Annotated in this window: 50 protein-coding genes (2 of these 50 only partly in view); 22 read left to right on the top strand and 28 right to left on the bottom strand. The window is 69.6% G+C overall.

Features of this window, described 5'->3' with window-relative positions; all coding sequences use genetic code 11:
- From QQZ11_RS09120 to QQZ11_RS09100, 5 genes are all read right to left on the bottom strand, one after another.
- Positions 1–338: the 5' portion of a DUF5719 family protein gene (locus tag QQZ11_RS09120; protein ID WP_284549976.1), read on the bottom strand. Its footprint begins 904 nt before the window's first position; 338 of the gene's 1242 nt are visible here — the first part of the coding sequence; the start codon lies at positions 336–338; its stop codon lies off the left edge, out of view.
- Positions 335–3310, bottom strand: a complete 2976-nt coding sequence (locus tag QQZ11_RS09115) for a hypothetical protein (protein WP_284549974.1) — start codon at positions 3308–3310, stop codon at positions 335–337. The genes QQZ11_RS09120 and QQZ11_RS09115 overlap by 4 nt, the downstream gene beginning before the upstream one ends.
- A gap of 137 nt (positions 3311–3447) precedes the next feature.
- A complete protein-coding gene (locus tag QQZ11_RS09110) occupies positions 3448–3702 on the bottom strand; it encodes a WhiB family transcriptional regulator (RefSeq protein WP_022910829.1) in 255 nt (84 codons plus the stop codon).
- A gap of 144 nt (positions 3703–3846) precedes the next feature.
- Positions 3847–4533, bottom strand: a complete 687-nt coding sequence (locus tag QQZ11_RS09105) for a hypothetical protein (RefSeq protein WP_284549972.1) — start codon at positions 4531–4533, stop codon at positions 3847–3849.
- A gap of 46 nt (positions 4534–4579) precedes the next feature.
- Positions 4580–5665, bottom strand: coding sequence for a mannose-1-phosphate guanylyltransferase (locus tag QQZ11_RS09100; RefSeq protein ID WP_284549971.1), 1086 nt, complete (start codon positions 5663–5665; stop codon positions 4580–4582).
- A gap of 48 nt (positions 5666–5713) precedes the next feature.
- Between QQZ11_RS09100 and QQZ11_RS09095 the strand changes: the two genes are divergently transcribed.
- Positions 5714–6412 (top strand): TIGR03089 family protein, encoded by a 699-nt coding sequence (locus QQZ11_RS09095; protein WP_284549970.1) that lies wholly within the window; start codon positions 5714–5716, stop codon positions 6410–6412.
- Positions 6413–6457: 45 nt separating this feature from the next.
- Here the strand turns inward: QQZ11_RS09095 and QQZ11_RS09090 are convergent, their stop codons facing one another.
- Entirely contained in the window at positions 6458–7489 is a 1032-nt protein-coding gene (locus tag QQZ11_RS09090) for a glycosyltransferase family 2 protein (protein ID WP_022910825.1), read from the bottom strand.
- Between the two features lie 19 nt (positions 7490–7508).
- Positions 7509–9092 carry an LCP family glycopolymer transferase gene (locus QQZ11_RS09085; protein ID WP_284549967.1) on the bottom strand — a complete coding sequence of 528 codons (1584 nt, stop codon included), beginning with the start codon at positions 9090–9092 and terminating at the stop codon, positions 7509–7511.
- A gap of 173 nt (positions 9093–9265) precedes the next feature.
- On the opposite strand from QQZ11_RS09085, the gene QQZ11_RS09080 reads away from it, so the two are divergent.
- The 3 genes from QQZ11_RS09080 (at position 9266) to QQZ11_RS09070 (ending at position 14460) form a co-directional block, all read left to right on the top strand.
- Positions 9266–10450 (top strand): LCP family protein, encoded by a 1185-nt coding sequence (locus tag QQZ11_RS09080; RefSeq protein WP_284549965.1) that lies wholly within the window; start codon positions 9266–9268, stop codon positions 10448–10450.
- Positions 10451–10518: 68 nt separating this feature from the next.
- On the top strand, positions 10519–13515 hold the full coding sequence (locus QQZ11_RS09075; protein ID WP_284549963.1) for a glycoside hydrolase family 2 TIM barrel-domain containing protein: 2997 nt from the start codon (positions 10519–10521) through the stop codon (positions 13513–13515).
- 9 nt (positions 13516–13524) lie between these two features.
- On the top strand, positions 13525–14460 hold the full coding sequence (locus QQZ11_RS09070; protein WP_284549960.1) for a PfkB family carbohydrate kinase: 936 nt from the start codon (positions 13525–13527) through the stop codon (positions 14458–14460).
- Here QQZ11_RS09070 and purE read toward each other — a convergent pair.
- Positions 14390–14947 carry a 5-(carboxyamino)imidazole ribonucleotide mutase gene (gene purE / locus QQZ11_RS09065; RefSeq protein WP_284549958.1) on the bottom strand — a complete coding sequence of 186 codons (558 nt, stop codon included), beginning with the start codon at positions 14945–14947 and terminating at the stop codon, positions 14390–14392. The two genes, QQZ11_RS09070 and purE, sit on opposite strands and share 71 nt — an antisense overlap.
- On the bottom strand, positions 14940–16145 hold the full coding sequence (locus tag QQZ11_RS09060; protein ID WP_284549956.1) for a 5-(carboxyamino)imidazole ribonucleotide synthase: 1206 nt from the start codon (positions 16143–16145) through the stop codon (positions 14940–14942). The genes purE and QQZ11_RS09060 overlap by 8 nt, the downstream gene beginning before the upstream one ends.
- A 46-nt stretch (positions 16146–16191) precedes the next feature.
- Between QQZ11_RS09060 and QQZ11_RS09055 the strand changes: the two genes are divergently transcribed.
- Positions 16192–16707: a PH domain-containing protein gene (locus QQZ11_RS09055; protein ID WP_284549955.1), complete on the top strand. Its 516-nt coding sequence runs from the start codon at positions 16192–16194 to the stop codon at positions 16705–16707.
- A 2-nt stretch (positions 16708–16709) separates the two neighbouring features.
- Here the strand turns inward: QQZ11_RS09055 and QQZ11_RS09050 are convergent, their stop codons facing one another.
- The gene (locus QQZ11_RS09050) at positions 16710–17492 is read right to left on the bottom strand and encodes a biotin--[acetyl-CoA-carboxylase] ligase (RefSeq protein WP_284549954.1); all 783 of its coding nucleotides are present in this window, start codon (positions 17490–17492) and stop codon (positions 16710–16712) included.
- A gap of 19 nt (positions 17493–17511) precedes the next feature.
- Between QQZ11_RS09050 and QQZ11_RS09045 the strand changes: the two genes are divergently transcribed.
- From QQZ11_RS09045 to QQZ11_RS09035, 3 genes are read left to right on the top strand one after another with little or no spacing between them, the layout of a single operon-like run.
- Positions 17512–19101: an acyl-CoA carboxylase subunit beta gene (locus QQZ11_RS09045; RefSeq protein ID WP_284549953.1), complete on the top strand. Its 1590-nt coding sequence runs from the start codon at positions 17512–17514 to the stop codon at positions 19099–19101.
- Positions 19102–19142: 41 nt separating this feature from the next.
- A complete protein-coding gene (locus QQZ11_RS09040; RefSeq protein WP_284549952.1) occupies positions 19143–19382 on the top strand; it encodes an acyl-CoA carboxylase subunit epsilon in 240 nt (79 codons plus the stop codon).
- Between the two features lies 1 nt (position 19383).
- Positions 19384–20004: a Maf family protein gene (locus QQZ11_RS09035; RefSeq protein ID WP_284549950.1), complete on the top strand. Its 621-nt coding sequence runs from the start codon at positions 19384–19386 to the stop codon at positions 20002–20004.
- On the opposite strand, the gene QQZ11_RS09030 is transcribed toward QQZ11_RS09035, so the two are convergent.
- Entirely contained in the window at positions 19943–20923 is a 981-nt protein-coding gene (locus QQZ11_RS09030) for an N-acetylmuramic acid 6-phosphate etherase (protein WP_284549949.1), read from the bottom strand. The two genes, QQZ11_RS09035 and QQZ11_RS09030, sit on opposite strands and share 62 nt — an antisense overlap.
- Positions 20924–21147: 224 nt before the next feature.
- Between QQZ11_RS09030 and QQZ11_RS09025 the strand changes: the two genes are divergently transcribed.
- Positions 21148–22641 carry an MDR family MFS transporter gene (locus QQZ11_RS09025; protein ID WP_284549948.1) on the top strand — a complete coding sequence of 498 codons (1494 nt, stop codon included), beginning with the start codon at positions 21148–21150 and terminating at the stop codon, positions 22639–22641.
- On the opposite strand, the gene QQZ11_RS09020 is transcribed toward QQZ11_RS09025, so the two are convergent.
- Positions 22535–23821, bottom strand: a complete 1287-nt coding sequence (locus QQZ11_RS09020; RefSeq protein ID WP_284549947.1) for an anhydro-N-acetylmuramic acid kinase — start codon at positions 23819–23821, stop codon at positions 22535–22537. The genes QQZ11_RS09025 and QQZ11_RS09020 overlap by 107 nt on opposite strands.
- Before the next feature lie 5 nt (positions 23822–23826).
- Positions 23827–25347, bottom strand: coding sequence for a glycoside hydrolase family 3 N-terminal domain-containing protein (locus QQZ11_RS09015; protein ID WP_284549945.1), 1521 nt, complete (start codon positions 25345–25347; stop codon positions 23827–23829).
- An 80-nt stretch (positions 25348–25427) separates the two neighbouring features.
- Between QQZ11_RS09015 and QQZ11_RS09010 the strand changes: the two genes are divergently transcribed.
- Positions 25428–26594: a serine hydrolase domain-containing protein gene (locus tag QQZ11_RS09010; protein WP_284549943.1), complete on the top strand. Its 1167-nt coding sequence runs from the start codon at positions 25428–25430 to the stop codon at positions 26592–26594.
- Here the strand turns inward: QQZ11_RS09010 and QQZ11_RS09005 are convergent.
- The gene (locus QQZ11_RS09005) at positions 26584–27567 is read right to left on the bottom strand and encodes a DUF808 domain-containing protein (protein ID WP_022910808.1); all 984 of its coding nucleotides are present in this window, start codon (positions 27565–27567) and stop codon (positions 26584–26586) included. The genes QQZ11_RS09010 and QQZ11_RS09005 overlap by 11 nt on opposite strands.
- A 132-nt stretch (positions 27568–27699) precedes the next feature.
- On the bottom strand, positions 27700–28113 hold the full coding sequence (locus QQZ11_RS09000) for a hypothetical protein (RefSeq protein WP_284549941.1): 414 nt from the start codon (positions 28111–28113) through the stop codon (positions 27700–27702).
- A gap of 80 nt (positions 28114–28193) precedes the next feature.
- Here QQZ11_RS09000 and QQZ11_RS08995 point away from each other — a divergent pair, with 80 nt between their 5' ends.
- From QQZ11_RS08995 to QQZ11_RS08965, 7 genes are all read left to right on the top strand, one after another.
- On the top strand, positions 28194–28904 hold the full coding sequence (locus tag QQZ11_RS08995; protein ID WP_284549940.1) for an SDR family oxidoreductase: 711 nt from the start codon (positions 28194–28196) through the stop codon (positions 28902–28904).
- Between the two features lie 170 nt (positions 28905–29074).
- Complete coding sequence (locus QQZ11_RS08990) at positions 29075–30088, top strand: ABC transporter permease (protein WP_284549938.1); 1014 nt, start codon at positions 29075–29077, stop codon at positions 30086–30088.
- On the top strand, positions 30085–31086 hold the full coding sequence (locus tag QQZ11_RS08985) for an ABC transporter permease (protein WP_022910804.1): 1002 nt from the start codon (positions 30085–30087) through the stop codon (positions 31084–31086). Before QQZ11_RS08990 ends, QQZ11_RS08985 begins: the two co-directional genes overlap by 4 nt.
- Positions 31087–31188: 102 nt before the next feature.
- Entirely contained in the window at positions 31189–32910 is a 1722-nt protein-coding gene (locus QQZ11_RS08980; RefSeq protein ID WP_284549936.1) for an ABC transporter substrate-binding protein, read from the top strand.
- Positions 32911–32915: 5 nt separating this feature from the next.
- Positions 32916–34679 carry a dipeptide ABC transporter ATP-binding protein gene (locus tag QQZ11_RS08975; RefSeq protein WP_022910802.1) on the top strand — a complete coding sequence of 588 codons (1764 nt, stop codon included), beginning with the start codon at positions 32916–32918 and terminating at the stop codon, positions 34677–34679.
- Between the two features lie 83 nt (positions 34680–34762).
- On the top strand, positions 34763–36535 hold the full coding sequence (locus tag QQZ11_RS08970; RefSeq protein ID WP_022910801.1) for an acetyl/propionyl/methylcrotonyl-CoA carboxylase subunit alpha: 1773 nt from the start codon (positions 34763–34765) through the stop codon (positions 36533–36535).
- Positions 36536–36683: 148 nt separating this feature from the next.
- Positions 36684–37370 (top strand): hypothetical protein, encoded by a 687-nt coding sequence (locus QQZ11_RS08965; protein WP_284549935.1) that lies wholly within the window; start codon positions 36684–36686, stop codon positions 37368–37370.
- A 39-nt stretch (positions 37371–37409) separates the two neighbouring features.
- Here QQZ11_RS08965 and QQZ11_RS08960 read toward each other — a convergent pair whose 3' ends face one another.
- Positions 37410–38849, bottom strand: a complete 1440-nt coding sequence (locus QQZ11_RS08960; protein ID WP_022910800.1) for an NAD(P)H-quinone dehydrogenase — start codon at positions 38847–38849, stop codon at positions 37410–37412.
- Positions 38850–38902: 53 nt separating this feature from the next.
- Between QQZ11_RS08960 and QQZ11_RS08955 the strand changes: the two genes are divergently transcribed.
- From QQZ11_RS08955 to QQZ11_RS08935, 5 genes are all read left to right on the top strand, one after another.
- Complete coding sequence (locus QQZ11_RS08955; RefSeq protein ID WP_022910799.1) at positions 38903–39730, top strand: purine-nucleoside phosphorylase; 828 nt, start codon at positions 38903–38905, stop codon at positions 39728–39730.
- 17 nt (positions 39731–39747) lie between these two features.
- A complete protein-coding gene (locus QQZ11_RS08950) occupies positions 39748–41418 on the top strand; it encodes a phospho-sugar mutase (RefSeq protein ID WP_284549933.1) in 1671 nt (556 codons plus the stop codon).
- A 211-nt stretch (positions 41419–41629) separates the two neighbouring features.
- On the top strand, positions 41630–43462 hold the full coding sequence (locus QQZ11_RS08945) for a DUF2207 domain-containing protein (RefSeq protein WP_284549931.1): 1833 nt from the start codon (positions 41630–41632) through the stop codon (positions 43460–43462).
- Positions 43459–44067, top strand: coding sequence for a uridine kinase family protein (locus QQZ11_RS08940; protein ID WP_284549929.1), 609 nt, complete (start codon positions 43459–43461; stop codon positions 44065–44067). The genes QQZ11_RS08945 and QQZ11_RS08940 overlap by 4 nt, the downstream gene beginning before the upstream one ends.
- Positions 44064–45017 carry a CPBP family intramembrane glutamic endopeptidase gene (locus tag QQZ11_RS08935; protein ID WP_022910795.1) on the top strand — a complete coding sequence of 318 codons (954 nt, stop codon included), beginning with the start codon at positions 44064–44066 and terminating at the stop codon, positions 45015–45017. The genes QQZ11_RS08940 and QQZ11_RS08935 overlap by 4 nt, the downstream gene beginning before the upstream one ends.
- Before the next feature lie 113 nt (positions 45018–45130).
- Here the strand turns inward: QQZ11_RS08935 and metG are convergent, their stop codons facing one another.
- The 12 genes from metG to QQZ11_RS08875 all read right to left on the bottom strand — a co-directional run.
- Complete coding sequence (metG, locus tag QQZ11_RS08930) at positions 45131–46930, bottom strand: methionine--tRNA ligase (RefSeq protein WP_284549927.1); 1800 nt, start codon at positions 46928–46930, stop codon at positions 45131–45133.
- Between the two features lie 70 nt (positions 46931–47000).
- Complete coding sequence (locus tag QQZ11_RS08925) at positions 47001–47948, bottom strand: ribonuclease HI family protein (protein WP_284549925.1); 948 nt, start codon at positions 47946–47948, stop codon at positions 47001–47003.
- Positions 47949–48070: 122 nt separating this feature from the next.
- The gene (locus tag QQZ11_RS08920) at positions 48071–48415 is read right to left on the bottom strand and encodes a PRC-barrel domain-containing protein (RefSeq protein ID WP_284549923.1); all 345 of its coding nucleotides are present in this window, start codon (positions 48413–48415) and stop codon (positions 48071–48073) included.
- Positions 48402–48809, bottom strand: coding sequence for a hypothetical protein (locus QQZ11_RS08915; protein ID WP_022910791.1), 408 nt, complete (start codon positions 48807–48809; stop codon positions 48402–48404). Before QQZ11_RS08915 ends, QQZ11_RS08920 begins: the two co-directional genes overlap by 14 nt.
- Positions 48806–50035: an Nramp family divalent metal transporter gene (locus tag QQZ11_RS08910; protein ID WP_284549922.1), complete on the bottom strand. Its 1230-nt coding sequence runs from the start codon at positions 50033–50035 to the stop codon at positions 48806–48808. The genes QQZ11_RS08915 and QQZ11_RS08910 overlap by 4 nt, the downstream gene beginning before the upstream one ends.
- Positions 50032–50484 carry a hypothetical protein gene (locus tag QQZ11_RS08905; RefSeq protein WP_284549920.1) on the bottom strand — a complete coding sequence of 151 codons (453 nt, stop codon included), beginning with the start codon at positions 50482–50484 and terminating at the stop codon, positions 50032–50034. Before QQZ11_RS08905 ends, QQZ11_RS08910 begins: the two co-directional genes overlap by 4 nt.
- Positions 50485–50665: 181 nt before the next feature.
- Positions 50666–51808, bottom strand: a complete 1143-nt coding sequence (locus tag QQZ11_RS08900; RefSeq protein ID WP_284549919.1) for an adenosine deaminase — start codon at positions 51806–51808, stop codon at positions 50666–50668.
- 20 nt (positions 51809–51828) lie between these two features.
- The gene (locus tag QQZ11_RS08895) at positions 51829–52323 is read right to left on the bottom strand and encodes a cytidine deaminase (RefSeq protein WP_342395070.1); all 495 of its coding nucleotides are present in this window, start codon (positions 52321–52323) and stop codon (positions 51829–51831) included.
- A 1-nt stretch (position 52324) separates the two neighbouring features.
- Positions 52325–53659: an ABC transporter permease gene (locus tag QQZ11_RS08890; RefSeq protein ID WP_446698843.1), complete on the bottom strand. Its 1335-nt coding sequence runs from the start codon at positions 53657–53659 to the stop codon at positions 52325–52327.
- A 110-nt stretch (positions 53660–53769) separates the two neighbouring features.
- Positions 53770–54978 (bottom strand): ABC transporter permease, encoded by a 1209-nt coding sequence (locus QQZ11_RS08885; RefSeq protein WP_342395068.1) that lies wholly within the window; start codon positions 54976–54978, stop codon positions 53770–53772.
- Entirely contained in the window at positions 54975–56588 is a 1614-nt protein-coding gene (locus QQZ11_RS08880; protein WP_284550203.1) for an ABC transporter ATP-binding protein, read from the bottom strand. Before QQZ11_RS08880 ends, QQZ11_RS08885 begins: the two co-directional genes overlap by 4 nt.
- A 153-nt stretch (positions 56589–56741) precedes the next feature.
- On the bottom strand, positions 56742–57671 hold the 3' portion of the coding sequence (locus QQZ11_RS08875; protein ID WP_284549918.1) for a BMP family lipoprotein. The gene runs 213 nt beyond the window's last position; only the last 930 of its 1143 coding nucleotides appear in the window; its start codon lies beyond the right edge, outside the window — the gene reads right to left on this strand; the stop codon is at positions 56742–56744.

Below are 57671 nucleotides of genomic sequence, written 5' to 3'. Positions count from 1 at the left end.
GCGGCGAAGCTCCTGCCGGTCGGCGAACTCAGGTTCACCCCCGGCGGCAGCACGCCACCGGCCTGGTTCTGGGTCACGATCACCGGTGCCGTGATGGGCGCGGTGGCCGAGACCGCGGTCGACTCCGCCAACATGCGTACCCGGGCCCCCGGTGTCGTGCCGCCGACCAGGTCACCGGAGGCTCCCTGCACCGGGCACACCCCCATCTGCAGGGTGGCGACATCGGGAAGTCGGGTGGGTTCCCGCGACTCGGTCGGGCTCACCAGACCGCCCACCACGAGCCCGAGCCCGGCCACCGCCCCGGCGGCCGCGAGCAGGATGCGTCTGCCTCGTCTCATCGGTCCACCTCACCCCGGGCCCGTCGAGGGCTCGCACCGGAGGGTGTCCCGAGCACGGGCGCGGCCAGTCCGATCAGCAGCAGGGCGACCAGCGACTCGACCACCACCGAGGCCACACCCCAGCGACGGGCGGGCGGCTGGTAGGTGGCCCCCTCCGAGACCGTCCACACCCGAGTGGAGTCGTCGACGTATCCGGGTACGAGCCCCGGCGCGTTGTTCAGCCCGCTGGCCTGCGCGGTCGACGGGGACCGCAGCCACAGGTGACCGATGCCTCGTGCGCGCAGGGACTGCGCCAGTTCGTCCGAGGTGGCCCCTTCGGCGATCTGCTTCACCAGCCCACCCAGGGCCAGTGCGGCTGCCTCGTCGCCGGCAGGGTTCTGCTCGCCGGAGCCCCACCGGGGTTGGGTGCGACTGACCACGTTCCACGAGACGACACCCTGGCTCGACAGGTCGATCATCAGGGTTCGCGACCGCCGGGGTGAGTCCTGGACGGCCAGCACGTACGAGGGCAGGGAGGACCGCTGCACGGACAGGGCGGCGATCCGGTCACCCGGGATCCAGGCCACGCCGGCTGCGACCACCAGGGCGAGCGTGACCCCCATCAGTGAGCGCGTCAGCACTCGTCCACCCTCGCGTCGCGCCGCATCGTCGTACGACAGGGCCAACGAGACCACCAGCGCCCCGAAGCCCATCAGCAACCACACGTCGATGGCCGGACGGGCCACGGCTCCGTCGAGCAGGAAGGCACGTTTGCCGAGCACGAGGGCCAGCCCGAAGCTGCTGACCGCGATCCCGATCCAGCCCAGTGGACCGGAGCGCCCGGCGAACGCCGAGACGATGGCGGCCGCCACGGCCGCCAAGGCGGTCGCGGCGATCACGGCAGCGCTGAGCCAGGCCGTCCAGCCGCCCACGGAACCCCCCACGAGCAACCACATTCCTGCGGGCAGGTCGGGATGGGCGGTGGCGAGCGGGTCGGCCGAGGTGAGCATTCGTCCGGGATGGTGCAACAGGCGTGGGATCCAGGTGGCGATCATCGCCGTCGGGCCGACCGCGACCAGCAGGGTCCTGCCGCTCCAGCGGCTGCGCGCCAGCCCGTGCAGGGCGGCGAAGGGGAGGGCAACCAGGGCGAACACGGGAGTCGCCGTGGCCATCACCCCGAGCCAGAGAGCCAGGGAGGCGGGCGCGCGCCACAGTTCTGCGGTGCCGGGCCTGGAGCGCACCTCGTCTGCGACGGCGTCACCAGGACCGGGCTCGCGTCCCTGCCGGTCGAGCGCGAACCAACGCACTGCGGCCAGGGCGGCCAGCGGCATCACCACGGCGGTGAGCGAGGTGGCGAGCAGCCCCCGGCCGGTCGACCCCAGCAGCGCGACGCCCATGCCCCACAGCGCCGACAGTCCAGCCTGCAGCCACCGGCCCTTGTCGCGCAGCACCCACCTCATCAACAACAGGCAGGTGGCGGTGCCGAGCACCGGAGCCCCCAGCACGAGCAGTCGGGCGAACAGTTCCGGGGAACCGAAGGCGAGGGTCGAGCCGAGCGCACTCCATCCGATCCAGGGCGCATTGCTGCCCGGCAGCGCCACGGGTTCGGCGGCCCAGAGCCGATAGGCCTGGCCGAGGTCCTGTGGCGCGGGCAGCAGCCGCGGCCCGACGAGGTGTCCACCTCCGAGGTGGTGACGGGCCACCACCAACGCCGTGACGGCCATGGCCACCAGCACCACGCTGGTGGGTGAGGCCAGCCGCGAACTGGAGCGTCCACCCGAGAAGTCGTCACCGGTGAGCGCGTCGATGGAGGTGTCGGAGTGGTCCTCGCGCAAGTCGCGATAGCGGTCGGCGAAGGAGGCGAACAGGCGTTCAGCCGCGGCCCGCAAGGTCTGTGCAGGGGTCGGACGCAGCGCCCGGTCGATCGGGAGGCCGGCGTTCGGATTGCGCCCATGCATCCGGCGGACCACGGCCCGGTCGCCGGCGATGCCGCGGGCAGCCCGGAACCAGGCGAGCGCGGCCCGGGGTGACTTCCCGAGCAACAGGCCCACGCCCTTCAGCATGGCGGTGAACGTCAACCAGACGAGGGACCGTGACGGATGGGTCGCGTGTGCGGCCACCACTCGCATGCCCCACTGGCGGTCGAGCGCCGGATCGACGCTGCCCGGACGGTCCTGCAGCCGACCGGCCTGCCGGTGGTGGATGCCCGCCGCCGGGGCCGTGCGCACGGTGAGACCGGCCTCCTGGGCGCGCCACCCGAGGTCGAGTCCGTCGCGGTGAAGCGGGACGTCGGGATCGAACCCACCCAGGGCGTCATAGGCGGATCGGGTGAGCAGCATCCCGCAACTCGACCCGCCCAGGGTGTCTCCCGGGTCGAGTTGACGCTGGTCGATCTCGCCGGGATCGATGGACAGATGTCGGTCGCCGGAGAGGGTGACCGACTGCCCCACCTCGCTCACCCGGGTCGCGTGGTTGCGGCGCTGGGGCTGGAGCAGGGCGGGGAAGACAACGTCAGGGGTCGGGTCGGCAGCCGACACCGCAAGCAGCAGTTCCCGCAGTGCGGTGCGCCGGGGTTCCGCGTCGTCGTGCAGCAGCCACAGCCACACGTGGTCACGGGGCAGCAGGGGCACGACGGCCTGCAGGGCCTGTCCGAAACCCCCGGACGGGGCGTCGACGACCTCGTCGAGCAGTCCCTCGTCCACGGCTTTGTCGAGCAGGTCGCGGGATCCGTCACGCGAGTCGGCGTCGACGGCGATCACCAGCCCGGGTCGATCGTCCAGGCGACCGAGCGCGACGAGAGAGCGGGCCAGCCACTCGGCTCCGTCGTGCACCACCAGGATGGCGGCCACCTCAGCAGCCGAGATCCTCGACTGCGGCTCAGGGGTCTCCTCGTGGGCCCAGGCCCATTCAGTCCCGGGCTCGACACTCGGGGCCGGGGAGGCCCGGGAGCCGGCGTCGTCAGGGGTGGCGTCCACCGGTGTGGCGTGGGTCATCAGGCCTCCTCCCCGCCGTGGCGCGGTGCACGTTCGTCGGCCGTGGTGTGGCCCGATCAGGTGCCGAGTCTAGGCGGATGCGTTCATCGGGCAACCCGAAGGTGGCCCGGACGAGAGCGGAACGGGCGAGGACCAGCTCAGGCGCGTCGCTTCAGGCGTCGCCTTTCGCGTTCCGACAGGCCCCCCCAGATGCCGAACCGCTCGTCCATGGCCAGCGCGTACTCCAGGCACTCCCGCTTCACCTCGCAGGTCTCGCAGACCTTCTTGGCCTCCCGCGTCGATCCACCCTTCTCGGGGAAGAACGCCTCCGGATCCGTCTGCGCGCACAGGGCTCGCTCCTGCCACTCGAGCGGTCCCTCGGTCGTCGACAGCACTGTCAGCAAATCGCCCATCGGATTCCTCTCGACCCTCGAAGCTGCCAACCGGCGGCTCCGTTGAATCAAATTACAAGCGTGTGGTTCGACCCACGTCAAGCTGAGGGCGAGAAAAAGTTGCAGATCTTCGGCGTGGCGCGTCGCCGTTTCCGGACGAAGATGTCACGACCGGTCCTGGTCCCGGGGAGCGGGCTCCCAGCTGGCTGGTCCCCGCCGTCCCTCGGGGGTCTCCGTCGGCTCTCCCCAGGTCGACGCGGAGGCACCCGTGGCGGCGTCACCGGCCCGAAGCCATGCCCCACCCGAGGCCTGGTCGGGCTGCCAACTGGGGAGTTGCTGGGCCGATGGCTGCGTGGGTGCACCCCCGCGGACGGACTGCTGGCCCGGCAGCTGAGGGGTCTGGGCGTGGGGTGCCGGGAACTGCGGCGGCGAGGTCGCCCGATCACCCGCCGGATGGGCGGCGACCAGCAGGCAGATGACAGCCAACCCCAGCTTGGCGACCAGTTCGACCGCGTCCCCCGCAGAGGTGGCGAACCGCCACCGGTCGGTCATCAGGGCGACGACCCCGAAGACCAGTCCCACTGCCGCGTCCACGACCAGCAGGCCGCCCAGCACACCCGCCGGGGCGCGCACGTCGAGGCGTGGCGCCGCGGTCGCAGCCCAGACCAGGGCGACGATCGAGGCGAGGGCATGGACGAGGGGCACCAGCCCACCGCCCATGAACGTGGCCAAGGTCGAGGCCTGCGGCAGGCCTCCTGACAGCAGCGAGATCCAGCCGATCGCGAAGGCCGCGACGGTCAGTCCGACCGCGAACCACGCGATTGCGAGTCGATGGCGTTCGACACCTGACATGAGCCCTCCCAAGGATTGATCCGGGTTCACTCTAGATCGGGCAGGCTCACGCGAACCGTGGCCCGACTTCGTCGGCGACCCTGGCGACGAGTTCCTTGACCTGTTCGGCATCGGCCAAGGGGGCGACCATGGTGGCCCGATCGGTCACCACCACGGCCATCGAGCGCAGCCCGGAGACGGCCACCACGTGCTCATCGGAGCGACGGTTGATGACCAGGTTGTCGAACCCGTCGAGCACGACGGTGCACCCCTGGCGGGCATTCCTCCCGGCATCGGTCGGGAGCTGGCCGGCCAACGCCAGGAAGGAGCCGACGTCGTACCAGCTGATCGGGAGTTCAACCGCCACCACCCGCCCGGGCGCCTCCCCCCGCGAGACGGGCTCCATCACCCCGTAGTCCACCGAGACCTTGTGCAGCTGGGGATAGATCTCCGCGAGCCTGCCCGGCTCGGCAGCCAACTCCAGCACCTGGGCATGCGTGGCCGGCTGCACCACGGCCAGCGCCGCCAGCAACGCCGAGGCCCGCCACACGAACATCCCTGAGTTCCACCAGTACTCCCCCGACTCGAGGTACTGCTCGGCCACCCGGCGCTGCGGCTTCTCGGTGAACCCGCTGACGGCGCAGGCATGCATCACCCCGTCGAGGCCCAACGGCCCGCCGCGGTGCAGGTAACCGAATCCCGTCTGCGGCGACGTGGGCACCACCCCGAACGTCACCAACGCATCGGGCACCCGCTCGGCCAGGGTGAAGGCCTCGTCCAACCGTTCCCGGAAGACCGACTCCGGACGCATCACGTGGTCGGCCGTCAGCACCGCCATCACCGCCTCGGGATCGGCGGCCGCCAACACCGCGGCCGGCCAGGCCACCGCGTTCAGGGAATCACGACCCACCGGCTCACCCAGGATGTTGCCCGCCGGCACCTCAGGCACCTGCGCCGCCACCGAGGCGGCATAGTCGGCACCCGTGCAGATCAGGATGCGCTCGTCGGGCACCACACCCCGCACCCGCTCATAGCTGATCCGCAACAACGACTTGTCACCGATCAACTCCAGCAACTGCTTGGGCTCGCCCTGCCGCGACAACGGCCACAACCGCTTCCCCGACCCCCCGGCCACGACCACCACGTAACGCATGACGCGACCCTATCGGCCGCCTGCACCCGACCCACCTAGACTGGCGCGATGCAGGCCACCGTTCTCCACGCCCTCGAGACCAGGGTGCAGCGCGACGGCGCTCGTCCACTGCTCACCTGGTACCACCCCGAGTCGGGTGCGCGAGTGGAACTGTCGGCGGTGACCTTCGCGAACTGGGTCGACAAGGCCTGCAACCTGTGTGGCACCCTCGGGGTGGACGACGAACCCGTACTCGGACTGCCCCTGGTGTTCGACCACCCCGGTCACTGGCTGTCGTGGGTGTGGGTCTTCGCCGGCTGGCAGGCCGGCGGTCGGGTGGTGGTGGCCCCCCGCGACGAGTTGGGCATGGTCGACCTCGCCGTGCTGGGCCCCGAGCATCCCGTCCCGGTGCCCGGCGTCGAGACCGTTGCGTGCTCCCTGCACCCGCTCGGCCTCGGCTTCGGACGACCGCTGCCCGGGGTCACCGACGCGCACGAGATCCTCTCCGAACCCGACGTGCACCTCAACGGCGCCGCCCCTGCCGAGCAGGTGTGGTGGACCGGGTCCCGCGAGGAGCTCACGGGTGCGGCCCTGGCAGGCCTGGCCCCGGTCAGGGGGCGCAGTCTGGTGGTGGCCTCGTCCCCCGAGGTGATGTTGGACGCACTGGTCGGGGCGTTGGTGGGCGGGGGCTCACTGGTGGTCGTCGACGGTTCTGCCCCCGACGATCGGGTGGAGGCCATCGCCACTGCAGAGCGGGCTGCTCGCTGACCCGGACGCGGATCCGGCAACCGCCGAGCCCGCCGGCGCCGAACCTCAGCAGGTGGGGCGGGGCGCTGGATGCGGGTTCGTCCGTTCGTCGGCGCTGAGGCCGCGGACGAAGCCCGCCCCCCACCCCAGGTGCATGACCGCCAGCACCAGCGGCAGGCGCATCCGCGCACCTCGCGGGAGGTCACCCTTGATGGTGGCAGCGCCCATGGCGACCCCGGTCACGTAACCGATGGGGGCGACGAGCGCTGCGGCCAGCAGCCGGTGCTGCCCGACCAACCCCACGATTCCCACGGCCAACCCTGCAGCCGACCCGAGCACCACCACCGGCGGGGCCAGGTAACGGGCGCTGGCCGTCTGGGGATGACGCCTGATCACCTCGCGGCGCCACTTGCCGGTGGTGTAGAACTGCCGCGCCAGGGCTCGCACCGTCGACCGCGGACGATAGGTGACCCGCAGCCCCGGGTTGAACCAGACGAGTTCACCGGCCTCGCGCAGACGCAGGTTCAACTCCCAGTCCTGGGCACGCCGCAGGTCGGGGTCGTATCCCCCGGCGCGCCGGAGGGCATCGCGTCGGAAGCAGCCCAGGAACACCGAGTCGGCCGGCCCCTCGCTCGAGTCGGCCAGGTGGAATGCTCCCCCGCCCAGGCCGATCCGGGAGTTGTAGGCAGCCGCCACGGCGCGCTCGAAGTCGGTGGTGCCCCGCGCGTCCATCAGTCCGCCCACGTTGGCCGCGCCGGTGCGCTGGAGTGTCTCGACGGCAAGGTTCAGGTAGTCGGGGCCCAGTTCACCGTGGGCGTCGACCCGCACCACCAGGTCGTGGGAGCTCGCGTTGATGGCGAGGTTGAGCCCGTCGGGTGTCGTGCCCGTCGGATTGTCGACCACGACGATCCGCGGGTCGTCCGCGGCGAGTTGCTCGGCGATCTCGTGGGTGCGGTCGGTGCTGGGCCCAATGGCCAGCACGATCTCGAGCGGACCCGGGTAGTGCTGGTCGAGCACGCCCTGCAGTGAGGCACGCAGGTGCTTCTCCTCGTTGAGCACCGGCATCACCACGCTCAAGGAGGGCCACTGATCTCTCACGCCCCCATCCTTGCAGCCATCAAGAAACCGCGCAGACCTGTGACAGGTCGTCGTTCTGGGGCTGGGGGGTGCCGTTGTCGTCACTGGCGGGTGCCGTCGGCTTCGCCGACGACCCGGATCCGGCCGCTGTCGTGGGGCTCGACGACGAGCCCGGTTCCCCGGCGGAACCGCTCGGGCCGGCGGCCCCCGTTGACTTCGAGGTGTCAGTCGACCCGTCCGACCCCGACGTGTTCGTCGACCCGGAGGTGCCGCTCGAGCCAGGGGTGGAACTGCGCCTGCTCGGATCGTCCAGGGCCTCGGAGGCCGAGATCCGCTGCTTCACCGTCTGCCGGATCACGGCGAGCTTGGGATTGCCGGGATAGATGAGCGGGGGCGTGAAAGAGACCGAACTGATCGGCTTCGCCTTGGCCTTGGTCGCCAGTGTCATCAACCGGTTCACCTCGCTGGCGGGCACGTCGGTGGCTGCGATCTGCTGCCCCGCGTGTGCGATGTCGTTGAACTTCACCACCACCGTGGCCGGGTTGAGTTGGTTGAGCATGGCGTTCATCACGCACTTCTGTCGGATCATGCGCTCGTAGTCGGTCGACCCGTGCCTCGACCGGGCGAACCAGAGGGCGTGGTAACCGTCGAGGTGCTTGTTTTTTCCCACCTCGATGTAGCCGAACACCTTCGAGGTGCCGCCCCCGATGGGTACCCGCTTGTTGACGTCAAGGGTGATGCCGCCGACAGCGTCGATCAGGGAGATGAAGCCCTGCAGGTCGATCATCGCGTAGTAGTTCATCGACAGCCCCAGGGTCTGCTCGACGGCCTCCTTGGTTGCCTGCACCCCCGGGTCGGCCACCCCCGGGTAGAGGTCCTTGTGGTCCTGGCCCAGCATGTAGACGGCGTTGAGCAGGCAGGAGTGGTCGGGGCACGAGTAACCGTGCGGGTACAGCTTGTGCAGGGGGGACGACGGCGGGAAGTCCACGTCCTCGAGGTTGCGCGGAAGACTGAACAGCACGGTGCGCCCCGTCTGCTCGCTGATCGAGGCGACCGTGATCGAGTCGGGACGAAGACCGGTCCGGTCCGCCCCGGCGTCGCCACCGAGCAGCAGCACGTTGATGCGTCCGGCCGTGGCCTTGCGGCTGCCACCACCGGCGAACACCTTCGAGAGCAGGTCGCCCTGGGCTCGCGCCATCGACCCCAGTCCCAGCGAGCCGAAGAAGACCGCCATCGCCAGCAGCAGCGCACCGATGCCGAAACCCAACCTCGACCGGGGGGCCATGCCCATCGGACGGGCGACCCGCCAGGCGTCGAGCACCAGTGCGGCCCAGCAGACCCCCAACACGATCAGGACCCACTGCATCCGTTTCCAGAACCAGCCACTGGCCAGCAGTGTGACCGCCGGTGTCCGCCAGACGAGCGACACGAGGCCGAGGACGATGACCAGACCGAGCAGGGCACCGATGACGCGCAGCGCCACCACCCCCACCCGCCGGTTGCCACCGACCAACTGGGCCGAGCCCGGCACGAGGATGCTGCCCACCAGGTAGCCGATGCCGCGACGCAGCACCACCCGTTCGCTGCGTTGGGCGACGGTGGGACTGTCTGCGGTGTCGGTCACGGGCGCACCTTTCGCTGCGGGGGAAGGCCGAGGCGCTGTCCAGTATGCGCGGACGACCCGCGGGCTGGTCCGTGCCACGCCGCTGCCACCGTGGTCCGAGGATTGGTCGTCGACCCGGGTCCGTGGTGCCGGTGGCACCGATGGGTGGGCACCGACTGGTTACCGTTGAGCGCGTGAACGATGCACCTCGACGCGACGATCTCGACTGGCTCTACCGCCGTGACGGGCAGGACGGCCAGAACCCCCCGTCTGCCCAGAACCCCCCGTATGCCCGGGACGGTCGCAACGCCCCAGAGGCTCCCCGAGCACGACCGCAGGGCCCGGTGCCGTCCGGCTACGGTCCGGGGGCGGGACGGGCCGGCTCGGGCCAGCCGCCGGTCGGCGACCATCCGCCGGTGCTTCCGCCACCGCCCACGGGTCGTCCGGTCCCTCACCGGCGACGTCGCGGCGGGTCGGGCTTCGGCAGGGTGCTGGTCACACTCGTCGCGCTCTACCTCGCCTTCCTGGTGGCCACGCCGGTGTACCTGCTGGGGCGTGGCGGCACCCTCGACGCGCTGCCGGCGCAGAGGGCGGCCGACACCCCCGGCCGGGTGGTACTGCTGGCCGGTACGGATTCACGTGACAGCTCCACCAACTCGGGCTCCCGCACCGACACGATCATGCTGCTGGTGATGCCCACCAGCGGGAAGCCGGCCCTCATCTCGATCCCCCGCGACTCCTACGTCACCATCCCGGGGCACGGCAAGAACAAGATCAATGCCGCCTACGCCTTCGGAGGGCCGCAACTGCTGGTGCGCACCGTCGAGGCGAACACCGGGCTGCGCGTGGACGACTACCTCGAGATCGGCATGACGGCCTTCCCGCGGCTGGTGAACTCCGTCGGCGGGGTGAGTGTCTGCCTGGACAAGCCGATGGTCGACAAGGACTCACACGCCAACCTCCCCGCCGGGTGCCAGACCCTCGACGGCGACCAGGCGCTGGCCTACTCCCGCATGCGCAAGTCCGACCCCCAGGGCGACATCGGACGCGCCAAGCGGCAACGCGAGATCGTGGGCAAGGTGGCCGACAGGATCACCTCACCGGCGATGCTGCTGCCGTGGCGCTACTGGCAGTTCTGGTCGGCGGCCACCGACCTGGTGCACCGTGACCACAACACGTCGATGCTCGAGCTGGCGCGAATCGGCCTCGGCCTCAGGCAGACCTCGGGGTCGTCCGGACTGACCCTGGTGGTGCCCCTGTCGAACACCAACGCCCAGACACCGGCCGGCTCCTCGGTGCTGTGGGACGAGGCCAAGGCCCGGGCCATGTTCGCCCAGCTCGCGAAGGGGTCGACCAGCGGCCTGCAGCAGTACAGGTGACCGAGCCCACTCACCCCTGCGATGAGCGACCATACCCGCGCCGGTGAGCTCTGGCTAGGGTGGTTGGCATGACTTCCCGTATCGCCGACTTCACGCCGTGGCAGGGTGCAATGCCGCCCCGAGCCCACCTGCAGACCGATGCCCCGCAGACCTCGCTGAACGGTGACTGGGCCTTCCGGCTGGTGGGCTCACTCGACGAGGTGCCCAAGGGCTTCGGAACTGCGGGCTTCGACGCCTCGGAGTTCGACACCCTCGCCGTCCCCAGTTGTTGGCAGATGGTCGACCCCGCCGGCGATGCCCCCTACGGGCGTCCGGCCTACACCAACGTCAACTACCCCATCCCCACCTACGGTGCCGGGGGTGACCCCGTCGTCCCGGACGAGAATCCAGTCGGGCTCTACCAGCGCACCTTCACCGTCGGCTGGGACCGCGACCAGGCCCGCACGGTGCTGCGCTTCGAGGGAGTGGACTCGGCCTTCGTGGTCTGGCTGAACGGACACGAACTGGGCTTCTCGAAGGGTTCGCGGCTGACCACCGAGTTCGACGTGACCGACCACCTGGTCGACGGCGAGAACGTGCTGGCCGTGCAGGTGCAGCAGTGGTCGGACGCCACCTTCCTCGAGGACCAGGACATGTGGTGGCTGTCGGGCATCTTCCGTCCCGTCACGCTGCTGGCGCGTCCGCAGTTCGGGATCGACGACGTCTTCGTCCATGCCGACTACGACCACCACACGGGTGCCGGCGTGCTGCGGGTCGAGGTCACTCGGGCCGGGGAGCCGGTGCTCGCCACCGTCAGCATCCCCGAACTGGCCCTGCACGAGGTCGCCGCAAACGTGGAACACCACCTCGGTCAGGTGCAGCCGTGGACGGCGGAGACACCCCACCTGTACGAGGCGGTGGTGGCCACCGAGACCGAGCAGGTCAGGGTGCGTGTCGGTTTCCGCACCGTGCGGATCGAGGGTGACCGCATCCTTGTCAACGGGCGCCAGATCACCCTGCGTGGGGTCAACCGCCACGAGTGGCACCCCGTCCGCGGGCGGAGCCTCGACGACGAGACCATGCTGCGCGACGTGCTGCTGATGAAGCAGCACAACGTCAACGCCGTCCGCACCTCCCACTACCCGCCCGATGCGCGGTTCCTCGACCTCTGCGACGAGTACGGGTTGTGGGTGATGCTCGAGGCCGACCACGAGACGCACGGCTTCCAGGCCGAGGGCTGGGTGGCCAACCCGCCCGCGGACCACCGCTTCCTCGACGCCTTGATGAACCGCGTGCAGCGCAGTGTCGAGCGCGACAAGAACCACGCCAGCATCATCAGCTGGTCGCTGGGCAATGAGGCGGGCTTCGGTGAGAACCACCGCCGGATGGCCGCCTGGACCAAGCAGCGTGACCCCGGCAGGTTCCTGCACTACGAGGGTGACTACGACGTCGAGGTCTCGGACGTGTGGAGTCAGATGTACACCTCGATCCCTGAGCTCGACGCGATCGGCGCCAAGCGCGACCTGCCCGAGGGCAGCAAGTTGGGCGCCCGCCCGCAGAGCGAGAACGAGTTGGCCAAGCCACACCTGCTCTGCGAGTACGGCCACGCCATGGGCAACGGCCCCGGTGAACTGCGTGACTACTCCGACCTGTTCGACGCCCACAGCAAGCTGCACGGCGGGTTCATCTGGGAGTGGATCGACCACGGTGTGCAGGCCACCTCCCACCCGTCGGCTCGTCGATCGGCGACCGAGGACGCGGGAGTGCACCACCTCTACGGCGGCGACTTCGGCGAGGAACTGCACGACGGGAACTTCATCATCGACGGCCTGGTGTTCCCCGACCGCACCCCGAGCCCCGGCCTGGTCGAGTTCGCCACCGTGATCGCACCGATCAGGATCGTGGTGGGCGAGGAGATCACCCTCACCAGCGTGCTCAGCTTCGCCGACGACTCGGCCTACACCTACGCGTGGTCGGTGTCGGACGAGGGACAGCCGCTGGCCTCGGGTGACCTGGACGTGCCGACCATCGACGCGGGTCACAGCGTGACCGTGTCACTCCCCGAGGAGATCTGCGGGCTGCCCGCAGCGGCCGGGGAGCGCTGGCTCACGGTCACGGCCCGGCTGGCCTCCGACACGGCGTGGGCCAAGGCGGGCCACGAGGTGGCCTCCGGCCAGGGACTGCTGTCTTCCGGAGAGCAGCGCATCGTCACCGGCGACGCCATCGGGGTGGTGTCCGAGCCCGATGGCTGGACCGTGGGCCCGGCCCGATTCGACGGGCAAGGACGCCTGGTACGCCTGGGCGGGATCGACCTCGACGGAGTGGAGTTCGACCTGTTCCGCGCCTGGATCGACAACGAACGCATGGGCGGGGGGCAGGTGATCAAGCGCGCGGGCGAACAGATCGGCCTGCACCGCCTGCACAGCAAGGTGCTGTCGGTCGAGGAGGCCGAGGGGACGCTGGTGGTGACCACCCGCACGGCCGCGGCCGCCTCCAGTCGCGACTACGTGGCCAGGTTCGAGTGGCGGGCCGTGGGCGAGTCGCTGGTGCTCGACCTGACCGCTGAACCGCACGGCCCCTGGGGTGAGCAGATGCTGCCTCGTCTGGGACTGACCATGAGCGTGCCCACGGGCCTCGACCAGCTGACCTGGTTCGGCCGTGGACCCGGTGAGAGCTATGTCGACACCCAGGAGTCCCAGAAGATCGGACGCTGGAGCGCCCACGTGTCCGAGCTGCAGACCCCGTATGTGGCTCCCCAGGGAAACGGACACCGCAGCGAGGTGCGCTGGGCCCAGGTGTTCGGCGAAGGGGAGTCCGGCGACGGGGTTGTCGGGGAGGCGGGGTTCCGGGTGACCGTGCTGGGTGATGCCGAGCCGATCTCCGTCTCGCTGGCACCGTGGAGCCAGCATGCGATCCGCGAGGCCCGCCACACCCCCGATCTGGTGGCCGACCAGGTGAACTGGTTGACACTCGATGCCAGGGTGGCTCCGGCCGGATCGGGTGCCTGTGGGCCGCTGCCGCAGCAGAAGTACCGGGTGACCGCACAGCCGGTGGCGATGCGGCTGGCGTTCACCCCCCTCGGCTGAGGATCCGGGATGGCTCGTCTGATCCACACGGCCCAGGCCCTCGTCGACCTGGTCTGTGACGTGCCCGGGCTGCCTCCCCGGGGTGGCAACGTGATGGCTGCCGGGGTGACCCGGCAGCCGGGCGGCGCGGCGATCATCCTGATTGCCGCCGCCCGTTCGGGCGCAACGGCCGTCCATGCCGGATCGGTCGGGTCAGGGATCAACGCCGACCTCATCCGCCATGCCCTGCACAGCGAGGGGGTCGAGGTGACCTCACCGCCGGTGGAGCAGCTCGACACCGGGGTGTGCGTGGTGCTGCTGGAGCCCACCGCAGAGCGCACCTTCGTCACCACCTGGGGAGCCGAACGCCAGGTGAGCGTGGGCTCCTTCGACACCAGCGCACCCCAGCCGGGCGACCTCGTCTGCGTCTCCGGCTACTCCTTGGTGGAACCCACCCTCACCCCGTTGCTGGCCTGGCTCGAGGGGTTGCCCATCGGCGACGGGGGCCAGCGGGTCGACGTGGTGCTGGATCCGGGGGCCATCTTCGCCGAACTGCCGCCCGAGGTGGTCTCGCGGGTGTTGGCGGTGACCACCGTCTGGACCTCGAACATGGACGAGGCCTCTGCCCTCGTCGGGACCGACGAGATGGACCGGGCCGCCGGACTGGTCGCGGGGCGGTTGTCACGGGCTCGGGCGGTGGTGGTCCGCGACGGCGACCAGGGCTGCGCCGTCTGGCACGGCTCACGCACTGAGGTGATACCAGGGTTCCCCCAGCGGGCCGTCGACACCAATGGCGCCGGTGACACGCACACGGGGGCGATGGTGGCAGCCGTCACCCGTGGGCTGTCGTGGGCCGATGCCGCCCGCTACGCCAATGCCGCGGCGGGTCTCAAGGTCACCGGCAAGGGTCTGGGCTCGATCCCCCACCGGGAGGCGGTGGAGGAGTTCCTGCGCCTGGCCGATTGAGTGACCGCAGCTTCTCGCCCTTGGATCTCGCCAGGTCACGCAAACCCTCCTGGAACGCCAGCATCGCCTCGGTCAACACCGGGTCGCCGGCCGCCAGGATGCGCACCGCCAGCAGCCCGGCATTGCGCGAGTTGGCCACGCCCACGGTGGCCACGGGCACACCGGCGGGCATCTGCACGATCGAGAGCAGTGAGTCCATCCCGTCCAGGTACTTCAGCGGCACGGGCACCCCGATGACGGGCAGCGGGGTGAGGGCGGCCAGCATCCCTGGCAGGTGCGCGGCTCCCCCGGCCCCGGCGATGATCACCTCGAGCCCGCGGGTGTGGGCCCCTCGTCCGTAGGCGAGCATGTCCTCGGGCATGCGATGCGCCGAGACGACGTCGACCTCGACCGCCACCCCGAACTCCTCGCAGGCCGCCGCTGCGGCTTCCATGGTGGGCCAGTCGGAGTCGGAACCCATCACGATTCCCACGCGGGCCTCAGGCATTGGCGTCTCCCATCAGGTAGCCGGCGGCATGCCGGGCGCGGCGCAGTGTGTCGTCCAGATCGTTCCCCAGACAGGTCACGTGACCGACCTTCCGTCCGGGTTTCACGTCCTTGCCGTAGAGGTGCACCCGCAGCTTGCGGTCACGCGCGAAACAGTGCTGCAAGGCCCCGGTGAGGTCAGGCTCCGAACCACCGAGCACATTGGCCATCACGACGTTCCGGGACCGCAGACCGGGGTCCCCGAGCGGCAGGTCGAGCACGGCGCGCAGGTGGTTCTCGAACTGGCTGGTGTGGGCACCGTCGATCGTCCAGTGACCGGTGTTGTGCGGACGCATCGCCAACTCGTTGACCACCACCGAGCCGTCCTCCCGCTGCATCAACTCCACCGCCAGCATGCCGACCACCCCCAGTTCGTGGGCGATGCCGAGCGCCAACTGCTGGCAGGCGATCGACTGGTCGTCGGTCAGCCCGGGGGCGGGGGTGGTGGTCTCGACACAGATGCCGTCTCGTTGCACCGACTCCGAGATCGGGTAGGCGACGGCCTGCCCGGCAGGACTGCGCACCACCAGGGCCGACAGTTCGCGGACGAAGGGGACGAACTCCTCGGCGACGATCACCACCCGCTCCCCCGCCGAGGTCCGCTTGAGGCCCTCGAAGGGCTCGTGGGCCTGGTCGGCCGAGTCGAGCTTCCAGACCCCCTTGCCGTCGTACCCACCCCGGCTGGTCTTGGCGATGATCGGCCACCCCTGCCTCTCGCCGAAGGCGCTCAGCTCGTCAGGGCTCTCGCAGATCGCGTACGCGGGCACCGGGGCACCGAAGGAGCCCAGTCGTTGCCTCATGACCGCCTTGTCCTGGGCGTGCACCAGCGCGGATGGTCCGGGGCGCACGGCACAGACACCCTCGTCCTCGAGTCGGTGCAGGAACGCGGTGGGCACGTGCTCGTGGTCGAAGGTGATCACGTCGCAGCCCTCGGCGAAGGCCCGCAGCGTCGCCTCGTCGTCGTGGTCCCCGACCACCACGTCGCCGATGACCTGGGCGGCGGACGAGCCGGCGGCCTCCGACAACAGCCTGATGTGCACGCCCAGACCGATCGAGGCCTGGTGCATCATGCGAGCCAACTGGCCTCCGCCGATGATGCCGATCGTGTAGGGGCCAGCCACAGCAGGACGGCCATCCGCCGCCGAAGAGGGAGTGCTCACGGGGCATGAGCCTACCGGCGTGATCCGGTCTGCCAGACTTGACGACATGGCACGTGAATCCAGGGCTCGCCTGTTCAAGGGGCGCGGCGACTCCGACGAGCGCACCCTCGTGCGGGTGCGCACCCACGGCAAGGCGGTCTTCGTCCCGATCCTGCTTGCCCTGCTGGTCGCCTCCTTGGCGGCTGCCCTGATCGCCGTGCTGCCGCCGGAGTGGAAGCCGATCGCCACCTGGCTGACCATCGGCGCGGCAGCACTGCTGGTGCTGTGGTTCTCGGTTCGTCCGTTCATCGAGTGGTTCACCACCAGCTACACCATCACCACCCGCCGGGTCATCACCAAGCACGGCGTGCTCAACCGCTACGGTCACGAACTGCCGCTGTCACGGATCGACTCGGTCGGTTCGGAGCGGGGCATCATCGACCGCATGTTCGGGTGCGGGACGCTGGTCTTCTCCACCGCCTCGGAGCGGCCGGTCGTGCTGCACGACGTGCCCCAGGTCAAGGACATCGAGGGGTTGCTGGCCGACCTCATCTACCGCGCCCACCGGGACGACCAGGACTGAACTCAGCCCCGGCGCAGATGCACGACGTCTCCTGCCGAGAAGGCCCGCAGGCCGTCAGCGGTGCGCACCACCAGTCGTCCCGCGGGATCGATGGAGTCGCCCACCCCGCTCACCTGCTCGGTGTCGCTCACCTGCACCCGAAGGTTCTGCCCGATCGAGCCGCACGCGGCGGTGTAGGCCTCGCGCAGGTGGCCACGCTCCTGCCAGACGGCCAGCAGGTCGTCCAGTTCCCTCAGCACCGACGCCACCACGGTCAAGGGTTCGACGTCGAAACCCGCCAGCGCCAGTGAGGTGGCCGTCGGCACGGGCAGTTGCTCATGGGTCAGCGAGGTGTTGATCCCGAAGCCGATCACGGCGGCGGCACCCGGGTCGGTCGAGAGGCCCTCGTGTCGTTCGCAGAGGATCCCGCACACCTTTCCGGGCGCATTCCCGTCGGCAACCAGGACATCGTTCGGCCACTTCAGCTCGAGCTCGCAGCCGGGCGCGACGGCGCGGATCCCGCGCAGCACGGCCACCCCCGTCACCAACGGCAACCAGGTCCAGTCCACCATCGGACGATCGGTGCGCACCACCGCGCTGGTGGCGACGGTTGCCCCCGGCGGGGCCTCCCAACGGCGGTCGAACCGGCCGCGTCCGGCGGTCTGGTGCAGGGCCACCACCACGGCCCCGTCGGGCTCCCCGGCAGCCGCCAGGACGGCTGCGTCGGCGTTCGTCGACCCGGTGGAATCGAGCACCTCGACCCTCCGCCAACGAGTACCTCGCAGCGCTTCCGCAAGCTCGATCATGGGCCGATAGTGTCATGTCATGGATCCCGACATCCACACCACCGCCGGCAAGCTGGCCGACCTGGGACGCCGCATCGACGAGGCAGTCCACGCCGCCACTCCAGAAGCTGTCGAGCGTCAGCACGCCAAGGGGAAACTGACCGCCCGCGAACGCGTCAATGCGCTGCTCGACGAGGGCTCCTTCTCGGAACTGGACGAGTTCTCGCGGCATCGCAGCCACGCCTTCGGCATGGAGAACAAGCGCCCCTACGGTGACGGGGTGATCATCGGGCTCGGTTCGATCCACGGTCGACCGGTGTGCGTCTTCTCCCAGGACGTCGCCATCTTCGGGGGCGCCCTGGGGCAGGTCTACGGGGAGAAGATCGTCAAGATCATCGACTTCGCACTCAAGACCGGTTGCCCGCTGATCGGCATCAACGAGGGCGGTGGTGCCCGCATCCAGGAGGGCGTCGTCTCGCTCGGTCTCTACGGGGAGATCTTCCGACGCAACACCCACGCCTCGGGGGTGATCCCGCAGATCTCGCTGATCATGGGCGCCGCGGCCGGTGGCCACGTCTACTCCCCCGCCCTGACGGACTTCATCGTGATGGTCGACCAGACCTCGCAGATGTTCATCACGGGGCCCGACGTCATCAAGACGGTGACCGGCGAGGACGTCACTCTCGAGGAATTGGGCGGCGGTCGCACCCACTCGGTCAAGTCCGGGACGGCCCACTACCTGGCCGCCGACGAGCATGATGCGCTCGAGTACGTGCGTGACCTGATCACCTACCTGCCCCAGAACAACCTCGAGGACCCACCGATCGTGGGCGACGCGGGGGTCGACCCGACCTTCACCGACCTGGGTATCACCGACCACGACCGACTGCTCGACACCGTCATCCCCGACTCGCCCAACCAGCCCTACGACATGCGCGAGGTCATCGCCACGGTGCTGGACGACGACGAGTTCCTGGAAGTGCAGTCGATGTACGCGGGCAACATCATCTGCGGGTTCGGACGCATCGAGGGTCGCTCCATCGGTGTGGTCGCCAACCAGCCCTCGGTGTTCGCGGGGTGCCTCGACATCAAGGCGTCGGAGAAGGCGGCACGGTTCATCCGAACCTGCGACGCGTTCAACATCCCGATCCTCACCTTCGTGGACGTGCCCGGCTTCCTGCCCGGGACCGAACAGGAGTACGACGGCATCATCCGCCGAGGCGCCAAGCTCATCTACGCCTACGCCGAGGCCACCGTGCCGTTGGTGACGGTGATCACCCGCAAGGCCTACGGCGGGGCTTACGACGTGATGGGATCCAAACACCTGGGTGCCGACATCAACCTGGCGTGGCCCACGGCGCAGATCGCGGTGATGGGCGCCGAGGGCGCGGTCAACATCCTGCACCGACGGGAACTGGCGAGCCATCCCGACCCGGCGGGCCGCCGCAAGGAACTCATCGACGAGTACAACGACGAACTCGCCAACCCCTACGTCGCCTCGGAGCGTGGCTACATCGACCAGGTGATCTACCCCCATGAGACCCGGGCCGAGGTGATCCGCGTGCTCCGGCTGCTGCGCACCAAGCGCGAGACACTGCCCCCGAAGAAGCATGGGAACATTCCCCTGTGACGGATGGACCTGTGACGAATGGACCTGGGAGCGATGGACCTGTGAGCGATGGACCTGTGACGGATGCAACGGGCCAGTCGGCCCTGCGGATCCTGCGCGGGAACCCGGACGACGCCGAGCTGGCGGCCGTGGTCGCCGTGCTGGCGGCGGTGGGCTCGACACCGCCCAGGGAGACGGACGACCGTCCGCTTGCTGCCGGATGGAAGTCCTACCACCGTGTCCTGCGCCGTCCCCTCGTACCGGGGCGCGGCGCCTGGCGCAACCACTACCGGAACCGCTGACGTGCGGGTCATCCTTGCCTCGAAGTCGCCCGCCCGGCTCGCGGCGCTGCGCTCTGCCGGTCTCGACCCGGAGGTGTGGGTCTCCCACGCCGACGAGGACTCCCTGCAGCGTTCCACCACCCAGGCGCTGACCATCGCCCTGGCCGAACTCAAGGGGTCCGTGGTCGCAGCCGAGCTGCCCGACGACGAGGACTGGGCGTTGATCGCATGCGACTCGCTGCTGGAGCTCGGCGGTCAACGCCACGGCAAACCCGGCAACGAGGCAGAGGCGATCGCCCGTTGGTACACGATGCGAGGCACCACCGGGGTGCTGTGGACGGGACACCATGTGATCGTGCACCGGGCGGGACCCGACGGCGGGGTCAGCCTCAGGGCCAGCCGGGGCGGTCAGTCCCGGGTGACCTTCGCCGACCTGTCCGATGCGGAGATCGCCGCCTACGCCGCCACCGGGGAACCGGAACGCGTTGCGGGCGGGTTCACCATCGACGGCCTGGGAGCCGCCTTCGTGACCCGCATCGAGGGCGACCCGCACAACGTGGTCGGTATCTCGTTGTCGCTGGTCAGGCAGATGTTGCTCGACCTCGGCGTGGAGTGGCATACGCTGTGGCGGCTCGACCGCTGAGCTGGGCCACCGCCGACCTGATGCCCGCCGGGTCGTGAGCACGTCTCGGGTCGGGCGGGAACTCGTCCGCGACTCGTCTGGCCTCGTCCACCGACGCCCCTGACAGCCCGGACACCAGTGCCACCCGCAGGTCGCCACCCGAACGGGACAACAGGTCGGAGGACGCCTCGGCGTCCAGGCCGGTGGCCTGCTCCACGATGTGCACGAGGCGACGTTCGAGCTTGAGGTTGGTCGCCTGCACGTTGATCATCAGGTTCGACCAGGTCTTGCCGAGGCGCACCATGGTGGCCGTCGAGAAGGTGTTGAGCACCAACTTCTGCGCCGTGGCCGCCTTCATGCGGGTCGACCCGGTGACCACCTCGGGGCCCGTGTCGGGCAGGATCGCGACATCGGCGAGGTCGGCAAGCGGAGCGGCCACGTTCGACGAGACCAGTACCGTCGCCAGCCCCCGTTCCCTGGCGGCGGCGAGAGCCCCACGCACGAAGGGGGTCCGGCCGGACGCGGCGATCCCGACGACCAGGTCGTGCTCCCCGGCCGAGGCCACGATGGCGGCACCAGCCGCCGGGTCATCCTCGGCACCCTCGACCGCGCGGGTCATCGCGGCCTCTCCGCCGGCCAGATGCGCAGCGACGACGTCATCACCGACGTGATAGGTGGGGAACAGTTCGACCGCGTCCAGCACCCCCAGGCGCCCGGAGGTGCCGGCGCCCACGTAGTGCACTCGTCCGCCGTTGGCGATCGCCGTGACCGCCAGCTCGACGGCAGCCGCGATTCGGTCGGCCACGGCACGCACGGCCGGCACCACCACCTCGTCGGCTGCGACGATCGCCCCCACCAGGTCGGGTGTCGCCAGCGTGTCGAGGTCGAGGGTGTCAGGGTTGCGCTGCTCGGTCGACCAGCTCAGCTCGATGTCGCTCATGCACCCATCCAAGCACCCGCCCGGCGCTGGTTGATCGGGTGTGGATCTGTCGGTCGGTTCGCGTAGAGTTGGCAGCCGGCAACGGCGCCGCGACCCGCCCACCCCAGCACGACGACACCCCAGCACAGACCACACCCCGGGCGTTGTAGAGACGTTGACATCCCAGTCGTTGACATCACAGACGCCGACATCCCAGACGTTGACATCCCAGACAGGGGACTCCCATGGCCGCCGAACCGATCCTGACCGACCATCCGGCCCCGTCCGCGACCCCCGGCGAGGCCCCCATCGACTGGGGGGTCATCTGGGTGCTGCTGGCTGCTGCCTTCGTGGTGATCCTCAACGAGACCGTGCTGGGCGTGGCCATTGCCCACCTGATGACTGACTTCAGCATCGACGCCCGGACCGCCCAGTGGCTCACGACCGGGTTCATGTTGACGCTGTCGGTGGTGATCCCCGTCACCGGGTTCGTGATGGACCGCCTCACGACCCGCCAGGTCTTCCTGACGGCGATGACGCTGTTCATGACCGGCACCGTGCTGGCCGCCCTGGCGCCCAACTTCAGCGTGCTGCTGGGGGCACGTGTCGTCCAGGCCAGCGGCACCGCCGTGATGATGCCCCTGCTGATGACCACCATCCTCAACCTGGTACCGATGCACAGGCGGGGCCAGACCATGGGTCTGGTCTCGATCGTGATGTCGATGGCACCGGCGATGGGTCCGACGATCTCGGGATTCGTCCTGCAGGTCGCCAGTTGGCGCTGGCTGTTCTGGCTGGTGCTGCCGATCGCGATGGCGGCCACCGCCTACGGTGCGGTGAAACTGCGCAACGTCTCGGAACTGCGCCGCACCCCGTTGGACGCCTTGTCGGTGGTGCTGTCGGCGCTCGGGTTCGGCGGTCTGGTCTACACCCTCTCGCTGGTGGGTGCACCTGCCAAGTCAATGAACCTGATGGTCGCCGGCGTGGTGGCGTTGCTGGCGTTGTTGGCGTTCGTGTGGCGACAACTGGTGCTGCAGAAGTCCGACATCGCCCTGCTCGACCTGCGCACCTTCGCCCATCGCAACTACTCCGCCGCACTCGGCGTGATGATGCTCGCCTTCCTGGCGCTGATGGGGGTGGCGCTCATCTGGCCGATCTACCTGCAGGACGTCCGCCAGCTCTCGCCCTCGGTCACCGGTCTGGCGATGCTGCCGGGTGGATTGGCCATGGGACTGCTGGGCCCCTTGGTCGGGCGCCTGTTCGACCGCTACGGCCCTCGTCCTCTGGTGGTGCCGGCCGCCCTCGTGCTGGGGATGATGGTGCTGGCCATGAGCCGGGTCACCCCGAACACCACCCTGTGGATGCTGATCGGCATGCACGCGGTGATGAGCCTCGCCCTGTCGTTCATGTTCACCCCGAGCTTCACCACGGCGCTCAACGCGCTGCCGCCCCGGTTGTACTCACACGGGTCGGCAGGTCTGGGCACCCTGCAGCAGGTGGCGGGTGCCGCAGGTGCTGCGTTGCTGGTCACGCTGTTCGAGTCGACCGCCAACCGGCACATCGCTGCCGGGGTTCCGGAGTTGACGGCGCAACTGGACGGCCTCCGGATCGCCTTCACCCTCGCGGCAGCGCTCACCGTGCCGGTGTTGGTGTTGGCCTTCCTGATGCGTCGTCAACAGTCGGAGGGTCAACAGTCGGAGGGTCACCAGCCGGACGAGGGCGCGACCCTGCTCCACTGAGCCCGAACCACCCTGCGGACCCGTGCAGGGTGAGGGTACCGAGCACCCGTGGGGTGTGGGCTCCCGTGAGGGCGTGCCCGTGGCCGTCGACTGCGATCCCAGCGCGACCCGACACCGACAACCAGCCCAGCAGGGCGACGAGCACGGCCTCCTTCGCATCACCCGGGATGCCGGCCACCTCGGGTGGGACGACCTCCCATTCAGGGTGGTCCCGCCGCAGCCGCGCCATCAACCCCGGGTGGTGCGCTCCCCCACCCGACAGGACGACCCTCTCGATCGTGGTTGCGGCGGGCAACCCCGGTCTCGGGGTCGTCGGCTCCAGGTGGGCCAGCAACGTGACGGCGGTGAACTCCACCAGGGTGGCCAGCAGGTCCGCCAGTGGCGGACTGCTGGCATCCCCCGGCAGCGAGGCCACCACGCTGTCGAGCCAGTCGAGGGAGAACACCTCTCGTCCGGTCGACTTGGGCAGCGGGAGCGCCAGGTAGGGGTGTCGCAGCAGGGCCGCCAACAGGTCGGGGATGATCGCGCCCCCCGCCGAGTACCGGCCGTCGCGGTCGAAACCCTCGCGTCCGTCCGTGGCGCGGGAGACGACCGCATCGAGCAGGCAGTTCGCCGGACCCGTGTCACCGGCCGCGAGGGCCACGCCGTCGTCCACCAGCGTGACATTGGCGATCCCGCCGAGGTTGACCACCGCCGTCGGACGATCCGCGAACAGCCAGGCATCGAGCACCGGCACCAGGGGTGCCCCCTGCCCACCGGCCGCGATGTCGGCCGCGCGCAGGTGGGACACGACGGGAAGCCCGGTGGCTTCGGCGATCCAGGCCGGCTCGCCCCACTGGAGGGTGCCCAGGGCCCGACCCCGGTCGACCCAGTGGAAGACGGTCTGGCCGTGACAGCTCACCAACTCCACACCGTCGACCTGGGCCATCACCTCGCTGGCGGCGGCCGCGAACGCCTGTCCGATCAGCTGCTCGAGGGCACAGACCTCGGCGACCTCCACCGTGGCCGGGGGCAGCACCGCGAGGATGCGACGGCGCAGCTCCTCGTCCCAGGCCAGCTCCCGGTGGTCGACGACCCGCAGTGACCCGTCCTCGCCCAGATCGACGACCGCCGCATCGATGGCGTCCACGGAGGTTCCCGACATCAGTCCCAGGACCCGCATCCGGTTCAGTGCACGCATCGGGTTCACCACACGATCCGTCGGCCGAGCAGGGCCTCCACCGCAGCTCGGGTGTTGGACCGCCCGGCTCCGTGGGCCAGCACCAGGTGTGGGACATCCGGCGCCGATTGCTGCATGCCGACGTGCACCACCACGGCGTGGGGACAGCGACCGAGCAGCTCGGCGACGAGGGTCGCGGCGACGGACGACCCGTCCCGGCTGACGGCGACGACCACGTCATCCGGTTCCACCAGGTCGAGGTCCCGCCTGTCCACCGGCTCCCCCAGGGCCCGGTCGAGCGCATCGCCCACCCCGGACGAGAACCGCCCCGCGGCAGCGTTGAACCCCTGCCCCAGCTCGACCAGGACGGGCCGGGCGCCCTCGGGCAGGAGCACGCTCCCCCGGGTCAGCAGCGCTCGCCTCGCGACTTCGAGGCCGAGTTCGGGAAGTCCGTCCTCGGCGGTGGCGGGATCGACAGCGGGCGTCTCCAGCAGCCGTTGATGGGCCAGGCCGAGCATCGAGCGCACCCGCGAGGCCGAGACCTGGAGCCGGTGCAGGCGCAGCCGGCCCTCCTCCACCGCCCGCTCGATGGCGGCCACACTCGCGGCCAGCGCGGCCTGCTGGTCACCGTTCATGGGTGCCCCGAGACAGCACAGGTCTGCACCGGCCCGCAGGGCGCGCACGACGGCCGCTCCGATCCGCTCGTCCTCGCCGGATGAGGGGTCGGCGGTGGGGTCTGCGGTGATGGCTCCCATGTCGAGCGCATCGGTGATGGTGGGACCGACGAACCCCATCGCGCGGATGCGGTCATAGGCCCACGCCGAGGTGGAGGCGGGGTCGGCCCCCAGCCGGGGGACGATGATGTGCCCGGGCATGACGGCGTCCACCAGGGGCGCCAACGCAACGAACGGGGCCAGCTCACGGGAGGCGAGCGTCGCCTCGTCCAGGTCGATCACCGGCATCCCGACGTGGGAGTCGACGGAGGTGTCCCCGTGGCCGGGGAAGTGCTTGGCGCAGCCGGCCACCCCTGCGGCGTGCAACCCCTGCACCCAGGCGACCGCGTGCCGGGCGACGAGCGAGGCGTCGGGTCCGAACGACCGGGTGCCGATCACCGGGTTGGCCGGGTTCGAGGCGACATCGACGCAGGGAGCGAGGGTGACGTCGATGCCGGCGGCGCGGACGAGCCGCCCGGTCGCCTCCCCCACCTGGCGGGTCAGCTCGAGATCGTCGACCGCCCCCAGGGCAGCACTGCCCGGAAGGTCCGATCCATGGCGGCGCTGCAGTCGGGTGACGTCGCCCCCCTCCTCGTCGACCGTGATGCAGACCTGGGGCCCGAGCTCGCGCAGTCGCCCGGTGAGTCGGCGGGTGGTGGCGAGGTCGGGGGTGTTGACAGCGAACAGACAGACCCCACCAAGTCCGTCACGCAAGGGCTGCTCGAGCCAGGCGGGTACATCGGTGCCGTCGAAACCGGGCATCAGCACCCCCAGCGCGGCCCGTCTCACCGCCGTCTCGGTCGGCGCCGGGGCGAGGGTCTGGGGGCAGGTCACGGTCGCATTCCTTCGGGCTCGAACGGGGGTGGTGCAAGAATGGCACCCCCCGACCCCGGACGAGGAGAACCATGCCGAGCTTGGCCCAGTCCCTGAGCAGTGTGCTGGCGGCGGCCGTCGAGGCCGAGACCTGTTCGGGCGCGACCTGCGTCGTCGTCCATGACGGCACCGTGGTGGCCAGTTCGGCCCAGGGCACGCTCGCGAGTGTCAACTGTGACGGGTCACGGGTGCGCTCCGACCAGCTCGAACCGGTGACCGATTCCAGCTGGTTCGACCTCGCCTCCATCACCAAGGTGGTGTCGGCCATCACGCTGCACACCGTGGTCGAGCGTGGGCACCTCGGCTACGACGAACCGCTCGCCACGCATCTGGAGGGGTATCGGGGTGATCCCGATCGGGAGCGGGTCACGTTGCGCCACCTGCTCACCCACACTTCGGGGCTGCCCGACATCTTTCCCGACTGGGAGCGTCGCATCCTGGGCTGGGTCGCGGGGAACCCGGGCCGTTGGCTGCGTGACTGGCCCTTGGACGACCGCCGCGAACTGCGGGCCCAGGTGGAGCGGCTCCCCCTGCTGTCCCCTCCTCAGAAGGTGTGGCGTTACTCCTGTGTCGGCTACAACACCGCCATGCTGCTCGCCGAGCGCGCGACCGGCCAACGGTGGGCCGATCTGGTGCAGCATCTCGTGCTGGACCCGCTCGGGCTCGGTGAGATCGCGTTCGCCCCACCCTCGGGTGCCGACGACGGCCGCCAGGTCGCTGCAACCGAGGTCGACACCACTCACGCCCGCGGCCTGGTCCGCGGGGTGGTGCACGACGAGTTCAGCTGGGCCCTGGGCGGAAGGTGCGCCAACGCCGGTCTGTTCGGGACGGCGCGGGCGGTGGCTGCCCTCGCCGAGGCCATCCGGCTCGACCAACTGCCGTGCAGTCGGGACGGGCTCTGGCTCAACGAGATGCCTGCGCTGTTGGGACGCGCGGTCTGCGATCCCGATGAGGCACCCTGGGGTCACTCCATGGGGTTGCGGATCGGGCAGCTCTCGTGGATGTGGCACCCGGAGCTGGGCGAGGTGGGACGACGAGCACGTGGGCACACGGGGTTCACCGGAACCAGTGTCTTCACCGACGACCAGAGCCGCCTGACCGTCTCGCTGATGACCAACCGGGTACACCCCACCCGCGAAGGGGCGGACGCCATCACGCCGTTGCGTTCCGAGGTGGCGCGACTGGCCCACCAGCACGTCATGGGGTGACGGCGGTTTCCGTCTCCTCAGCGCGCACCTCGTGCTCGTCCCCATGATTCCTGCCGAATGGCAGGACGTGCACGACGGCGACCACCACGGCGCCGACGAGCACCCCGGCGATGAAGCTGAAGGCGGTGTTGGTCAGCCAGCCCAGCACTCCGCCCAACGGGCCCGTCGCCGCGTGCACCGCCTGCTCCGCGTGGTGGACGAGCGCGTAGGGCGCGTGCCAGCCGATCTCGTCGGCCCCCACCAGCAGGATGTGGCCACCGACCCACAGCATCGCGATGATGCCGACCGTCGACAGCACCGCCAGCACCACGGGCATTCCCTCGACCAGGGCCCGGCCGAACTTCTGGGCCGCCGCACCGGCGCGCTGGGTGAAGCGGACGCCGATGTCGTCCATCTTCACGATCACCGCCACCACCCCGTAGACACCCACGGTGATGGCGATGCCGACCACGACCAGGATGATGGAGCGCTGCAGCAGCGGCTCGTGGGCCACCTCGTTGAGCGAGATCACCATGATCTCGGCCGAGAGGATGAGGTCGGTCCGGATGGCCCCGTTGACCAGCGTCTTCTCCTGCTCGGGGCTCTGGGTCGCAGCCGGGCTGCGCGTCTCCTGGTGCCCCGACACCTTCTCCCACAGCTTCTCGACACCCTCGTAACTGAGGTAGGTGCCGCCCAGCATCAGGATGGGGGTGAGCAGCCACGGTGCCCACTGCGACAGCACCAGCGCGATGGGCAGGATGATCAGGAGCTTGTTGACCAGTGACCCGCGGGCGATCTTCATGATCATGGGCAACTCGCGGTTGGACAGCACGCCCGTCACGTATCGAGGAGTGACGGCGGTGTCGTCGATCACCACTCCCGCAGCCTTCGTACCGGCGCGCCCGGCGGCGGCGGAGACGTCGTCGAGCGACGCCGCCGCCATCTTGGCCATCGCGGCGATGTCATCAAGCAGGGCAGCCAGTCCGCCACTCATGGCACGTCCTCATCGGTCGGTGGTGGTCACAGTCGTGTGTTGGGGTGACCCCGGGTTCCCGGGGCGTCCCCCAAGGATAGGGGCGGCCCAGTCCGGCAGGCGGACGGGTGCGGGGTCAGCCGGGTTCGGCAGTCAGGTGCGACGTCGGAAGGTAAGACCCGCGAGTTCGGCGGACGAGGTCCAGGCGCCGTCCCAGGTGGCGTCGTGGAAGACAAGGGAGTCGGCACTACGGGCGTCCACCGTGAAGCCCGACACGGGAAGGGTCTGCTCCAGGTGGGTCTGCACCCGGGTGGAGTCTGCGGCTCGCAGGATCAGCGTGACCACATTCGGCTGGTCGATCGTCCGCACCGGCACCAAGCCCGGTGGCAGCGTGATGGTTCGGGGTCCGTGCACGAGCCCCATCGAGGCCAACGTGACCCCGATGGTCGGGGTGGCCGACGGCGTTCCCGGCACCGGGCTGACGGCACTCGAGATGGCGCCGCAGGCCGCGAGACCAGGCAGGAGTGCGGCCACGCCCACCCCGAGGACCACCTGACGCCTGTGCACCCCTGGAATGGTAGCCGTCGGTTCGACCGGATCGCTGCGGCGCGGTAGCTTCGTCGCTCAGACGTCCGACAGGAGCAGCCATGTCGTCCACCCTTCCCGTAGCGCTGGTCACCGGCGGCAGCCGGGGGATCGGCCGGGCCGTCGTCGATGACCTGGCCCGCGATCACCACGTCCTGGTGGGCGGTCGCGACGAGGCCGCCGTGGCGGCTGTGGTCGACGGGCTGCCGAGCGCCGCCGGGTTCGTCTGCGACCTCACCGATGCCGCTGCCGTCGAGGCTGCCGTGGGCCACGTCGACCGGCTCGACCTGCTCGTCCACTCCGCCGGGATCGCCCAGAGTGGCAGGGTCGACGAGACGACCCGTGACCTGTGGCTTCGCATCCTCGAGGTCAACGTGGTCGCGGTCGCCGACCTGACCCGACTGCTGCTGCCCCGACTGAGAGAAGCCCGCAGCTTCGCCGGCAGGCAGGGGCAGGTGGTGATGATCAACTCCGGTTCGGGATTCGTCTCCGGACCCGGCGGTGGGGCATACGCCGCGTCCAAGTTCGCCCTCCGCGCCCTCACCGACGCCCTGCGGGAGGAGGAACGGGGTCAGGTTCGGGTGACCTCCGTGCACCCCGGCCGCACCGATTCCGACATGCAGCGTGCGCTGCAGGCAGCCCTGGGACGCGAGTATCGTGCCGACGAGCACCTCGACCCCCGGTCGGTGGCCTCCACGGTTCGGACCGCCATCGACCTGCCCGAGGGTGCCATGCTCGAATCGGTGTCGATCAGGCCGGTCTTCCGGGCCTGACGGGCCGCAGCGAAGCGGCGCTCACCCAAACCTCGCATTTCGCTCCCCATAACGGCACGTTTTGCATATTGGGGCGAACAGGGCCATGCTCATGGGTGCACAACAGGCCATCGTCGGCGCGCAGCAACTGGCTGCGTGCCCTCTGGTGCGCCCCGACCACAAGGAGCCCCGTGTCACTGGAGCGCTCGGACGAGTTGGTGGACCCGCCCACCCTGCGCGCCGATGGCGTCTGGCGTCGGCTGCGCCGTGACCGCTTCGCCGTCACCGGGGGCGTCGTGGTGGTTCTCTACATCCTGGTGGCACTCACGGCTCCGCTGATCACTCGGGCCGCGGGAGTTGATCCGTACACCTACGACCTGGCCAGCCTGGACGGCCGGGGTGCCCCCGCCGACGGCTGGGGCGGCATCTCGTCCGACCACTGGTTCGGGGTGCAACCGTTGACGGGACGAGACCTGTTCGCGATCGTGCTGGTCGGCTCACGGGCGTCGTTGGTGGTGGGACTGGGGGCGACCGCCCTGTCGGTGGCGCTGGGCACCGTGCTGGGCCTGCTCGCCGGCTGGTTCGGCGGTGCCGTGGACTGGGTGATCGCTCGTGGCATCGACGTGCTGATCGGTCTGCCCGCCCTGATCTTCATGATCGCCGTCGGTGCGGTGGCACCTGCGTGGCTGCCGCGGCTGTTGTTGCTGGTGCTGATCATCGGTTTCTTCGGGTGGACGACCATCGCCCGAGTCGTGCGCGGGCAGGTGATGTCGCTGCGCTCCTCCGGTTTCGTCCGGGCTTCGCAGGCGCTGGGCGCCGGCCATGCGCAGATCATCTTCCGCCACCTGCTGCCGAACCTGGCGGCCACCATCGTGGTCTTCGCCACCATCGCCATCCCCGGTGCCATCGGCGCCGAGGCTGCCCTGAGCTTCCTCGGGGTCGGCGTGCCGGCCCCCACCCCCAGCTGGGGACGAAGCATCGGCGACGCCGTCACCTGGTTCTCCGTCGACCCGATGTACCTCGTCTTCCCGGGCGCCGCCCTGTTCGTGCTGACGCTCGCCTTCAACGCCTTCGGTGACGGCCTGCGCGATGCCCTCGACCCCCGCACCAGCCGTCATTCCCGCCGTGACCGAGCCCGACGCAGCCCTCGCGGTTCCGGCCGCACCCGGACCCGCGACCAGAGCCCTCAGGGGGCTGTCGCGTGAAACTCGCCCGCTTCCTGCTCGGCCGCATCGCCTCCTTGGTGTTCGTCCTGCTCGTCGTCTCGCTGCTGACCTACGCCGTCTTCGTGCTGCTCCCCGCCGATCCGGCCCAACTGGCCTGTGGCAAGCCCTGCACCCCTGAGCGACTGCAGACCGCCCGGGAGTTCATGCAACTCGACCATCCCTGGTTCCAGCAGTGGTTCGACTTCGTGCGCGGCATCTTCACCGGTCGCACCTTCGGCACGGGCGGCGCCCAGTTCACCTGCCCCGCGCCCTGCCTGGGCTACTCCTTCCGGCTCAACGCCCCCGTGACCGAACTCATCCTCGGACGATTCCCCGTGACGGCATCGATCGCGCTCGGCGCCGCAGTGCTGTGGCTGCTCGCGGGCGTCGCCAGCGGGGTGGTGGCGGCCCTGCGCCACGGCACCGTCATCGACCGCGGCCTGATGGTCGCGGCCATCACTGGGGTGTCAGCACCGAGCTACCTGGTCGGCCTGCTGGGCATCCTGCTGTTCGGTTTCACCCTCGACATGGTGCCGGTCAGCGGCTACGTGCCCTTCCGGGAGTCGCCCGTCGACTGGGTCTGGCACCTGGTGCTGCCATGGGTCGTGCTGGCCCTGTTGAACGCGGCCATCTACACCCGCATCACGCGTGGTCAGATGCTGGAGGCGTTGTCGTCCGACTATGTGCGCACGGCACGGGCCAAGGGCATCGGCGAGTCCCGGGTGGTCACCCGCCACGCCCTGCGCAACGTGGCCATTCCCATCACCACCTTGTTCGCGCTCGACCTCGGCGGCCTGCTCGGTGGTGCAGTCATCACCGAGCGAGTGTTCTCCATCGCGGGGCTGGGAGCCCTGCTGATGGACGCGGTCGGTTCGACCGACGTGCCCCTGCTGGTCGGCGTCACCGTGTTCACCGCCGCCATCATCGTGGCCGCCAATCTCGCCGTCGACGTGGTCTACAGCCTGCTCGACCCGCGCGTCCGGGTGGGCCGCCCATGAGCGGCACCCGTCCACCGGAACCGATGCACCTGCGATGTCGGTGACCCACTGACCCTCCCCAACCCTCCGAACCCACCCGTGAACCCATCAGGAAAGAAGAACATGGCCCTCCATCACACCTCCCTCACCCGCCGCGCGCTGGTGTTGTCGATCCCGCTCGCCGGTCTCGCCACCGCACTGGTGGGGTGCAATGCCAACAACCCCAAGCCCGGTGCGACCTCCTCCTCGGCGGCCGGCTCGGCGACCTCGGCCGCCCCTGCCAGCAAGGGTGGAACCCTGCGCATCCTGACCAGTTCGAGCGCGGTCAACTGGGATCCGGCGATCAGCCAGTCCCTGGCCATCACCTCGCTCGGTCTCGTGCAGCGCCGCCTGACCGCCTGGAAGGTGGGCTCTGACGGTGTCACCAAGGTCGTCCCCGACCTCGCCACCGACACCGGCCAGGTCAGCGCCGACGGCAAGACCTGGACGTTCACCCTGAAGGACGGTCTCGCCTTCGAGGACGGCAACCCGATCACCGCTGCCGACGTGAAGTACTCGGTTGAGCGTTCGTTCGCCCCGCAGCTCTCGGGCGGCCTGGGCTACCACAAGGCACTGCTCGTGGGAGCCAGCGACTACTCCGGTCCCTACGACGGCAAGCAGCTGGCCTCGGTCGAGGCGAAGGACGACAAGACCCTCGTCTTCCACCTGAACAGTGCCTACGGCGACTGGCCGTGGATCGTCTCGATGCCTGCCTTCAGCGCTGTCCCGAAGGCCAAGGACAATGTCAAGACCTACACCACCACCCCGGTGGCGACAGGCCCCTATCGCGTCAGCAAGACCGTCGAGGGCACCTCGATCACCCTGGAGCGCAACGAGCACTGGGATCCCAAGACCGATGAGGCCCGCGGCGGCGGCCCCGACTCGATCATCTTCCAGCTCGGTCAGGACGCCACGGTGGCGGCCCAGCGGCTGATCGCGGACTCCGGGGACGACCAGTTCGCCTTCGGCGCCAGCTTCGTCCCGGCCGCCCAGCTCGCCCAGGTGCAGACCTCGGCGGCCAAGGACCGGCTCGTGACCTCGGGCCCGGGAGCGCTGGCCTACCTGGCCATCAACACCCAGGCCAAGGGCCTCGACGACGTCAAGGTCCGCAAGGCCATCAGCCTGGCCGTCGACCGCAACGCCTACCGGGTGGCCGTCGGTGGTGAGATCGCCGGTGAGTTCGCCGACACGCTGATCACCCCGGGCATTCCCGGGCGCAAGCAGTACGCCTCCCTGCTCAAGGACGTCGCCCCCGCCGGTGATCCCGAGCAGGCCAAGAAGCTGTTGGCCGAGGCCAAGTGGAGCGGTCGGACCCTGAAGTTCGCCATCGCGGACGACGCGGTGAGCTCGGCCAAGGCCGAGGCGATCCAGCAGGGGCTCAAGCGGGCCGGGCTGACCGTCACGATCGTGCCGCTGGCCGACGACGTGCTGACCGAGGCGACCACGCAGGGCGACGGCAGCAAGTACGACCTGACGCTCAGCTCCTGGCAGCCCGACTTCCCCAGCGCCAACGGCAACATCCAGCCGCTGTTCGCATCCGACCAGATCGGCAAGGGTGGCTACAACATCTCGCGCTACTCCAACCCGAAGGCCGACGAACTGATCAAGAAGGCCACCGAGACCACCGACCCGAAGGAGTCCGGTGCCATCTGGGCCCAGGCGGACGAACTGATCAACGCCGACGCACCGGTCGTGCCGCTGATCTACACGAAGAACTCGTTCCTGCACGGGTCGAAGGTCGTCGGTTTCGCCATCCCGGCGTTCCCGGCGTACCCGAACTACCTGACGGTCTCCGTCGCGAAGTGACCCCGATGGACGACCAGAGCGGTGCTCCCCTGCTGCGGGTGCGCGACCTTGACATCAGCTTCGGCAGCCCGGCCGTCCGGGGGGCCAGTTGGCAGCTTCAACGAGGTCGCGTCACCGCTCTGGTCGGCGAGTCGGGATCCGGCAAGTCCGTCTCCGCGATGGCGGTGCTGGGTCTGTTGCCCGGCACCGCCACCGTGACCGGCTCCATCGTGTTCTCACCCGACGATCGGCCCGGAGCTGACAGTGACCGGACCGAACTGGTGGGTGCCTCGGCCGACACCTTCCGCGCCGTCCGTGGAGCCATCTTCTCGTTGGTGTCCCAGGAGCCGATGGGCGCGTGGAACCCGGTGCTCACGCTCGGCGACCAGGTGGCCGAGGCGGTGCAGGCCCACCGTGGACGCGGCCACCGGTCACCCCCGCTCGACCGCTCCGACCTGCGGTCCAGGGTGCATCACCTGTTCACCGAGGCCGGGCTGCGTGACCCGGCCAGGATCGCCGGTTCCTTCCCCCACCAGCTCTCCGGTGGCCAACTCCAGCGTGCCCTGATCGCCATGGCCCTCGCCCAGGACCCGGTCGCGATCATCGCCGACGAACCCACCACCGCCCTCGACGTCACGGTGCAGGCCGAGATCCTCGACGTGCTGCGCCGGTTGCAGGCCGAGCGGGGCACCGCCGTGCTGCTGATCACCCACGACATGGGGGTGGTCGCCGACCTCGCCGATGACGTCGTCGTGATGCAGCAGGGTCGCGTGGTCGAGCATGCCCCGGTCGGCGAGCTGTTCTCCCGACCCCGGCATCCCTACACCGTCCAACTGCTGGCTTCCGTGCCGCGGCTCGAGGCTCATCACGCCACGGCCGCAGGGGTGTCCGGGACAGCACACCTCTCGGGGCAGACGGCGTCCCCGGCAGACCATCCGCCCACCACCGACCGTGAGATCACCGAGCCCGACCTGCCGACGGTCAGGCTGGAGCAGGTCGGCGTCGTCCACCCCGGTCGCAAGGGTGCCGCTCCCGTCGTGGCCGCCGACGGGGTCGACCTCACGATCTCGCCCGGCGAGGTGCTCGGGCTGGTCGGTGAATCCGGTTCGGGCAAGTCGACCCTGGCCCAGGTGATCGGCGGTCTGCTCGCCCCCACCAGCGGGCGGGTGCTGGTCGACGGCGTCGACCTGCAGCACGCGACCCGCGCCCAGCGCAACGGACGCCGGCGCACCACCGGCATCGTCTTCCAGGACCCAGCCTCCACGCTCAACCCGAGGTGGTCGGTCGGACGATCGGTGGCCGAGCCGCTGCGGCTCCACACCGACATCGACGACCGGGCCCGCCGGGAACGCGTGGCCGGTCTGCTCGAGCGGGTACGGCTCGATCCAGCCCTGGCCCAGCGGTTTCCCCACGAACTGTCGGGTGGCCAACGCCAGCGCGTCGCCATTGCCCGCGCTGTCGCCCTGAGGCCGCGGCTGCTGATCGCCGACGAACCCACCTCTGCCCTCGACGTCTCGGTGCAGGCGAGCGTGCTGGCCCTGCTCGAGGAACTGCAGGCCGATCTCGGCTTCGCCTGCCTGTTCGTGTCGCACAACCTGGCGGTCGTCGAGCAGGTCGCCGACACCGTTGCGGTGATGAAGTCCGGCAGCATCGTCGAGCACGGACCGGCCGCCCGGGTGCTGCAGGATCCTCGACACGAGTACACCCGGGCCCTGGTGGCCGCGGCCCCGGTGCCCGATCCCCACCTGCAGCGTGAGCGCCGCGAGGCCAGGTGGGCCGTCAAAGCCTGACCCACGACCAGTGGCCCGTCGTCCGGTCCCGCTAGAGTCCAACCAGGACCAACGGGGGTCCGGGTCGTCGAGGGGATTGTGCTGTGTCGAGCATCTCGAAAGTCCTGGTTGCCAATCGCGGCGAGATCGCCGTGCGGGTCATCCGCGCGGCCGCCGATGCCGGGATCAGGTCGGTTGCCGTCTACGCCGACGCCGATGCCGACTCGTTGTTCGTCCGGTTGGCCGACGAGGCCTTCGCGCTGAACGGTGCCACCCCGGCCGAGAGCTACCTGAACATCCCCAAACTGCTCGACGTCGCCTCCCGGGCCGGAGCCGACGCGGTCCATCCGGGCTACGGCTTCCTCGCCGAGAACGCTGGCTTCGCCCAGGCCGTGATCGATGCCGGCCTGATCTGGATCGGTCCCCCACCCGCGGCCATCGACGCCCTGGGCGACAAGGTGAAGGCCCGACACATCGCGCAGGCGGTGGGTGCACCCCTGGTGCCCGGGACCGCCGATCCCGTGGCCGGTGCCGACGAGGTGGTCGCCTTCGCCCAGCAGTACGGGTTGCCGATCGCCATCAAGGCAGCCTTCGGCGGGGGTGGGCGAGGACTGAAGGTCGCCCGCACCCTCGAGGAGGTGCCCGAACTGTTCGAGTCGGCAACCCGTGAAGCCGTCACAGCCTTCGGACGTGGCGAGTGTTTCGTCGAGCGCTACCTCGACAAGCCGCGCCACGTCGAGACCCAGTGCCTGGCCGACTCCCACGGCGGTGTGGTCGTGATCTCGACCCGCGACTGTTCGCTGCAGCGCCGCCACCAGAAGCTCGTCGAGGAGGCGCCGGCACCCTTCCTCTCGGAGCGGCAACTCGAGATCCTCTACACCTCCTCCAAGGCCATCCTGCGCGAGGCCGGGTACGTGGGAGCGGGCACCTGCGAGTTCCTGGTCGGCCTCGACGGCACCATCAGTTTCCTCGAGGTCAACACCCGCCTGCAGGTCGAGCACCCCGTCTCGGAGGAGGTCACCGGCATCGATCTCGTCCGCGAGATGTTCCGGATCGCCGAGGGTGAGGCCTTGGGCTACGACGACCCCGCGGTTCGCGGTCACTCCATCGAGTTCCGGATCAACGCCGAGGACGCCGGACGAGGATTCATGCCGGCACCGGGAACCCTCACCGCCTGGAAGGCGCCGGCGGGACCGGGGGTGCGCGTCGACGAGGGCTACCACACGGGCATGACGGTCCCCGGAACGTTCGACTCACTCGTCGCCAAGGTGATCGTCACGGGTGCGGGCCGCGACCAAGCCCTCTCCCGGGCCCGCCGGGCACTGTCCGAACTGGTCATCGACGGCATGCCCACCGTCGTCCCCTTCCACCGAGCGGTGCTGGACGACCCGGCGTTCACCGCGCCCGAGGGGTCGTTCGGGGTGCACACCCGCTGGATCGAGACCGAGTTCTCGGGGCAGATCCCTCCCTACTCGGGCACCCTCGGGGAGAGCGACGACGTCGAGCCCCGGCAGAGTGTCGTGGTCGAGGTCAACGGCCGCCGGCTCGAGGTGACACTGCCCGGAAGCCTGGGACTGGCTGCCCGGGCCAGCGCCACCGCCAAGAAACCCGCCAAACGAGACCGCGGAGGCGGCAAGGTGGCTGCTCCCACCGGCAATGCCTTGGCCGCCCCGATGCAGGGCACGATCGTCAAGACCGCCGTCGCCGAAGGTGACCGGGTCGAGGAGGGTGACCTCGTGGTCGTGCTCGAGGCGATGAAGATGGAGAACCCGGTCACAGCCCACCGGGCCGGCATCATCTCGGCGCTGAAGGCGTCCCCGGGACAGGCCGTCACCTCGGGGGAAGTGCTCTGCGAGATCATCGACCCCCCGGCATGACCCCTCGACTGCTCCAGCCCCAGGGGTGTGGAGCGCAATCCTTCAATTCTCAAGTTTCCTCGTCAGATCATGAGAATTGCCGCAAATGGTTCTCAGGAACCCGCGATCGGATTGAGCTCAGCCCTCGTCCTTGTTCAGACTGAAAGACGTGCTCTACTGGCTGATGGGTCTCGGGGTGGTCGCCTTGGGCGGCCTCCTGCTGGCGACCCATCTGCATGACCGCCGCGAACGTCGCGAGATCGAGTCATCCCACCACGAGGTGGACGAGCTGAGGAGGGCCTGCGAGGACGACGTGGCCCTGCTCGGCGCCGACGTCCGCAGACATGCTCCGCTGGACGACCTCGGGGAACTGCTGGACGAGGCATGGCGCGGGGCCAGGGACCTGGAGGCCGAGGCGCGCGACCTGGTGCGCAGTGCCAGCAGCCCCCACCACTTCGAGCTCGTCACCTCCCATCTGGCGGATGCGCGTCAGTGCCTGTCCGAGGTGCAGGCGCTGGTCCTGGACGACACCGCGCCCGGCCCTCGGCCCGCCTGTTTCTTCAACCCCAACCACGGCCCCGCCGACGCCCATGTCGAGTGGCCGGTCGCCTCGGGCACCGTCAAGCTGCCCTGCTGCGTGGCCGACGCCCACCGCATCAACAGCGGCGCCGAACCCTACGCGCGCACGTGGCGCCAGGGGGACGATCGGGTGCCGTGGTGGTTGGCCGGGCACGCCGTCAAGCCGTGGGCGCTGGGCTGGTTCGGCCGGTGGCGGGGCACTCCCCACTGGACGGCCATGGAACAGGTCGCCGAGGTGTTGGTGACCCACGAGCACTCCGACCACGCGGCCGCCTGAGTCCTGATCACCTGACTCCCGCGCCACGGGGCCTGCCGCTCAGTGCTTGCGCTGTCCGCTCTCGGTGCCGCGCACGTGCAACTGCCGCGCCGCCTCGGCGATCGAACCTGACAGTGACGGGTAGACCGTGAAGTCGTTGGCGAACTCGTCCACCGTGATCTTCTCGGCCACCGCGAGCGCGATCGAGTGGATCAGTTCGGAGGCCTTCGGTGCGACCACCACGCCCCCGACGATGATCCCCGTGACGGGCAGGCAGAACAGCTTCACGAATCCGTCGTGCAGTCCCTGCATCTTGGCCCGCGCATTCGAGGCCAGCGGCAGCAGCAGCGCCTGGGCGGTGTTCTCCCCGGAGTCGACCAGCTTCTGGGTGACCCCGACCGTCGCGATCTCGGGTGCCGTGAACACATTGGACGACACCTGGCTCAGCGAGAGCGGTCCGACTGCGTCGCCCAGCGCGTGCCACATGGCGATCCGTCCCTGCATGGCCGCCACCGACGCCAGGGCGAACACCCCGGTGCAGTCACCGGCCGCGTAGACGCCTCGGGCCGTCGTCCGAGAGACCTTGTCGACCACCACGTGCCCCGATGGCGACAGCTCGACCCCTGCCTCGGTCAGACCGATGCCTGTGGTGTTGGGCACGGCCCCGACCGCCATCAGGCAGTGGGAACCGCGCACCTCGCGTCCGTCCTCGAGGGTGACCACAACCTTGTCGGGTTCCTCGGCGGAGTCGTCGACGCGAGCAGCCACGGCGCGTGAGCGCGACAGGATCTGCATGCCGCGTCGCTCGAACACGTTCTGCAGCACCTCGGCCGCGTCGGGGTCCTCACCCGGCAGAACCCGGTCGCGGGAGCTGACCAGGACCACGTCGACGCCGAGGGCGTCGTAGGCGTTGGCGAACTCGGCCCCGGTCACCCCCGAGCCGACCACCACCAGCCGGGTGGGGAGGGAGGTCAGGTTGTAGACCTGCTTCCAGTTCAGGATGCGCTCCCCGTCACAGGGCGCGGTGTCGAGTTCCCGCGGGGTCGTGCCGGTGGCCACCAGGGTGATGTCTGCGGGCAGCCGCTCCTCGGTGCCGTCGGTGTGGGTGGCGATGACGGCCGAGTCACCCTCGAGTCGTGCAGTACCGATGATCACCCGCACCCCTGCGGCCTGCAGCTTCACGCCGATGTCGTGGGACTGGGCATGCGCGAGGTCGAGCACCCGACGGTTGACCTTGGCGAGGTCGACGTGCACGGAACTCGCCACGCTGGAGTCCTCGCCCGTCTCCCAGATCTTCAGCCCCAGTTCGGCCGAGTTCTCGATGGTCGACATCACCTCGGCGGTGGCGATCAGGGTCTTCGAGGGCACGCAGTCGGTCAACACCGCTGCCCCTCCCGGTCCCTCCCGCTCGACCAGGGTGACCCGGCCACCCAATTGCGCGCCGACCAGGGCCGCCTCGTACCCGCCGGGACCGCCTCCGAGAACCACCACATCAGTCACGGGTTCATCTTGGCAGACTCCCGTCGTCCGGTGGTTTTCCCTAGAGTGACGGGGTGACCGACCTCGACCTCACCGATCTGTTCCGCACCGACCCGGCACAGGCCGCGCAACGCGCGGCCGACCATGTCCGAAGCGCCACCGGCATCGAGGGCATCGACCTCGCGCTCGTGCTCGGGTCGGGCTGGAACCAGGGCGCCGACCAGTTGGGCGAGACGATCACCGAACTCCCCCTCGACGAGGTGCCCGGCTTCTCCAAGCCGGTCGTCTCCGGCCATGGCGGCAGCCTGATCCTGGTGCGGGTCGCCACCGGCAAGGTGGCCATGGTGCTGACCGGCCGCACCCACCTCTACGAAGGACGAGGGGTCGAGCCCGTCGTGCACGGGGTCAGGACGGCAGCCGCCCTGGGGGCCGAGACCATCGTGTTGACGAATGGGTGCGGCGGGCTGAACCCCGACTGGGCACCCGGTACCCCGGTGCTGATCGCCGACCACATCAACCTGACCGGCGAGACCCCCTTGCGAGGGGCCACCTTCATCGACATGTCCACCACCTACACCCCGGCCCTGCTCGACCGGGTCGAATCGGTGGCACCCCATCTCGACCGAGGGGTCTACGTGCAGTTCCGCGGACCCCAGTACGAGACCCCTGCGGAGGTGCGGATGGCCGGTGCCATCGGCGGCAGCCTGGTGGGCATGTCGACGGCCCTGGAGGCCATCGCTGCCCGCGAGGCCGGCCTTCAGGTGCTCGGCATCTCGCTGGTCACCAACGCCGCCGCCGGGGTGAGCGCCACTCCCCTCGACCATGCCGAGGTGATCGCCGCGGGACGCGCCGCCGGACCCGCCCTCGCCCGCCTGCTCGCCGACGTCGTCGGCGTCCTGTGACACACCGGAGCACCGACATGTACGACGAGTCCCCCCTCGACCCGAACCTGCGCGCGGCCGCCGAGGCCTGGCGGGAGCAGGACCCCGACGCGGCCACCGCCCAGGCACTGGCCGACCTGGTCGATCGGGCCGAGACCGGCGACCAGGAGGCCCTGGCCGAACTGACCGATGCCTTCGCCGGCCCGCTCACCTTCGGCACCGCGGGGCTGCGTGCAGCCCTCGGCCCCGGCCCCGGGCGGATGAACCGGGTCGTGGTCAGTCAGGCAGCCGCAGGCTTCGCCGCCTGGTTGCGCGCCAACGGTCACCAGGGCGGTCGCGTGCTGATCGGCTACGACGCCCGCTACAACTCCGACGTCTTCGCGCGCGACACCGCAGAGATCATGGCCGGGGCGGGGTTCGAGGCCTGGGTCACCGACCGGTCGACCCCCACCCCTGTGGTCGCCTTCGGGATCGGCGAGTTCGACTGCGTCGCTGCGGTCGTCGTCACCGCCAGCCACAACCCGCCGGCCGACAACGGCTACAAGGTCTACCTCGGCGACGGATCACAGATCGTCCCGCCCACTGACGCCGAGATCGCCGACCAGATCGCGGCGGTCGCGGCTCGTCCCCTGCACGAGATCCCCCGGTCCGAGCAGTACACCCTGGTGGGCGACGAACTGGTGTCGGCCTACGTCGCCCGGGCCGGCTCACTGGTGGCCGAGGGCTCCCCCCGGGAGGTGCGCTGGGTCTACACGCCCATGCACGGCGTGGGCGCCAGGGTCGTCGACCGCGTGGTCGCAGCCGCTGGCCTGCCGCCCGGTCTGGCCGTGGCCCAACAGGTCGACCCCGACCCCGCCTTCCCCACCGTCGCCTTCCCCAATCCCGAGGAACCGGGAGCGATCGACCTGGCGATCGCGCTCGCCAAGGAACAGGGCGCCGACCTGGTGGTCGCCAACGACCCGGACGCCGACCGGTGTGCGGTCGCCACCGTGGTCGACGGTCAGTGGCGCATGCTGACCGGGGACGAACTGGGTGCCCTGCTGGGTGACGATGCCCTGCGCAGGGGACGCGAGGGCGTCTACTCCTGCTCCGTGGTCTCGTCCACCCTGCTGCAGCGGATGGCCGAGGCGCACGGTCGTGAGTTCCGGTCGACGCTGACCGGGTTCAAGTGGATCGGACGGGTACCGGGCCTCGCCTTCGGCTACGAGGAGGCGATCGGCTACTGCACCGACCCCGCCAAGGTGCCCGACAAGGACGGGATCACCGCCCTGGTGAACGTGCTCCGGCTGGCCGCTGGTCTGAAGGCCGAGGGCCGAACCCTCGCAGACCGGTTGGACGAGATCGCCTGCGAGTACGGCTTGCACACGACCGGTCAGCTGTCGGTGCGGGTGGCCGACCTGGGCATCATCGCCGACTCCATGGCCCGGCTGCGCGCCAACCCGCCCTCGCACCTCCTGGGTGAGCCCGTGGTCGTCCGCGACCTGTCCGAACCCGGCGGTGAGCTGCCCGCCACCGACGCCATCGAACTGACCGGTGAGCGTCTGCACGTCGTGGCGCGTCCCTCGGGCACCGAGCCCAAACTCAAGTGCTACCTCGAGGTCAGGGCCACCCCCGAAGAGACGGCCGCCGACCTGGCGGGAACCAGGGAGCGGTTGGTGACGGAGTTGGCCGGGTTGCGGGACGAGATGGCAGCGGCACTGGGCCTCTAGCGGCTGGGGCGTCCAGCCACTGCCGGGTGCCAGCCTGCGTATTGCGACTGGCCCGGTGCGGGCCTGCGCGTTGCGACTGGCCCGGTGTGCGACTGGCCCGGTGTGCGACTGGCCCGGTGTGCGACTGGCCCGGTGCGACCGGGGCTGTGAGGTGTGTCACCAACCACCCCCTGCGCCGGGCGGCTGACTCCCACCTCGTTAGGCTGGATCCATGAAGCGGCTGATCGCCCTGCTGGGCGCCCTGACCATGTCTGTGGCGATGGTGGTGCTGGCCGCGCCCAGGGCGGCGGCAGACAGCAACGACACCCCCAGTTCCTGGAACTTCAGCAGCTATCACGTCACGGCCCAACCCAAGCCCGATGGCACCACCCGCATCAGCGTCGACTTCGTCTTCGACTTCTCCCGCGACGCCGGGCACGGGCCCTTCCTCACCTTCGTCAGTCGCATGCGGGTCGCCGACGACCCCGACCACTGGCGGGTGATCGACTACTCCATTGACTCGGTCACCTCGTCCACCGGCGCCGACACCACCACCAAGCTCACTCGACAGTCCGACAGTCTGGTGCTGCGCATCGGACGCGAGAACCGCACCTTCACGGGACAGCAGCAGTACACCGTGGTCTACACGGCCAAGGGAATCGTGAACCCGCGTGCACCCGGGTCGGGCCTCGACGAGTTCAACTGGAACGCGATCGTGGCGGGCGACGTGCCCTTCAACGATCTCCAGGTGAGCGTGCAGGGGCCGGTTGCGACCACCCGCACCGCCTGCTTCCAGGGCCGCAGCTTCACGGTGGCCTGCTCCGCCTCCCCGGCAGGGTCGTCCACCGCGGTGTTCAAGGTCGACCGGCTCACCAACGGACAGGGCATGCAGGTGGTCGCGGGCTACCCGGCCGGAACCTTCCCTGGCGCGAGGATCCAGTACACCAAGCGGGTGCACCCCGGGAACATGTTCCCGGTCTCGCCGGCCCCGTTGGCCGGGGGTGCGCTGGTCGCGCTGTTGGGCACCGTCGCCGTCGGCACCCTGGTGCGACGCCGCGGGCGTGATGAGCAGTACATCGGTGTGGCCCCCGGACTGACCCCGGCCCCCGGTGCCGGCCAGCAGGTGGGGAAGGCGACCAAGCAGGAGATCCCGGTCGCGTTCTCTCCCCCGCGTGGTGCCACTCCCGGAGAGGTCGGCGTGCTGGTCGACGAGTCAGCCGACAACCGCGACGTGACGGCCACCATCCTCGACCTGGCCGTGCGCGGTCACCTGCAGATCCGGCCCGACCCCGAACGTCCCAAGAACTTCACCCTCGCCCTGGCGCACCGGCCGCCGGCCGACACCGTGGTGCTGCACGAGCAACACCTGCTCGACCGCCTGTTCGGGGGCCGCCTCGAGGTCACCAACCACGACCTCGCCGACAAGGCCAACGCCAAGGTGCTGACCCTCGGCAAGTCCGAACTGGAGGCCAGGACCGTCGAGCTGGGCTGGTTCGCGCGGCGTCCGAGCTTCACCCGTGCGGGGGCCTTCGTGGTCGGCGCCGTCATCACCCTGCTCGGACTCGGTGCGGCGTTCCTGCTGGGTCTGGTCGGGTGGGGCTGGGTCGGGCTCGGCATCGCCCTGGCCGGACTGGTGTTGCTGGCCCTGCACCGGCAGCTGCCGGCGCGCACCGCCGCCGGCTCGGCAGTGCTCGCCCAGGCCCTGGGGTTCCGCACCTACCTGGCCACCGCGGAGGCCGACCAGATCAGGTTCGAGGAGGGCATCGACGTGTTCTCCCGTTACCTGCCCTGGGCGACGGTGTTCGGGGTCGCTGACCGGTGGGTGAGGACGTTCCAGCAACTCGAGGCGGAGGGCCGCTACCATCCCGACACCAGCTGGTACGGGGGCGGCTACTTCTGGGGAGCCAACCTGGCCTTCGCGCAGTCGATGGACGCGGTCACCCACGCGATGTCGAGTTCGCTGCAGTCCGCCGTGACCGCGGCCAACGCCTCGTCCGGATCGGGAGGCGGCTCGGGCTTCGGCGGCGGCGGTGGCGTCGGTGGTGGCTCCGGTGGCGGGTGGTGAGCGGCCAGAGGTGCGTCTTCCTGGTCGCTGGACCGTCCGGGTCGGGCAAGTCGCGGCTGGCTGCCCAGCTGGGGCTGCCCCAGCTCAGGCTCGATGACTTCTACCACGACGACACCCACCCGGGCATGCCGCGCATGTTCGACGAGCACGGCGGGGCGGGCATCATCGACTGGGACCACCCCGACTCCTGGGACTGCGATGCCGCGGTGCGGGCCCTGCACCAGGTGCTGACCACCGGACGAGCCACCCTGCCCCGCTATGAGATCAGCCAGAACCGTGCAGTCGGCACCCAGGAGTTCGACCTCGGGGACTCCTCCGGAGTGATCTGCGAGGGCGTCTTCGCTCCCCAACTGCTGGCCCCGCTGCGGTCCGCCGGGGTGCGGTTCGACGCCATCTGGCTGGACCGTCCCCGCCTGTTCAACTTCTCGCGGCGCCTGCGCCGAGACCTCGCCGAACACCGCAAGCCCCCGCGGGTGCTGGTGCGGCGAGGACTGGCGTTGATGCGGCATGAACGAGGGCTGCGCAGGCGTGCTCTCGCGCAGGGGTTCAGGCCTCTCGGGATGCGTGCGGCCCTGGCCCACATCGCGGATACGTTGACGGCGTGACCGACCACCTGCAGAGTGCGGCCGCCACGGGCCCCGCCCTGGACCACTCCTTCGAATCCGATCGACTCCACTCCCCCGGGCGACCGCTCACCCCCGACCAGCCCGCCGGCGGCAGACCCGGACGAACGGCCCTGTCCTGGCTGGCCTTCGTCGCCGTGCTCGCTGTCGGGTTGGTGGTGGGCGCCGTGCTGGCACGGCTGGTTCCACCGGGGGACGCGGCCACGACGGTGGCGGCCCTGGGGCAGTTGGCCGGTGCAGTGGGCGGCTACGCGGCCGTGCTGGCCATCGAGGGACGACTGCGCCACCCCTACGAGGTTCACGGGCGCAGGGCGTTCCGCGGCGCCTGGCTGGGGCTGCTGATCGGGGCCGGCCTGCTGCTCCTGTGCGCAGCGGTGCTCACCGTCGCCGGGCTGCGGGTCTTCGACGGGCTCAACCACCAGGTCTCAGGGCTGGGATGGCAGCTGCTGCAGGTCGGCCTGGTGGCCGGCGTCAGTGAGGAGATCATGTTCCGCGGCATGCTCTACCGGGTGGCCGAGCGAGGTCTGGGCACCTGGTTGTCGACGGCGCTCAGCGGTCTGGTCTTCGGGCTGGCCCACATCTTCAATCCCGAGGCGAGTTGGTGGGGAGCCGTGGCCATCGCGCTCGAGGCGGGGCTGATGTTCGCGCTGCTCTACGCCCTCACCCGCAACCTGGTGTTGATGATGGGCATCCACGCGGCGTGGAACATCATGCAGGGCCCCGTACTCGGCTCAGTGGTCTCGGGCACGGCGACCCAGGGCAACGGGGTGCTGGTCAGCCACCCCGCGGGCCCAGACCTGTTGTCGGGTGGCGGCTTCGGCATCGAGGCGAGCCTGATCACGGTCGTGCTGCTCAGCGTCGTCACCGTGCTGGCCGCCGTACGGCTGCACCAGCGAGGCATGATCGTGCCCCCGCGCTGGCGGCGTCACTGATCCGCGCCGGAAGGGGCACGTGAGAGGCCTTCCCGTCACGTGGCGTGACGAACCACCCGCTGGGCTGCCCCATTCTGCATGGAAATTCCGCCGGGGCTGCCGATCAGTGCCGCTCAGGCGATCGGAGACCACTCCGGGCCGGTCTGGCCCAACTTCTCGTCGAGCTTGGCGAACAGGGGCGAGGGCTTCGAGAGCGCTCGACCCACCTCGACCGGGCGTGAGGCCCAGACCGCCTGCTGGGCGGTGTAGTCGCCGGTCAGCACCGGGTAGCTGCGCACCTCGCCGGAGTCGAGGGTTTCGGTGACCTCGACCAGGTCGGGCTGGGCCGCCCAGACCCCCTCGCCGCCCAGGGCCTCGTGCACCTTCTGGGCCGAGTGGGGCAGGAAGGGGGTGAGCAGGGTGTTGGCGTCCTGCACGACCTGCAGCGCCACGTGCAGCACCGAGTCGCGGCGGGTCGGGTCGTCCTTGAGCTTCCAGGGCTCCTGGTCGGAGAGGTACCGGTTGGCCAACGTCACGATCCGCATGGCCTCGGTGATGGCCGCCTTGAACTTGGCCGTGGCCAGCAGTTCGCCGACGGTGTCGAAGGCCGCACGCGCCGACTCGAGCAGCGCGAGGTCCTCGGGGGTGGGGTCGGTCAGCGCGGGGATCGCGCCCACGTTCTTGTGCGCCATCGAGATCGACCGGTTGACCAGATTGCCCCACTCGTTGGCGAGCTCGAAGTTGGTGCGCCGGACGAACTCGTCCCACGTGAAGTCGGTGTCCTGGTTCTCGGGGCCGGCGACCGCGATGAAGTAGCGCAGGGCGTCGGGGCCGAAGTCGCGCAGGAATTCCCGCACGTAGATCGCCCCGCCGCGGGACGAGGCCACCTTCGAACCCTTCATGGTGAGGAACTCACTCGAGACGATCTCGGTGGGCAGGTCGAGGGTGCCCAGGAGCTCCGACGGCTCGCCGCCCTTGGCTCCCTCGCCGTTGACACCCAGCAGGATGCCCGGCCAGATCACCGAGTGGAAGACGATGTTGTCCTTGCCCATGAAGTAGTAGCTCTTGGCCTGCTCGCCCTGCCAGAAGGTCTTCCACGCATCCGGGTCACCGGCGCGCGTCGCCCACTCGATCGAGGCGGACAGGTAACCGATGACAGCATCGAACCACACGTAGATGCGCTTCATCTGGTTGGCCTCCCAGCCCTCGACGGGGATCGGGACGCCCCAGTCGAGGTCGCGGGTGATGGCTCGGGGACGCAGGTCCTTGAGCAGGTTGTGGCTGAACCGCAACACGTTCGGACGCCAGTCGGTGCGGGTCTCGAGCCAGCGACCGAGCTCCTCGGCGAGCGCGGGGAGGTCGAGGAAGAAGTGCTCGGTCTCGACGAACTCGGGGGCCTCGCCGTTGATCCGGCTGACCGGGTTGATCAGGTCGATCGGGTCGAGCTGGTTGCCGCAGTTGTCGCACTGGTCACCGCGCGCCCCGTCGAACCCGCAGATCGGGCAGGTTCCTTCGATGAAGCGGTCGGGAAGGGTTCGTCCGGTCGACGGTGACAACGCCCCCATCTGTGTCTGCTTGACGATGTAGCCGTTGGCGTACAGCGTGCGGAAGACCTCCTGCACCACCTCGTAGTGGTTCTGGGTGGTCGTGCGGGTGTAGAGGTCGTAGGTGAGTCCCAGGCCCTGCAGGTCCTCGGCGATGATGCGGTGGTACTTGTCTGCGGTCTCGCGGGCCGTGAGCCCCTCCTGGTCGGCCTTCACCTGGATTGCCGTGCCGTGCTCGTCGGTGCCCGAGACCATCAGCACGTTGTGCCCCGCCATGCGCATGTACCGCGAGAACACGTCGGAGGGCACGCCGAAACCGGAGACGTGACCGATGTGACGAGGGCCATTGGCATAGGGCCAGGCCACGGCAGCAAGGATGTTGGCACACATGGGGTTCAGACTATCGCCAGCCGGGGGTGCTCCCTGACGGGGTCGGCGCGACCACCCGGCGCCCCGAGGACTACTCCGAGGGACCGACCGGTGTGCCCTGGTGGAAGCGCACCTGCCACCCGCTGCTCGTCCGCTGCCACAGGGAGAAGCGGAGACTCGTCCGGTGACCCAGCCCCAAGGTCCACCGCAGTCCGACCAGTCCGGGAGCGTACTCGGTGACCCCCAGCAGGTCGATGCGAGGGGTCAGGCCGACGGAGGCGAGGCCCGCGAGCGCCCGGTTGCGGGTGACCACGCGTCCGCTGGCACCGTGCTCGACGAACTCCGGGTGCAACAGGTGGGCCAGCGCGTCCGGATCGGTGCGGACCGATGGATCGAGCAGGCGCCGCTCCAGGGCGATCAGTTCCACTCCCAGAGCCGAGGTGGTCCCGCTGGCCGCCGGGTCGGCGCTCTCGGGCTCGTCGATGGGTTCCCTTGTGGGGTCGGGGATGCTGAACAGGTCGGGCTCCGGCTCGATGACCGTGGGCCTGAACGACTTCGAGCGGGCACCGGGCACGGGCTCGGCAGCGAACCCGGGACCGTGATCGACGGGGGTGCCGTCGCGGTGGGCCGTCGCCGCGGCTCGTGCCCTGAGGTCGGCGGCCTCGTTGAGTTCGTGCCCGGCGTGACCCTTCACCCACTCGAAACCGACGGAGCGCCCGGCGAGGGCCTGGTCGAGTTCCTTGAGCAGCTCGACGTTGAGCACGGGCTTGCCGTCGGCCTTGCGCCAGCCGCGGCGCTTCCACCCGCTGATCCACGTGGTGGCGCAGTTGATCACGTACTGCGAGTCGCACAGCACCAGCAGCGACTCGTCGGTGCCCGCGGTCTGCTGCAGCAGGTCGACCACGGCCATCAACTCGCCCATGTTGTTGGTCCCGTGGTCCCACCCCCCGGCCGCCCAGCGCTCGTCGTCGATGTACCAGGCCCAGCCGGCGGGCCCCGGGTTCGACAGGGACGAGCCGTCTGCGGCAGCGGTGATCATGCTGGGAACCTACCCGATGCCGTCCGACGGGGACCCTGCCCTGATGCCGAACTGTTCCTCACCTCGAACTGCTCCCCACCGCGAACGGGACTCCCTCGAACTGGCCTCACCGCGAACTGGCCTCACCGCGAACTGGGACGAAGCGTCGCATCCAGTCTCTCGAAGTCGGGGCGGAGCACCAGCCGATTGCCCTCGGCTCGCGCCACCTGGGCCCAGTCGACGAGGAAGCTACCCCGATGGCGCCACCTCATCCACGCGTTCACCATCCACGGGGCATTGGCGTTGCTGCGCTGGAAGCCACCGAACGTCGACCTGGAGTGCGGGCTGACCACCAACCCCACGAGTTCGGCCTCCTCGGGGCCGCCCACACTCGGCGGCAGGAATCGGAACCGGGCATCCACCACGGTGCCCAACCGCTCCCCTGCCTCGTTGAACACGTGGCGTCCGAGCAGGTCATTCAGATTCATGGCGCCCTCCCGGGATCCGGGTGATGATCCGCTCGCGCAGCCACGACTCCGTCCACCCGACGTTGAGGGCCTCGGCTGCCAGCCGCAGTTTGACCATCACCCCGACGCGTTCGACGTCACCCCAGTCGATGCGCTCCCACAGGTGGCGCGGTGGTCGTCCGCCGAACACACGGGTGACCAGGACGGGACCGGCCAGGATGGCGGTGATCCGGGGCCGCGGGCCGCCGACGGGGAACTCGACACCGTCGTGCAGGTCACCGGAGAGTTCCAGGTCGTCGACGGTGCACACGGGTTCGTCATTCCGGTCGAGCACCTGCCGGTCGAGCAGGGTCAGCGTGGCATCGAAGATGAGAGGACGGTGCTCATGGATGCTGGACTCGTTGCGGGCACTCATTTCCCTGCTCCCGTGATGATCATGAGGGGGATGGCGGCGAGCGAGGCGGCGACCACGATGACCAGGAAGATCTGACCGGCGATGTTCACCAGCCGCGAGTTCACGTACTGCCCCATGTAGTCGGGATCGTTGGCCACCACCAGGATCGGGAAGTACGTCAGGGGCAGCGCGGCGGCGGAGAAGACCACCGACATCTCGGTCACCATGACGGGATCGATACCGGTCATCAGCACGGCGATGCCGACCAGCAGGCAGATCATCATGCTGACGTGGAACCGGGCTGCCCGGGCCGGGCTGCGGAACTTGCCCCACGACCAGCCGAAGAACTGGGCCAGGGTGTAGCCGGACGACAAGCTGGTCTCCAGCCCCGCCCCGAACGTGGCCGCGAACAGTCCCACGAGGACGAACGCCACCGCGAGCTTTCCCCCGGCGGCGGCCACCGGCAGCACCAGTTGCGACAGGGACGAGACCTCGATGCCCTTCGGCATCAGTAAGACGGCGGCGCAGCCGGCGATCGCCAGTGACAACAGTCCCCCCAGGGGGAATCCGACCAGGACGTTCGTGCGCGACTGGGAGAGGTCCTTGAGTGACCACTTCTCCTCGACCGCCCCGGAGGAGAAGAAGAAGACCTCGTAGGGGGTCATGGCCGCCCCGAACAGCGCGACGGCGTAGTACCAGTAGGTGGCCGGCGACTCGGTCTGGCTCAGGTGGGGGCTGACCGCCTGCTTGACCACCTCACCCCAGTCGGGGCCCAGCAGGAACAGGGCAACCGCGAAGACGATCAGGCACAGCCCCAGCAGCCCCGTCACGTTCTCGAGCACCGTGAACTTCACCCGCCAGATCACCAACCACAGGGCGACCGCGGCCACCGGCACCCACAGCAGGTAGTTGACGCTGCTGGCGAGCATCAGGGCCAGCGCCACACCACCGATCTCAGCGGTCAGGGTCATCAGGTTGATGAGGAAGGAGGCCACCAGGTTGAGCAGCCCCACGCGGGCACCGAGCCGTTCGCGGATGAGTTCGAAGGTGGCTCGTCCGCTGACGGCCGCCACCCGCCCGGACATGTTCGCGAACAGGCAGATGCCGACGACCCCCAGCAGTGTCGACCAGGCGAGGCCGAAGCCGAACCGGGACCCGACGACGCCGTTGGTGACGAGGTCTCCGATGTCGACGAAGCCACCGATGGCTGTGAGGATGCCCAGTGCCAGTCCCAGGACCTTCTTCATCGGCTGGCCCACTCGTCCTGCAGGTCGGTCAGCTGCTTGGCCTGCTCGCGCAGGGTGGGTGCCAACCGGGCCAAGGTCTGGTCGTCGTGGTTGGCGGCAGCATCGTCCGCCAGTTGCAGGCTCCGCTGGGCGCGGTGCACGGCGTCGATGGTGGTTCGGCGTGACGCCTGCCGATCCGTCGTGCTGGCCTGCAGTTGGTCGAGGGTGCCGGCCGCGGTGCTCGACTGCTGGTCGGCGTCAGCGATGGCGGAATCCCGGACGGCGGAGGTCAGCCGTCCATGGGCGGTCAGGTCGATGGCCTCGGCCGCGCTGCCACTGGCGGAGGCAACCTCGCCGGCCGCCGTGGACAGTTGGTCGTAGAACCCGGCCGTCGACGCGCACGCTGCCACTGGCGTCAGGAGCACCCCGGTGGCCGCGGCGACCAGCCACCTCGTCCACGACCCTGCCATGTCCGTCCTCCGTCCTCCCCACTGAGCTCACCCCTGATGACCTCAGCACGAAACCCCCCTCCGGGTGGCTGCTCGGACGATTCTCCGGTCGCCCGTGGGGCAACCAGGACGGGAGGAGCCCAACCGGGGGCAAACCCGAGGACGGGACGAGAACCCCTGTCGGACTGTCAGGAACCCGTGATCAGCCCTCGAACCCGGGCTTGATCACCTCGTCGATCAATCCCAGGCGCTGGTCGAACGGCAGGAAGGCCGACTTCATGGCGTTGAGCGTGCACCAGCGCACATCTGCCTTCGTCCACCCGAAGGTCTCGACCAGCAGCGCGAACTCGCGGCTGAGGGTGGTGGCTGACTGCAGCCTGTTGTCGCAGTTGACGGTGACCCGGAAGCGGAGCCTCTTGAACAGGTCGACGGGGTGGTCGGCCAGGGTGGTCGCGACGCCGGTCTGCAGGTTGGACGAGGGACACACCTCGAGCGGGATCCGCTGGTCGCGCACGTAGCTGGCCAACCTGCCCAGTCGCCACCCGCCGCCGTGCTCGACCTGGACGATGTCGTCGACCAGCCGAACTCCGTGGCCCAACCGGTGGGCCCCGCACAACTGCACGGCCTCCCAGATGGAGGGCACCCCGAAGGCCTCCCCGGCGTGGATGGTGAACCGCGCATTGGCGCGCTTCAGTTCGTCGAAGGCACCCGACCAGAGGGTGGGTGGGAAGCCGTCCTCGGCGCCGGCGATGTCGTAGCCGCACACCTGCTGGTCGCGGTAGGCGATCACCAGGTCGGCCACGTCGAGGCTGGGCGAGGCGTGGCGCATCGAGCACAGGATCTGCTGGGCGACGATCACCCCTCCCGCGGCGCGCACCTCGGCCTCGCCCTCGCGAAGTCCGTCACGGACAGCCTCGACGGCGGCGGCCATGGTCAGGCCGCGCCGCAGGTGTTGCTCGGGGGCCCAGCGCGCCTCGGCGTAGACCACCCCATCGGCGTGCTGGTCGAGCACGAACTCCCGGGCCACCCGCACCAGCTGTTCCCGGGTCTGCATGGCCGCGATGGTGTGCTCGAAGGTGGCGATGTAGCTCACCAGGGAACCCGCACTGGCGTGCTCGTGGAACCATCGCCCCAACTGCTCAGCGTCCAGGTCTGCACGCCCGGCGCCGCCCGGCCCCGGCAGGGGGTGACCGTTCTCCCGGCAGTGGTCGATCACCGTCTGTGGACGAAGTCCACCGTCGAGGTGGTCGTGCAGCGTGACCTTGGGCAGTCGGCGCAGTTCGTCGATGGTGAGCGGTGGCGCGCTCTCGCCCGCGTGCACGGCAGGTGCCCGGTCAGCCGACATGTGGCACCCGGTGCCAGGGCTCAGCCGACGACATCGCGGTGGGCGGCCACGTGGTCGAGGTCATCGGGTCCGAAGGCCTGCGGCAGCACTTGGTCCAAGGTCCAGACACCGCGTGGGGTGTCCATCAGCAACTCGCGGCCACCGTGCTCGAACAGCAGCTGGCGACAACGTCCACACGGCATCAGTGGTTCCCCGAACGCGTTCACGCAGGCGAACGCGACGAGCCGACCGCCTCCCCCTGCGACCAGGTCACTGACGAGTCCGCACTCGGCGCACAGGGTCATCCCATAGCCGGCGTTCTCGACATTGCATCCCTCGACGACGCGGCCGTCGTCCACGAGCGCCGCGGCGCCCACCGGGAAGTTCGAGTAGGGGGCATAGGCCCGCGCAGCCATGTCCTTGGCCCTCGCGCGGAGCCCGTCCCAGTCGATCCTGTCAGCCCAGTCGATCTCGTCAGCCCGGTCGATGTCGGCAGCCCGGTCGATCCTGTCAGCCATCTCGGTGTCGTCAGCCATGTCAGGCCTTCACGTAGGGGACGCCGTCCGAGGCGGGTGCACGCACCCTGCCCACCAACCCGGCGACCGCGATGATCGTGGCGAAGTACGGCAGCAGGATCAGCCACTGGGAGTTGATGGGCGTGCCCAGGGTCTGCACCTGCGACCCCAACTGCTGCAGGAAGCCGAAGAACAGGGCCATGCAGGCGGCCAGGATCGGCTTCCACCGGCCCATGATCACAGCCGCCAACGCGATGAAGCCGTTGCCGACGGTGATGTCGTCGTTGAACAGCCCCGTCGAGGCCGGGAAGAACGCCCCGCCCAGACCGGCGAAGACTCCGCCGACGAGCACGGCTGACCAGCGGGTCGCCGTGACCGAGATGCCGACGGTGTCGGCTGCCTGCGGGTGTTCCCCGACGGCCCGGACCCGCAGCCCCCACTTGGTGCGGTACAGCAGGAACGAGACCACCGCGACGCTCACGAACGCCAGGTAGACCAGCCAGGTCTGACGGAACAGCACCTCGCCGAGGAAGGGGATGTCGCTGAGCACCGGGATCGGGATGCGCTCCATCAGGGGTGCCTCATTGAGCTGGGGCTTGGGCGCCATGATCGCCTTGAACAGGAAGGCCGTCAGCCCGCTGGCGAACAGGTTGATCACCACCCCGATCACCACCTGGTCAACGATGTACTTGATGGTGAACAGCGCCAGAACCGCGGCCATCAGCACACCGGCGAGAACGGCGCCGACCAGCATCGCGGTGACTGACTTCGTGACGGCACCGACCAGGGTGGCGGTGAAGGCGGCGGTCAGCATCTGGCCCTCGATGGCCACGTTGACCACCCCCGAGCGCTCGCACAGCACACCCGCGAGGGCACCGAAGACCAGCGGTGTCGCGAACACCAGGGTGCCGGCCAACTGGTTCGAGACCTGGAAGGGCAGCGGACGACCCGCAGCCGCCCAGGTGATGAAACCGATCACGAGCGCCGTGGCTGCTCCTGCGCCAGCCACGCCGCGGACCCACCCCGGGAGGCGACGTCCGAACAGGAAGGCGAGCGCCGCCGCCAGCATGACCACCGTCGCCACCACCACCAGGGGGACCCCTGGCAGCACGATGTCGGGCAGGCGCTCGGCCTGGGGCACCAGGGCGTCCGAGAGGGCGAAGGTGGCCTTGCCGTGGGTGGCGAAGATGAGGCGCAGGAGCACCAGACCCATCAGCGCAAGCAGCACCCCGGTCGACAGCCGCGCGGTGCGGTTCTCGCGCGACTCGGTGGTGGCCAGGTGCACCTCCTGGGCCGCAGCGATCTGGTCGGTGGGGGCATCCGCCGTCGGTTCGTTGAGCACCGAGGTCACGGTCATCTCCTGGGGGGCCTGCTGCGGGGTGACGATCTGCGGTGGGGTGCTGTCCCGGTCAGGGGCCGGCACGTCGCCGGGCACCTCGTCCGGGCGGGGAAGGCGGGGGTTGCTCATCACGCCAACCCTCCCGAGGAGGCGACGGCTGGCACGGCCCGACGGGCGCGCCGGGCCCTGAGGAAGGGCAGCAGGGTGCGGACCAGCATGGGAGTCGCCACGAACATCACGACGAGCGCCTGCAGCACGGTGGTGAGCTCCTTGGGGGTGCCTGTGCCCTGCATCACCAGGCCACCGGCGTGCAGGGCGCCGAACAGGAGTCCCGCGAAGACGGTGCCCAGCGGACGGGAGCGTCCCAACAGGGCCACGGTGATGGCGTCGAAGCCGATGGTGCCGACCAGCCCTGCCGTCAGCGGGGTCGGGGTGGCGCCCGACATGGGACCGAGCGCCACCTGCACCCCGGCGAGCCCGGCGAGGGCCCCCGAGAGTGCCATCGTGACCATGGTGGTGTTCGCGACGCTCATGCCGGCGGTGGCCGAGGCGCTGGGGTTGGACCCGACAGCCCGGATGCGGAACCCGAGGCTGGTGCGCTCGATCACGAGCCAGACCACGAAGGCCGCCACCAGCGCCAGCAGGAAGCCCAGGTGCAGTTGCGTGCCTGCGATCCTGGGGAAGGTGGCGTTCCAGGCCACCACGGGGGCGATCGGGTCGGCGCGGTCGGGGCGTCGGAAGAGGGCCTGGGTGAGCGCGAACGACAACAGTCCACCGGCGATGTAGTTCATCATGATGGTGACGATCACCTCGTGGGCCCCGGTGCGTGCCTTGAGGAAGCCGACGAAGCCGCCCCAGATGCCCCCGGCCACCACACCGGCGAGGATCGCCAGCGGAAGGTGCACCACGAGCGGCAGCCCCGTCAGCTTGAAACCGACCAGGGCGCCGAACATCGCGCCCATGATGGCCTGCCCCTGGCCGCCGATGTTGAACAGTCCGGCGCGGAAGGCCAGCCCCACGCCGAGACCGGCGCAGATGAGCGGCGCCGACTGGGCCATGGTGTTCGTGATCGGACCGATCCCGCCGAAGGCGCCGCGGAACAGTGCCCCGTACGAGGTCGAGATCTTGTCGAAGCTGGCTGTGAGGGCGTCGCCGGGGCGTGCGAAGAAGTAGGTGAACTTCTGCTGCACCTCGGTGTCGGCAATGACCATCAGCACGGCGCCGATCACGAAGGCCAGCAGCAGGGCGAACACCGTGACGGTGATCTCCGACCAGTCGACGCGCGCCAGCCGCACAGGACGACGGGCGGTCCGATCGGGGGTTGGGGACTCGGTCATGCGTCCTCCTGGTTGGGGTCGGCGGGTGTGGCGCGGGTTGCCGCCACGGCCTCGTCGTGGGGGATGCCGGCCATCATCAGGCCGAGCACGTCGCGGGGTGTACCGGCCGGGACGATGCCGACGATGCGTCCCTTGTTCATGACTGCGATGCGGTCGGCCAGCGACTCGACCTCCTCGAGTTCGGTCGAGACGATCACCACTGCCGTGCCACCGTCCCGTTCCTCGACGATGCGCTTGTGCAGGAACTCGATGGCGCCGACGTCAACACCGCGGGTGGGCTGGCTGGCGACCAGCAGGCTCAGCGGCCGCGACAGTTCCCTGGCCAGCACCACCTTCTGCTGGTTGCCTCCCGACAAGGAGTTCACCGGCAGGCTGATCGACTGGGTGCGGATGTCGAACTCCTGCACCTTCTGCTCGGCGTTGGCCGAGATTCGTCCGAGGTCGAGCATGCCGCCCCGGGAGAACTCCTCGATCTGGTTGAGCACCAGGTTCTCGGCGACCGAGAAGGTGCCGACGAAACCGTCGTGCTGCCGGTCCTCGGGGACGAAGCCGACCCCCGCACGCAGCACCTCCTTGGGCTTGAGCCGGGTCAGGGAGCGTCCGTCGAGGGTGACCTCACCGTGCAGCACCGGCAACAACCCCAGCAGCACCTCGGCCAGTTCGGTCTGGCCGTTGCCCTGCACCCCGGCGATGCAGACGATCTCGCCGCCCTTGACCTCGAAGCTGGCGTCGTCGACGACCACGGTGCCGGCGTCGTCGGCCACCGAGATGTGGTCGACCACCAGCCGGGTGTCACCGAGCCTGGGTGCCTGTTTGGCCACCTTGAGGCTGACCGATCGTCCGACCATCAGTTCGGCCAGTTCCTGCTCGCTGGCATCGCGGGGCGGCTGCCCCACCACGGCACCACGGCGGATGACGGTGATGTCATCGGCGATGGCACGCACCTCGCGCAACTTGTGGGTGATGAAGACGATGGCCCGACCCTCGTCGCGCAACGAGGTCATCACGGCCATCAACTCGTCGATCTCCTGGGGTGTCAGCACGGCGGTGGGCTCGTCGAAGATCAGGTACTTGGCATCGTTGGCCAAGGCCTTGAGGATCTCGACGCGCTGCTGCACCCCGACGGGCAGGTTCTCGATCACCGAGTCGGGTGAGACCGCCATGTTGTAGCGCTCGGAGAGTTCGATGACGGTGCGTCGGGCGCTGCGCATGTCGAGGGTGCCGAAGGGTCCCTGTTCCCGACCCAGCACCAGGTTCTCGGCCACGGTGAACACGTCAACCAGCATGAAGTGCTGGTGCACCATACCGATGCCGGCGGCCATCGACTGCTTGGGGTTGGCGAACTTCTGGGGCGTGCCGTCGATGAAGATCTCGCCCTCGTCGGGGTCGAGCAGCCCGTAGAGCTGGTTCATCAGCGTCGACTTGCCGGCGCCGTTCTCACCCAGCAGGCAGTGGATCCGCCCAGGCACGATGTCGAGGTCGATGCCGTCGTTGGCCGTCAACGACCCGAACCGCTTCGTGATGCCACGCAGGCTCAGCCCCTGGGGGGCCGGAGCCTGGTGGGACGGAGCTTGGTGGGACGGGGCCGGCTGGGCCTGCTGGGACGACACTGGCTCGTTCACGGTCGCATCCTTCCACACGTTGACTCTGGGTCTGGGGTGCCGGGGGTGACAAACGGGAGGGGCCCACGAGGGACCCCTCCCGTCTGAACGTGCCGGTCACTGCCCCGTCACGTGAACTGTTCGCTCACCGGGGCGAGTGGGTCACTTGGGCTGGGCGGCCGAGGTGATCTTGATGGTGCCCGCCTCGATGTCGCTCTTGATCTTCTCGAGCTCCGACTTGGTCTCGGCCGAGACCTGTCCGTCGAAGTCGTGGAAGGGGGCCAGACCGGTGCCGGCGTTGGCCAGGGTGCCGACGTAGGGATCGGAGGAGAACGAACCCTCCTGGGCAGCCTTGATGGTGTCGAAGACCGCCACGTCCATGCCCTTGTAGACCGAGCTCACGATGCTCTTGCAGAAGTTCGCGGCGGAGACGCAACCGTCGGTGTCGACCCAGATCGCGTTGACCTGACCATTGCTCGACTGGGCCACCTGCAGGGCTCCCTGACCGGCCGGTCCGGCGACGGGGAACAGGATGTCGGCGCCCTGCGAAACCAGGTTGGTCGCAGTGGTCTTGCCGCCGGCGATGTTGTCGAACGGGTTGGGCTCGGGCACGAACTGGCCGTCCTGCTTGGCGGCGTCCCAGCCGAGTACCTGCACGCTCTTGTTCTTCTGCTTGTTGTAGTACTCCACACCCTGGGCGAAGCCGTCCATGAAGATCGTCACGGTTGGGATCTTCATGCCACCGAAGGTGCCGACCTTGCCCGACTTGGTCTGCGCGGCGGCCAGGTAGCCCGCCATGAACGACGACTCGGCGGTGTTGAAGACCAGAGCCTTGAAGTTCTTCAGGCCGGCAGCACCGGCCGGATTGTCGTCGACGATCGCGAACTTGATGTCGGGGTTCGCCTTGGCGGCGGCAACGGTCGCGTCCGAGAGCAGGAATCCGACGGTGACGATGACATTGCACTTCTGGTCGATCATCGTCTGGATGTTGGTCGCGAAGTCCTTGGCGTCGGTCGACTCGACCTGCCCGGTCTGGATGCCCAGATCTGCCTTGGCCTTGGTCAGCCCGGCGTAGGAGGTCTGGTTGAACGA

The sequence above is a fragment of the Aestuariimicrobium sp. T2.26MG-19.2B genome, assembly GCF_950101875.1.
Lineage (GTDB): Bacteria > Actinomycetota > Actinomycetes > Propionibacteriales > Propionibacteriaceae > Aestuariimicrobium > Aestuariimicrobium kwangyangense.
This window is presented reverse-complemented; position numbering and strand designations above follow the sequence as displayed.

Bases quoted from the DNA above. Each gene is read 5' to 3' on its own strand.
- QQZ11_RS09115 (WP_284549974.1), bottom strand. From the start codon at position 3,310: ATGACCCACGCCACACCGGTGGACGCCACCCCTGACGACGCCGGCTCC.
- QQZ11_RS09110 (WP_022910829.1), bottom strand. From the start codon at position 3,702: ATGGGCGATTTGCTGACAGTGCTGTCGACGACCGAGGGACCGCTCGAG.
- QQZ11_RS09105 (WP_284549972.1), bottom strand. From the start codon at position 4,533: ATGTCAGGTGTCGAACGCCATCGACTCGCAATCGCGTGGTTCGCGGTC.
- QQZ11_RS09100 (WP_284549971.1), bottom strand. From the start codon at position 5,665: ATGCGTTACGTGGTGGTCGTGGCCGGGGGGTCGGGGAAGCGGTTGTGG.
- QQZ11_RS09095 (WP_284549970.1), top strand. From the start codon at position 5,714: ATGCAGGCCACCGTTCTCCACGCCCTCGAGACCAGGGTGCAGCGCGAC.
- QQZ11_RS09075 (WP_284549963.1), top strand. From the start codon at position 10,519: ATGACTTCCCGTATCGCCGACTTCACGCCGTGGCAGGGTGCAATGCCG.
- QQZ11_RS09070 (WP_284549960.1), top strand. From the start codon at position 13,525: ATGGCTCGTCTGATCCACACGGCCCAGGCCCTCGTCGACCTGGTCTGT.
- purE (WP_284549958.1), bottom strand. From the start codon at position 14,947: ATGCCTGAGGCCCGCGTGGGAATCGTGATGGGTTCCGACTCCGACTGG.
- QQZ11_RS09055 (WP_284549955.1), top strand. From the start codon at position 16,192: ATGGCACGTGAATCCAGGGCTCGCCTGTTCAAGGGGCGCGGCGACTCC.
- QQZ11_RS09050 (WP_284549954.1), bottom strand. From the start codon at position 17,492: ATGATCGAGCTTGCGGAAGCGCTGCGAGGTACTCGTTGGCGGAGGGTC.
- QQZ11_RS09045 (WP_284549953.1), top strand. From the start codon at position 17,512: ATGGATCCCGACATCCACACCACCGCCGGCAAGCTGGCCGACCTGGGA.
- QQZ11_RS09030 (WP_284549949.1), bottom strand. From the start codon at position 20,923: ATGAGCGACATCGAGCTGAGCTGGTCGACCGAGCAGCGCAACCCTGAC.
- QQZ11_RS09025 (WP_284549948.1), top strand. From the start codon at position 21,148: ATGGCCGCCGAACCGATCCTGACCGACCATCCGGCCCCGTCCGCGACC.
- QQZ11_RS09020 (WP_284549947.1), bottom strand. From the start codon at position 23,821: ATGCGTGCACTGAACCGGATGCGGGTCCTGGGACTGATGTCGGGAACC.
- QQZ11_RS09005 (WP_022910808.1), bottom strand. From the start codon at position 27,567: ATGAGTGGCGGACTGGCTGCCCTGCTTGATGACATCGCCGCGATGGCC.
- QQZ11_RS08995 (WP_284549940.1), top strand. From the start codon at position 28,194: ATGTCGTCCACCCTTCCCGTAGCGCTGGTCACCGGCGGCAGCCGGGGG.
- QQZ11_RS08980 (WP_284549936.1), top strand. From the start codon at position 31,189: ATGGCCCTCCATCACACCTCCCTCACCCGCCGCGCGCTGGTGTTGTCG.
- QQZ11_RS08975 (WP_022910802.1), top strand. From the start codon at position 32,916: ATGGACGACCAGAGCGGTGCTCCCCTGCTGCGGGTGCGCGACCTTGAC.
- QQZ11_RS08950 (WP_284549933.1), top strand. From the start codon at position 39,748: ATGTACGACGAGTCCCCCCTCGACCCGAACCTGCGCGCGGCCGCCGAG.
- QQZ11_RS08945 (WP_284549931.1), top strand. From the start codon at position 41,630: ATGAAGCGGCTGATCGCCCTGCTGGGCGCCCTGACCATGTCTGTGGCG.
- metG (WP_284549927.1), bottom strand. From the start codon at position 46,930: ATGTGTGCCAACATCCTTGCTGCCGTGGCCTGGCCCTATGCCAATGGC.
- QQZ11_RS08925 (WP_284549925.1), bottom strand. From the start codon at position 47,948: ATGATCACCGCTGCCGCAGACGGCTCGTCCCTGTCGAACCCGGGGCCC.
- QQZ11_RS08920 (WP_284549923.1), bottom strand. From the start codon at position 48,415: ATGAATCTGAATGACCTGCTCGGACGCCACGTGTTCAACGAGGCAGGG.
- QQZ11_RS08915 (WP_022910791.1), bottom strand. From the start codon at position 48,809: ATGAGTGCCCGCAACGAGTCCAGCATCCATGAGCACCGTCCTCTCATC.
- QQZ11_RS08910 (WP_284549922.1), bottom strand. From the start codon at position 50,035: ATGAAGAAGGTCCTGGGACTGGCACTGGGCATCCTCACAGCCATCGGT.
- QQZ11_RS08905 (WP_284549920.1), bottom strand. From the start codon at position 50,484: ATGGCAGGGTCGTGGACGAGGTGGCTGGTCGCCGCGGCCACCGGGGTG.
- QQZ11_RS08900 (WP_284549919.1), bottom strand. From the start codon at position 51,808: ATGTCGGCTGACCGGGCACCTGCCGTGCACGCGGGCGAGAGCGCGCCA.
- QQZ11_RS08895 (WP_342395070.1), bottom strand. From the start codon at position 52,323: ATGGCTGACGACACCGAGATGGCTGACAGGATCGACCGGGCTGCCGAC.
- QQZ11_RS08890 (WP_446698843.1), bottom strand. From the start codon at position 53,659: ATGACCGTGACCTCGGTGCTCAACGAACCGACGGCGGATGCCCCCACC.
- QQZ11_RS08885 (WP_342395068.1), bottom strand. From the start codon at position 54,978: ATGACCGAGTCCCCAACCCCCGATCGGACCGCCCGTCGTCCTGTGCGG.